At 34.0% G+C, this 57,671-nt stretch carries 47 protein-coding genes, 1 tRNA gene and 4 pseudogenes (2 of these 52 running past the window's edge); 38 read left to right on the top strand and 14 right to left on the bottom strand.

Annotated elements, in window-relative coordinates; genetic code table 11:
• Positions 1 to 668, bottom strand: partial view of a galactokinase gene (galK, locus tag ACZZZT_RS02050; protein WP_463459264.1) — the 5' portion only. Its footprint begins 493 nt before the window's first position; 668 of the gene's 1,161 nt are visible here — the first part of the coding sequence; the start codon lies at positions 666 to 668; its stop codon lies beyond the left edge, outside the window.
• 35 nt (positions 669 to 703) lie between these two features.
• Positions 704 to 1,759 (bottom strand): aldose epimerase family protein, encoded by a 1,056-nt coding sequence (locus ACZZZT_RS02045; RefSeq protein WP_463459263.1) that lies wholly within the window; start codon positions 1,757 to 1,759, stop codon positions 704 to 706.
• 101 nt (positions 1,760 to 1,860) lie between these two features.
• Between ACZZZT_RS02045 and ACZZZT_RS02040 the strand changes: the two genes are divergently transcribed.
• Entirely contained in the window at positions 1,861 to 2,859 is a 999-nt protein-coding gene (locus ACZZZT_RS02040) for a GntR family transcriptional regulator (protein ID WP_463459262.1), read from the top strand.
• 356 nt (positions 2,860 to 3,215) lie between these two features.
• Here the strand turns inward: ACZZZT_RS02040 and ACZZZT_RS02035 are convergent, their stop codons facing one another.
• Complete coding sequence (locus tag ACZZZT_RS02035; protein WP_042564814.1) at positions 3,216 to 3,905, bottom strand: NUDIX hydrolase; 690 nt, start codon at positions 3,903 to 3,905, stop codon at positions 3,216 to 3,218.
• A 569-nt stretch (positions 3,906 to 4,474) separates the two neighbouring features.
• Between ACZZZT_RS02035 and ACZZZT_RS02030 the strand changes: the two genes are divergently transcribed.
• The 17 genes and pseudogenes from ACZZZT_RS02030 (at position 4,475) to ACZZZT_RS01950 (ending at position 28,882) form a co-directional block, all read left to right on the top strand.
• Positions 4,475 to 7,528 (top strand): SusC/RagA family TonB-linked outer membrane protein, encoded by a 3,054-nt coding sequence (locus ACZZZT_RS02030; RefSeq protein ID WP_463459261.1) that lies wholly within the window; start codon positions 4,475 to 4,477, stop codon positions 7,526 to 7,528.
• 30 nt (positions 7,529 to 7,558) lie between these two features.
• Positions 7,559 to 8,656: a RagB/SusD family nutrient uptake outer membrane protein gene (locus tag ACZZZT_RS02025; RefSeq protein ID WP_463459260.1), complete on the top strand. Its 1,098-nt coding sequence runs from the start codon at positions 7,559 to 7,561 to the stop codon at positions 8,654 to 8,656.
• Complete coding sequence (locus tag ACZZZT_RS02020) at positions 8,566 to 9,117, top strand: RagB/SusD family nutrient uptake outer membrane protein (RefSeq protein WP_463459259.1); 552 nt, start codon at positions 8,566 to 8,568, stop codon at positions 9,115 to 9,117. Before ACZZZT_RS02025 ends, ACZZZT_RS02020 begins: the two co-directional genes overlap by 91 nt.
• Before the next feature lie 70 nt (positions 9,118 to 9,187).
• Positions 9,188 to 10,189, top strand: coding sequence for an arabinan endo-1,5-alpha-L-arabinosidase (locus ACZZZT_RS02015; protein ID WP_463459258.1), 1,002 nt, complete (start codon positions 9,188 to 9,190; stop codon positions 10,187 to 10,189).
• A 68-nt stretch (positions 10,190 to 10,257) separates the two neighbouring features.
• Positions 10,258 to 11,803: pseudogene (locus tag ACZZZT_RS02010) on the top strand (alpha-N-arabinofuranosidase).
• 295 nt (positions 11,804 to 12,098) lie between these two features.
• Positions 12,099 to 13,439, top strand: coding sequence for a family 43 glycosylhydrolase (locus tag ACZZZT_RS02005; protein ID WP_463459257.1), 1,341 nt, complete (start codon positions 12,099 to 12,101; stop codon positions 13,437 to 13,439).
• 336 nt (positions 13,440 to 13,775) lie between these two features.
• Positions 13,776 to 14,735 (top strand): glycoside hydrolase family 43 protein, encoded by a 960-nt coding sequence (locus ACZZZT_RS02000; protein WP_463459256.1) that lies wholly within the window; start codon positions 13,776 to 13,778, stop codon positions 14,733 to 14,735.
• Between the two features lie 145 nt (positions 14,736 to 14,880).
• Positions 14,881 to 15,858: a family 43 glycosylhydrolase gene (locus tag ACZZZT_RS01995; RefSeq protein WP_463459255.1), complete on the top strand. Its 978-nt coding sequence runs from the start codon at positions 14,881 to 14,883 to the stop codon at positions 15,856 to 15,858.
• 430 nt (positions 15,859 to 16,288) lie between these two features.
• Complete coding sequence (locus ACZZZT_RS01990; RefSeq protein WP_463459254.1) at positions 16,289 to 18,148, top strand: alpha-L-arabinofuranosidase C-terminal domain-containing protein; 1,860 nt, start codon at positions 16,289 to 16,291, stop codon at positions 18,146 to 18,148.
• Positions 18,149 to 18,315: 167 nt separating this feature from the next.
• Positions 18,316 to 20,007 carry a ribulokinase gene (locus tag ACZZZT_RS01985; RefSeq protein ID WP_463459253.1) on the top strand — a complete coding sequence of 564 codons (1,692 nt, stop codon included), beginning with the start codon at positions 18,316 to 18,318 and terminating at the stop codon, positions 20,005 to 20,007.
• Positions 19,991 to 20,691, top strand: a pseudogene (locus ACZZZT_RS01980) (L-ribulose-5-phosphate 4-epimerase). The gene ACZZZT_RS01985 and the pseudogene ACZZZT_RS01980 overlap by 17 nt, the downstream one beginning before the upstream one ends.
• A 159-nt stretch (positions 20,692 to 20,850) precedes the next feature.
• Complete coding sequence (araA, locus tag ACZZZT_RS01975) at positions 20,851 to 22,359, top strand: L-arabinose isomerase (protein WP_042564806.1); 1,509 nt, start codon at positions 20,851 to 20,853, stop codon at positions 22,357 to 22,359.
• An 89-nt stretch (positions 22,360 to 22,448) separates the two neighbouring features.
• Complete coding sequence (locus ACZZZT_RS01970) at positions 22,449 to 23,633, top strand: aldose epimerase family protein (protein WP_463459252.1); 1,185 nt, start codon at positions 22,449 to 22,451, stop codon at positions 23,631 to 23,633.
• A gap of 173 nt (positions 23,634 to 23,806) precedes the next feature.
• Complete coding sequence (locus tag ACZZZT_RS01965; RefSeq protein WP_463459251.1) at positions 23,807 to 24,685, top strand: alpha/beta fold hydrolase; 879 nt, start codon at positions 23,807 to 23,809, stop codon at positions 24,683 to 24,685.
• 75 nt (positions 24,686 to 24,760) lie between these two features.
• Positions 24,761 to 25,237 (top strand): OsmC family protein, encoded by a 477-nt coding sequence (locus tag ACZZZT_RS01960; RefSeq protein ID WP_463459250.1) that lies wholly within the window; start codon positions 24,761 to 24,763, stop codon positions 25,235 to 25,237.
• A 133-nt stretch (positions 25,238 to 25,370) separates the two neighbouring features.
• Positions 25,371 to 27,200: a YobI family P-loop NTPase gene (locus ACZZZT_RS01955; protein ID WP_463459249.1), complete on the top strand. Its 1,830-nt coding sequence runs from the start codon at positions 25,371 to 25,373 to the stop codon at positions 27,198 to 27,200.
• A 26-nt stretch (positions 27,201 to 27,226) separates the two neighbouring features.
• The gene (locus ACZZZT_RS01950) at positions 27,227 to 28,882 is read left to right on the top strand and encodes a hypothetical protein (protein ID WP_463459248.1); all 1,656 of its coding nucleotides are present in this window, start codon (positions 27,227 to 27,229) and stop codon (positions 28,880 to 28,882) included.
• Between the two features lie 198 nt (positions 28,883 to 29,080).
• Here ACZZZT_RS01950 and ACZZZT_RS01945 read toward each other — a convergent pair.
• Positions 29,081 to 29,160, bottom strand: a tRNA-Leu gene (locus ACZZZT_RS01945).
• Positions 29,161 to 29,390: 230 nt separating this feature from the next.
• On the opposite strand from ACZZZT_RS01945, the gene ACZZZT_RS01940 reads away from it, so the two are divergent.
• The 4 genes from ACZZZT_RS01940 (at position 29,391) to ACZZZT_RS01925 (ending at position 33,033) form a co-directional block, all read left to right on the top strand.
• Positions 29,391 to 30,332, top strand: a complete 942-nt coding sequence (locus ACZZZT_RS01940) for a ribose-phosphate pyrophosphokinase (protein ID WP_042564801.1) — start codon at positions 29,391 to 29,393, stop codon at positions 30,330 to 30,332.
• A gap of 105 nt (positions 30,333 to 30,437) precedes the next feature.
• Entirely contained in the window at positions 30,438 to 31,049 is a 612-nt protein-coding gene (locus ACZZZT_RS01935) for a 50S ribosomal protein L25/general stress protein Ctc (protein ID WP_042564800.1), read from the top strand.
• Between the two features lie 611 nt (positions 31,050 to 31,660).
• Positions 31,661 to 32,287, top strand: coding sequence for an aminoacyl-tRNA hydrolase (gene pth, locus ACZZZT_RS01930; protein WP_463459247.1), 627 nt, complete (start codon positions 31,661 to 31,663; stop codon positions 32,285 to 32,287).
• Between the two features lie 137 nt (positions 32,288 to 32,424).
• Entirely contained in the window at positions 32,425 to 33,033 is a 609-nt protein-coding gene (locus ACZZZT_RS01925) for a superoxide dismutase (protein WP_042564798.1), read from the top strand.
• Between the two features lie 691 nt (positions 33,034 to 33,724).
• Here ACZZZT_RS01925 and ACZZZT_RS01920 read toward each other — a convergent pair.
• From ACZZZT_RS01920 to ACZZZT_RS01895, 6 genes and pseudogenes are all read right to left on the bottom strand, one after another.
• A pseudogene (locus tag ACZZZT_RS01920) lies at positions 33,725 to 35,622 on the bottom strand (amidophosphoribosyltransferase).
• Between the two features lie 79 nt (positions 35,623 to 35,701).
• On the bottom strand, positions 35,702 to 36,625 hold the full coding sequence (locus ACZZZT_RS01915; RefSeq protein ID WP_463459246.1) for a PfkB family carbohydrate kinase: 924 nt from the start codon (positions 36,623 to 36,625) through the stop codon (positions 35,702 to 35,704).
• A 207-nt stretch (positions 36,626 to 36,832) separates the two neighbouring features.
• Complete coding sequence (locus ACZZZT_RS01910; protein ID WP_463459245.1) at positions 36,833 to 37,174, bottom strand: type II toxin-antitoxin system RelE/ParE family toxin; 342 nt, start codon at positions 37,172 to 37,174, stop codon at positions 36,833 to 36,835.
• Entirely contained in the window at positions 37,132 to 37,386 is a 255-nt protein-coding gene (locus ACZZZT_RS01905) for a hypothetical protein (RefSeq protein WP_073394530.1), read from the bottom strand. The genes ACZZZT_RS01910 and ACZZZT_RS01905 overlap by 43 nt, the downstream gene beginning before the upstream one ends.
• Positions 37,387 to 37,475: 89 nt before the next feature.
• Positions 37,476 to 37,871: a hypothetical protein gene (locus ACZZZT_RS01900; RefSeq protein WP_463459244.1), complete on the bottom strand. Its 396-nt coding sequence runs from the start codon at positions 37,869 to 37,871 to the stop codon at positions 37,476 to 37,478.
• Positions 37,855 to 38,442 (bottom strand): RNA polymerase sigma factor, encoded by a 588-nt coding sequence (locus tag ACZZZT_RS01895; protein ID WP_463459243.1) that lies wholly within the window; start codon positions 38,440 to 38,442, stop codon positions 37,855 to 37,857. The genes ACZZZT_RS01900 and ACZZZT_RS01895 overlap by 17 nt, the downstream gene beginning before the upstream one ends.
• 293 nt (positions 38,443 to 38,735) lie before the next feature.
• On the opposite strand from ACZZZT_RS01895, the pseudogene ACZZZT_RS01890 reads away from it, so the two are divergent.
• Positions 38,736 to 39,085, top strand: a pseudogene (locus tag ACZZZT_RS01890) (DUF6249 domain-containing protein).
• A gap of 65 nt (positions 39,086 to 39,150) precedes the next feature.
• On the opposite strand, the gene rnhA reads toward ACZZZT_RS01890, so the two are convergent.
• Together rnhA and purN are read right to left on the bottom strand one after the other, a co-directional pair.
• Positions 39,151 to 39,630 (bottom strand): ribonuclease HI, encoded by a 480-nt coding sequence (gene rnhA, locus ACZZZT_RS01885; RefSeq protein WP_073394551.1) that lies wholly within the window; start codon positions 39,628 to 39,630, stop codon positions 39,151 to 39,153.
• 63 nt (positions 39,631 to 39,693) lie between these two features.
• A complete protein-coding gene (purN, locus tag ACZZZT_RS01880; protein WP_042564772.1) occupies positions 39,694 to 40,257 on the bottom strand; it encodes a phosphoribosylglycinamide formyltransferase in 564 nt (187 codons plus the stop codon).
• Between the two features lie 175 nt (positions 40,258 to 40,432).
• Between purN and ACZZZT_RS01875 the strand changes: the two genes are divergently transcribed.
• From ACZZZT_RS01875 to ACZZZT_RS01805, 15 genes are all read left to right on the top strand, one after another.
• Positions 40,433 to 40,669, top strand: a complete 237-nt coding sequence (locus tag ACZZZT_RS01875) for an acyl carrier protein (RefSeq protein ID WP_007137004.1) — start codon at positions 40,433 to 40,435, stop codon at positions 40,667 to 40,669.
• A 237-nt stretch (positions 40,670 to 40,906) separates the two neighbouring features.
• Positions 40,907 to 42,160: a beta-ketoacyl-ACP synthase II gene (gene fabF, locus ACZZZT_RS01870; RefSeq protein WP_042564773.1), complete on the top strand. Its 1,254-nt coding sequence runs from the start codon at positions 40,907 to 40,909 to the stop codon at positions 42,158 to 42,160.
• 8 nt (positions 42,161 to 42,168) lie between these two features.
• Positions 42,169 to 42,909 (top strand): ribonuclease III, encoded by a 741-nt coding sequence (gene rnc / locus ACZZZT_RS01865; RefSeq protein WP_073394550.1) that lies wholly within the window; start codon positions 42,169 to 42,171, stop codon positions 42,907 to 42,909.
• Positions 42,910 to 43,034: 125 nt separating this feature from the next.
• On the top strand, positions 43,035 to 43,523 hold the full coding sequence (locus ACZZZT_RS01860; protein WP_042564775.1) for an IPExxxVDY family protein: 489 nt from the start codon (positions 43,035 to 43,037) through the stop codon (positions 43,521 to 43,523).
• A gap of 5 nt (positions 43,524 to 43,528) precedes the next feature.
• Positions 43,529 to 44,959 (top strand): pyruvate kinase, encoded by a 1,431-nt coding sequence (gene pyk / locus ACZZZT_RS01855; RefSeq protein WP_042564776.1) that lies wholly within the window; start codon positions 43,529 to 43,531, stop codon positions 44,957 to 44,959.
• Between the two features lie 460 nt (positions 44,960 to 45,419).
• On the top strand, positions 45,420 to 47,096 hold the full coding sequence (locus ACZZZT_RS01850; RefSeq protein ID WP_463459242.1) for an arylsulfatase: 1,677 nt from the start codon (positions 45,420 to 45,422) through the stop codon (positions 47,094 to 47,096).
• A gap of 62 nt (positions 47,097 to 47,158) precedes the next feature.
• Positions 47,159 to 47,578: a hypothetical protein gene (locus ACZZZT_RS01845; protein ID WP_463459241.1), complete on the top strand. Its 420-nt coding sequence runs from the start codon at positions 47,159 to 47,161 to the stop codon at positions 47,576 to 47,578.
• Between the two features lie 20 nt (positions 47,579 to 47,598).
• Positions 47,599 to 48,174, top strand: coding sequence for an HAD family hydrolase (locus ACZZZT_RS01840; protein WP_463459240.1), 576 nt, complete (start codon positions 47,599 to 47,601; stop codon positions 48,172 to 48,174).
• Positions 48,175 to 48,217: 43 nt separating this feature from the next.
• Positions 48,218 to 49,042 (top strand): hypothetical protein, encoded by an 825-nt coding sequence (locus ACZZZT_RS01835; RefSeq protein ID WP_463459239.1) that lies wholly within the window; start codon positions 48,218 to 48,220, stop codon positions 49,040 to 49,042.
• A gap of 31 nt (positions 49,043 to 49,073) precedes the next feature.
• On the top strand, positions 49,074 to 50,465 hold the full coding sequence (locus ACZZZT_RS01830; protein WP_463459238.1) for a DUF1214 domain-containing protein: 1,392 nt from the start codon (positions 49,074 to 49,076) through the stop codon (positions 50,463 to 50,465).
• An 11-nt stretch (positions 50,466 to 50,476) separates the two neighbouring features.
• On the top strand, positions 50,477 to 51,877 hold the full coding sequence (locus ACZZZT_RS01825) for a DUF2252 domain-containing protein (protein ID WP_463459237.1): 1,401 nt from the start codon (positions 50,477 to 50,479) through the stop codon (positions 51,875 to 51,877).
• A 305-nt stretch (positions 51,878 to 52,182) separates the two neighbouring features.
• The gene (locus tag ACZZZT_RS01820) at positions 52,183 to 52,761 is read left to right on the top strand and encodes a DUF4136 domain-containing protein (protein WP_463459236.1); all 579 of its coding nucleotides are present in this window, start codon (positions 52,183 to 52,185) and stop codon (positions 52,759 to 52,761) included.
• 332 nt (positions 52,762 to 53,093) lie between these two features.
• The gene (locus tag ACZZZT_RS01815; RefSeq protein WP_463462366.1) at positions 53,094 to 54,077 is read left to right on the top strand and encodes a helix-turn-helix domain-containing protein; all 984 of its coding nucleotides are present in this window, start codon (positions 53,094 to 53,096) and stop codon (positions 54,075 to 54,077) included.
• Positions 54,078 to 54,130: 53 nt separating this feature from the next.
• Positions 54,131 to 55,108 carry a SphA family protein gene (locus ACZZZT_RS01810; protein ID WP_463459235.1) on the top strand — a complete coding sequence of 326 codons (978 nt, stop codon included), beginning with the start codon at positions 54,131 to 54,133 and terminating at the stop codon, positions 55,106 to 55,108.
• A 52-nt stretch (positions 55,109 to 55,160) separates the two neighbouring features.
• On the top strand, positions 55,161 to 56,351 hold the full coding sequence (locus ACZZZT_RS01805; RefSeq protein ID WP_463459234.1) for a BamA/TamA family outer membrane protein: 1,191 nt from the start codon (positions 55,161 to 55,163) through the stop codon (positions 56,349 to 56,351).
• 74 nt (positions 56,352 to 56,425) lie between these two features.
• Here ACZZZT_RS01805 and ACZZZT_RS01800 read toward each other — a convergent pair whose 3' ends face one another.
• Together ACZZZT_RS01800 and ACZZZT_RS01795 are read right to left on the bottom strand one after the other, a co-directional pair.
• The gene (locus ACZZZT_RS01800) at positions 56,426 to 57,292 is read right to left on the bottom strand and encodes a lysostaphin resistance A-like protein (protein WP_463459233.1); all 867 of its coding nucleotides are present in this window, start codon (positions 57,290 to 57,292) and stop codon (positions 56,426 to 56,428) included.
• A gap of 77 nt (positions 57,293 to 57,369) precedes the next feature.
• Positions 57,370 to 57,671 carry the final stretch of an AraC family transcriptional regulator gene (locus ACZZZT_RS01795; RefSeq protein ID WP_463459232.1) on the bottom strand. 496 nt of this gene lie beyond the right edge of the window, so only the last 302 of its 798 coding nucleotides appear in the window; its start codon lies beyond the right edge, outside the window; the stop codon is at positions 57,370 to 57,372.

Genomic DNA, 57,671 nt, shown 5'->3' with positions numbered 1-57,671 from the left:
TATTCTGATGTAAAAAGCGAATGTTTTACATTACTGTCAAATAAAACCAATGAATAATCTTTGAAATTGGCATCGTGATATTCAAATTCAAGTGTATTGCAATCTAGTTTTATAACCTTATTTTCAAGACCGTGTACGCTCGAAAACTGATCCATAATTCCGCAATTGATTCCCACCCAATGTTCTGCTTTTTGTCCCATCAAAGCAATATCAACCTTATTAATAGTAAGATTGTAAAGTTCTTTTATTCCGAAAAGCATTCCGCATTCTAAAGCCGCAGAAGAAGATAACCCCGAACCAACAGGAATATTACTGCTAAAAACACAATTAAAACCTTCAAATGAAAAACCATTATCCTGCAACTGCTTAATAACACCACGAATATAATTGGTCCAGACCACATCGCTTAATTGAATTTCCTGAGTTAAATCAATTTCGAATTCTTCGTTTAAATCTATTGCAATTACTTTTGATTTTGAAGAATTGCTTTTTTCGAATGCAAAACAAATTATTTTGTCAATAGCGGCAGGTAAAACATAACCATCGTTGTAATCTACGTGTTCTCCGATAATATTAATTCTGCCTGGAGAAAGTACAATTTTTTGAGGAGCAGATCCAAACGTTTTCTCAAAAAAGGCGGTTGTGTTTTGTATTAAAATGTCATTCATTGGGTAATAAATAAAATATTGTTTTTTTATGATTTCTAGCTTATTTTCTGAAACTGATAAACTGTTTTTTGATGATATTGTTCTCCTTTTTTCAAAACCGAATTCGGAAAATGAGCATGATTTGGCGCATCCGGAAAATTCTGCGTTTCAAAACAAATTCCGCTTGACGGATGATAATCTGCGTTTTCTTTTCCTTTCAAAGTATCAAAACAATTTCCGCCTACATACACATGCACACTTGGCTGATCTGTAAACACATTCATTTTTAGATTGTTTTTTGTGCTGAATAATGTTGCAGCAATTTCATTTTTAGATTCAATTACAAATGAATTATCAATAACGGCCGGACATTTTTTTGAAGATCTGAAATCAAAAGCATGACCAGAAAGAGCAGTGAATTTTCCAGAAGGAATATTATCAGGTTTTGTCTCTAAAATTTTATCAGAATTGACAAACATTTCCTGATCCAGAACTGAAGAATCATGACCGTTGAGGTTAAAATAACTATGATGTGTCAGGTTTATAATTGTATCTTCTGTAGTTATTGCCTTATATTCTAACGTCAATTCGTTTTCTTCGGTTAATGTATAAGTTAAGCCGACTTGTAATTCTCCGGGAAAATTTTCGTCTAAATTTTCACTTAACAAACGCAGCGTTATAGATGGATTTTTACCATGTGTTAAATTAGTAAAAGACCATACTTTTTTTCCAAAACCTTCATTTCCACCGTGCAAAGTATTTCCGTTGTTATTTCCGGCCAATTGAAAAGTGGTATCATTTAAAGTAAAATTTCCTTTATTGATTCTTCCGGCATATCGGCCAACGGTAGTTCCGAAATAAGGTGCGCTCGGCAAATTATAAGATTCAAGATAAGCCTCCAGATTATCAAAGCCCAAAACCACATCTGCGAGTTTTCCGTTTTCAAGAGGAATTTGTAATGAAGTAACGGTTGCACCATAATTGATGATTTGTACTTTCATTCCGTTTTCATTTGATAATTCAAAAGAATAAATCTTCTCTCCGTCAGGCATTAAACCAAACAATTTAGCTGAAGATACATCGATTAAATGCGATATGTGTTTTAATTCCATTGAAAAATTATTAAAAATGAAATCCAAAAATAGAAACATTTTAAAATTTTACATACCAGTACCTACCAGTTTTTAGTATATTGCACAAAAATTCTTTTTTTATGAATATAATTTCTATTCAAAATAATCTCGGCCTTCCAAAATATAAACAGATTATTCTTTCAATTGAAAAAGCGATTGAAGAAGAAAAACTGGTAAAAGGCGATCGCCTGCCGTCGGTAAATAAAGTTTGTCTGGCTTTTAATTTATCTCGTGATACAGTTTTATTAGGTTATGATGAACTCAAAAAAAGAGGTATCATTTATGCCATTCCCGGAAAAGGTTATTACGTTAAAAGCGTTGAAATCACTATAAAACAGAAGATTTTTTTGCTTTTTGATGAGTTAAACAGTTTCAAGGAAGATATCTATAATTCGTTTTTAAAAAGCATCGGAAAAAATGTTCAGGTCGATATTTTCTTTCATCATTTTAATGTTCCGGTTTTTCAAAAGCTTATAAACGACAGCAACGGCAATTACACGAAATACATTATCATGCCTACCAACTTAATCGATATAGCTTATTCGATAAAAACCCTACCAGTAGGTGACGTAATTATACTCGATCAAACCAATCCGGATTTAAAAATATATCCTGCTATTTATCAAAATCATCAAAAAGATATTTTTGAAGGTTTGGTAAAAGGAAAATCAAGATTGAATAAATACAAAAAACTGATTTTGATTTTTCCGGGATTTAGAGAACCATTGGGAATGAAAATTGGCTTTGAGGATTTTTGTACCGAATATGATTTTGAATCTGAAATAATAACCGAATTTACAAACAGAGAAATTACGATTGGGGATCTTTACATTATTCCGAATGACAGAGATTTGGTTCGCGTAATCGAAAATGCCAGGGATCAAAACCTGAAATTGGGAAATGATTTTGGAATTATTTCCTATAATGAAACACCGCTTAAAAAAATTGTAGCAAACGGAATTACCACGATTTCAACTCATTTTGAAGCCATGGGAAAAATTTTGGCAGAAATGGTTTTAAAAGGAAAAAGAGAACAAATAGAAAATAAATCTTCGTTGATTATGCGAAACTCATTATGATTTTTAATAACACGAATTTCACTAATTTACACAAATTCCAATCGCTGGCTTTGCTTGTGAAATTAATTACACAAACAAAAATTCGTGATAATTAGTGAAATTCATGTTTTATTTCACAGTACAAACAAGTTTTGTTTAATAAATCAGTAAGCTTTTAATTAAAAAACAATTTATTGTTTTAATAGAATTATTTTATATACATTTGTAAATGTAAATTCTACACTTATTTTTTGTTAATGTGGATTAAAAAGAAAAATAATTTGTTAGTTTTTTAATTAGTAGTTTTATTGAAGGAAAAAACCCTGAAAGATTGTAGCTTTCAGGGTTTGTTTTTTTAAGGTATTTTTTTCACTTTTTTATAAGTTCAGAACAAAATCGTTCAATAGCTTCTCCTCGTATTTTTCTTTGTTGAAAGTGTAGAGATAAGATCCTTTTCGGGAAGACTGCATATCTTTTTCGTCTAGTTTATTCAGGATTTCCAGAGAATTGATTTTGCTGATGAAGTTTCGTTTATCTAATTCCTTACTCAAAATGGCTTCATATAATTCCAGTAATTGTCGCATCGTGAATTTTTCAGGCAGCAATTCAAATCCAATTGGTTTAATCGAAGTTCTGTAACGTAATCTTCTAATGGCATTTTTTACCATTTCATTGTGGTCGAAAATTAAATTTGGTGCTTCAGCAATAGGAAACCATTCTGCATGGTAATTTTTAATAAGCTCAGTATTGTGATTTTCAATATTAATCAATGCATAATAAGAAACTGAAATAGTTCTTTCGACCGGGTCACGATCGATTTCGCTATATGCATACAGCTGCTCCATATATATATCATTCAATCCCGTATAAGTATTCAAAATTCTGATGGCAGCGTTATCTAATACTTCATCGCGTTTTAAAAAACCACCAATTAAGGACCATTTTCCCTTTTCAGGTTCAAAGTCCCTTTGGATAAGAAGAATTTTCAATCCCTGATGATCAAATCCAAAAATGATACAATCTACTGCTAATAAAACCTTATCTGCAGAGCTATAACTGTTTAGCATATTCTATAATTTATTGGTAAATATATAAACTTCCTCATAGGTTTCATAATTTTATTAATGTAGATTTTACACTTACATAATCTATGAGTCAAAAATAGAGTTAAAAAACTGACTTTTAGTAAAAAAGAGCATTCAAATTTCCTTTTTATGGTTCTTTTAGGACAAAAACAGGATAGTTACAGGACGCTTTTTTGAAAAAAACTCAATTAAAATGAAAAAACTAACACACTTAAAATAAGTTTTTATTTACAAAAATAATATTTTTTTCATTTTAAATACTTAAAAAACAGCGCATTCATAAATCTTTTTTTACTGCCGTTTTTTTGATTAAAAAAGCGCTTTTTAGTAAAAAGTGTATATTTTACACAATTAACATTCAAAAAACGTTTCTTTTTTAAAAATAATGTTAATTTTTTAAATGTTTATTTCACACTTAAATTATGAGATATATTTTTTTCACTATTTTTTTTATGATATTAATTTGTTTTTCACTCTTTTTTTATTTAAATTTACAAATGTAAGATTAACACTTATAATAACCACACTAACCAACCTTAAAATTAACCAGTATGTCAAACCACAAATTATTGTTGTATTGCAATTATTTATTGCCAAAAAAAGAATGGCTTTTAGCAGTATTAATGCTGCTATTTTCTGCTAATCAATTGTCTGCTCAAGGCAAAGAAATTAAAGGAATTGTTACTTCGGCACAAGACAATTTGCCTTTGCCGGGCGTGAACATTATGATAAAAGGAACAAAAACAGTTGCTGTAACTGGATTTGATGGAGAATATATTATTAAGGCATCTCAAAATGATGTTTTAGTTTTTTCATTTATAGGATTTCAAAACAAAGAGATAGCGGTAGGCGGTCAGTCAAAAATTGATGCGGCGCTTACTGAAGATACCAACAAATTAAACGAAGTCGTAGTTATTGGGTATGGAACGCAAAAGAAATCAGATCTTACGGGATCTGTAAGTGTTGTCAACCTGGAATCGGCTAAAAAAACGGTAACTTATGATGCTGCAAAAATGCTGCAGGGTCAGGTACCGGGAGTTACGGTACAATCATCAGGAGAACCTGGTGGTTTTGTCAATGTAAAAATTAGAGGTATAACTTCATTTACCAATAATAATCCTCTTTTTGTTATTGACGGAATTATGGTTGATGCTCCATACGATTTTGCACCGGGAGAAATAGAGTCGATGCAGGTTTTAAAAGATGCTTCTTCGGCAGCGATTTATGGTGTTCGTGGAGCAAACGGAGTTGTAATTATTACCACAAAAAAAGGAAAATCCGGCAGAATGGATATCAAATTTAAATCTATTGTCGGGCTTCAGGATGTGGCAAAAAAATGGGATGTAACAGATCGTGTAGGATATCAAACGATTACTAACGAAGCAGAAAGAAACAGAGATCTTAGAGCCGGAGTTGCGGTAAGTATTGCTCCGGGAAATAATCCGGCAAGTCCTTCTTATATTTCAAATGTCGATACCGACTGGCAAAAAGAAGGTTTACAAACCGGAGTTGTACAAAATCAGACTCTTACATTTGGTGGAGGAGCCGAAAGTATAATGTACAGTTTTAATGTTGATTATTTTAAAAACACCAGTTACTTCAAAACGCCGCAAGATTATGAAAGACTGTCTACCAATTTAAATCTAAACGGTAAAAAAGGAAAATTCAAATACGGGGCAAAAATCGCCTATACACAATCTGATAAAGAAATTTTTAACGAATATAATGCTGGTCAAACAGCTATTAGTGATTTATTGGGCGCTATACCAACAATGCCTGTATATGATTCTAACAGACTGGGTGGTTACGGAGGTACAGATAACCTGACGCAAAGAGCAATTTCGATGAATCCAATTGGGTATAATAATTTGATTGAAAATACCGGAAAAAGAAATCGCTTTATTGGTGATATCTGGGGTGAAGTTGAAATTGTAAAAGGTCTTAAATACAAACTCGATGTAAGTTATGACAGAACCGATTGGGAAAACAGAAAATTTATTCCGCCAAGCGATTTAGGATGGTATTATATTACAACAAATGATGAAGCTTCTTTAGATGTTGCCAATGGAAATGAGTTGAGAACTTTCATGAACAATATATTAACGTACGAAGTTTCGCTTGGTAAGCACAAAATCGAAGCTTTGGCAGGATGGATTCAGGAAAGAAGAGATAATTACAACCATTGGTCAAAAGGTGTAGGATACGAGCCTGGTGAAATTAGTATGCTTCAATATGCGGATTCGAGAGACGCGGGAGAAACTAAATTTACAATTACCGGAATATCGTATATCAGCAGATTAAATTATTCTTATGATGACAGGTATTTGCTTCAGGCAAATTTCAGACAGGATAAAACATCGCTTTTTAGCGAAAAAAATAATTCGGCAAATTTCTATTCCTTTTCAGGAGGATGGAAAATTAGCAACGAAAAGTTTTTAAAATTACCAGACTGGATCAGTAACATTAAACTTAGAGGAGGTTATGGAACATTGGGTAATAATACAATTCCGCAATACTTTTTTGCTTCAACAGTAAACAGTTTCGCAGGGTATGATTTTAATAATGAGCTTGCTCCCGGAACAACCGTAGTTGCAGCACTGGACCCGAATGTAAAATGGGAAAAAACAAGCAGCGCCAACGTTGCATTGGAGTTAGGTTTTCTTGATAACGACTTACAATTTACAGCAGAGTATTTTACAAAAAAAGTTACAGATATTTTAGTTAGAGTGCCTTTGCCTTTTTCTACAGGAGCTTTTCCGGCAGATATTTTTACCAATGCAGGAGATATGAAAAATCATGGTTTGGAGTTTACAGCATCATACAGTAATCATCACCATAAATTTAAATATGATATATCGGCCAATTTCGGAACATTGAAAAATGAAGTGACCAAAATTGGAGTTAATGGAAACCCGCTTTATGGAGCGGTTTCAAAAACAGAAGTAGGAAGATCTGTGGGAGAACTTTTTGCCTGGGAAGCTATTGGAATTTTTCAAAATGCAGCCGAAGTAACATCTTCTCCAACCCAAACCGGAGCAGCACCCGGAGATATCAAATTTAGAGATGTAAATAATGATGGAATTATTACCGATGCCGACAGAACTTTTCAGGGAGTATCAATTCCTAAATATGGTTTTGGTTTAAATTTTAGCGCTTCGTATTCAAACTTTGATTTCTCGATGTTTTGGCAGGGAAGTGGCGGAAACAAGGTTTTTAATGCCATGTATCGTAATTTAATGATAGGACAATACACCAATCATCATGTAGATGAATTAAATTACTGGACACCTACCAATACCAATACTAATATTCCCGCTCCTGTAATTGGCGATCCAAACGGAAATGCCAGAGACTCCAACAGATTTATAGAAAGTGGTGACTATGTGAGACTACAAACGATGGAAATTGGATTTAACATTCCTTTGAATGATAAATTTATTCAAAAAGCCAAAGTTTATATCAACGGTCAAAATTTGCTGACCATTTCAAAATATAAAGGTTATGATCCTGATTTTAATAGCGAAGGATTACTGTCAAGAGGATATGATGGAGGATCTTTTCCAAATCCAAGAACAATTTCTTTAGGAGTAGAGGTAAGTTTCTAAACTGATTTAACCAATTTAAAACGTATTAAAATGAAATATAATATATATAACTATATAGCTGTTTTCTTTTCACTTGCTATGCTTACAACCGGCTGTGTTGAAAATGAAGATTTAGTACAGCTTGATCCAACTAATGATGCAGTAGATTCATTCTGGAAAACAGATCAGGATGCGCTGGAAGGAGTAAACGCCGCTTACGGAAGTTTACTAACAGACGGAACTTACATGCGCAGTACACCGCTTTTATTAGATGCAAAAGCAGATGATGCCCGTACAAATAGTCCGTGGGCATCGATGTATAATGTGGGACATTTCAATTCAAATGTAGCTGATGCCGCAATTTACGGCTGGGCTTTTGAAACCTATTATCAGGGAATTTATCGTGCCAATCAGGTTTTAACAAATGTGCCGAATATTGCATTTACAGACGGAGCATTAAAAAACAGAATATTAGGACAAGCCTATTTTTTAAGAGGATTGTACTTGTTTCATGCCGTAAACTTGTTCAAAAACGTTCCTTTACCAACAGAATTAGCTGTTTATTATCCACAAAAAACACAGGCAGAAGGCTGGGCGCAGGTTATTTCTGATTTTAAAACGGCGGCCGAATTATTACCAACTTCATATGATGGTGTTTCAGGTCTTGATGCAGGCCAAAAAGGACGTGCTACAAAAGGTGCCGCTTTAGGATATTTAGGAAAAGCTTATTTGTTTACCAAAGATTTCACAAACGCCAGAACAACATTCAAACAAGTTATAGATCTTGGAATTTATTCACTGGTTTCAAACTACCGTGATAATTTTACTACTGCCAACGAAAACAATTCAGAATCTCTTTTTGAAGTGCAATTTAGCAGAGACGCCGGTGGTGTTGAATTAGGTTGGGGCGGCGCTCCGACTTCTGGTTGGGGAAAAACTTCGGCAAGAGCCATAACGTATGCACCAAGAGCCTTTGGGTGGACAGATGTACAGCCAACATGGGCCCTTTTAACGAATATCAGGAAGAAAAAACAACGGCAAATACAATCGATCCGCGTTTGGATGCTACGATATTTTATAACAAACCGGGAACCAAATTATACGGTAAAGATTTTGCGGTATTTTATGCTTCAAGTCCGGCAGATTTAAACGATTTATTCTGTAGAAAATACCAAAATTCAGACGGAGAATTTGCAGACGAATACGATTGGCGTTCCGGAATCAACGAGCGATTATTGCGTTATGCCGATATTCTTTTAATGTATGCAGAATGTTTAAACGAAACAGGAGATACTCCCGGAGCTTACGGATATATTCAAATGGTACGAAACAGAGTGGGTTTGCCGGATTTGGCTACTGTAAAACCGGGAATGACACAGGATCAAATGAGAGATCAGATTGGTCATGAACGATTTTTAGAATTCCCTCTTGAAGGACACCGTTTTGATGATATTCGTCGTTGGGGATGGCTTCAGGATGCCACAAAATTAGAATGGCTGAAATCTAGAGATGCAGAATTTAATTCTTACCTGCCAGGAAGAGAATATTTCCCAATTCCACAACTGGAAAAGGATAACAATCCGGGAATAATTCAGAACGACAGTTATTAAAAACAGTTTTCAGTACCGTGCAAACTGAGACTGGAAACTAAATTTAACCATTAACTTAAATTATATCACAATGAAAACAATAACAGGTTTGGTTTTATTCGCAATATTATTAGGAAGTTGTCAAAATGAAGACATTGTTTCTCCAACAGAAGAAACAAGTGCTGCAACTCAAAATTCAGAGGTTAAAAATATAACAGCAAAAACAGTCAGCGGAAACGTTCCGTCACACGATCCGAGTACGATTATAAAAAGCGGTGTCAATTATTATGTTTTCACCACAGGAGATAATATACCAATGACATATTCGACAAATTTAACCAACTGGACATGGGGAACCTCAGTGTTTACTTCAACACCAGGCTGGATAACAGGATATGTTCCGGGGTTTACCAAAACATTTTGGGCGCCGGATTTGGCGTGGTTTAATAACAGATGGAATATGTATTATTCCTGTTCTACATTTGGGTCTGCAACTTCTGCAATTGGGTTGGTAACAGCTCCGTCAATTTCACAAAGTGCAGGAACAAAATGGACAGACAGAGGCGTTGTTGTTGCTTCGTCATCGGCTTCAGATGTAAATGCGATCGATCCTTCAATTTTAGTAGATGGAAGCAATGTTTATATGGCTTACGGTTCCTGGCATGCAGGTATTGGCGTAGTACAAATTAATGTTTCAACAGGAAAACCAACAGGAACAAGAACCATTGTAGCAGGTGGAAATAGTGCTTCGTGGGAAGCTCCTTGCTTAATTAAAGAAGGAAATTATTACTATATGTTCGTCAACCGAGGGTCTTGCTGCAATGGCGTAAACAGCACTTATTATATTGTAGTAGGTCGTTCAACAAGTCCGTTTGGACCTTTTACAGATAAAAACGGAGTCAATTTAAGAAACGGCGGCGGGACAACCGTTTTGGCAACACAAGGAAATTATATTGGTCCGGGACATTTATCCAGAATTACAGGAACACAAAAAGGAGCTGTTCATTATTATGACGGAGCCGATAACGGAAATCCAAAACTCGAAATTGTATATTTTACATGGTCATCAGGATGGCCGGCACTTTCGTATTAAATTTTAATTTCAGAGGAAAGATTCACGACCTTTCCTCTTTATCATCTTATAAATAAATAATTATCCACATGAAAAAAGCATTTTTAATCACATTCCTTATTAGTATTTGTAGTCAGTTTAGTTTCGCTCAAGGCGGAATTACCGTAGTAAGCGTAAAAAATAATGCAGATGCACCAACCATCAATAAAAATATTTACGGACATTTTGCTGAACATTTAGGACGCTGTATTTACGGAGGATTTTATGTTGGAGATACTTCAAAAATACCAAATACGAAGGGTGTAAGAAATGATATTATTGCTGCTCTAAAAGATTTGAAAATTCCGAATTTAAGATGGCCTGGAGGTTGTTTTGCAGATACTTATCACTGGAAAGATGGTATTGGACCAAAAGAACAGCGACCAACAATCGTAAACCAATGGTGGGGCGGCGTTACAGAAGACAACAGTTTTGGAACACACGATTTCCTTAATTTGTGTGAAGTGCTTGGTGCAGAACCTTATTTATCAGGAAATGTAGGAAGCGGAACCGTTCAGGAATTATCTGATTGGGTTCAATACGCCAATTTTAGCGGTAAAAGCCCGATGAGTGATTTGCGTAAAAAGAACGGAAGAACTGAGCCATGGAAAGTTAAATTCTGGGGAATTGGAAATGAAGCCTGGGGTTGCGGAGGAAATATGACAGCAGAATATTATGCAGGAGAATACCGCAAATTTGCCACATTCATGTCTGATTGGGAAAATACGGGCGGAATTACCAGAATCGCTTCAGGATCAAACAGTGCCGATTATAATTGGACAGAAGTTTTAATGAAAAATATTCCGATAAATATGCTGGGCGGAGTAGGCGTGCATCATTATGCTGTAATCGATTGGGGTAAAAAAGGAGAGGCCGTTAATTTTACCGAAGAAGGTTATTTTAAAACCATGAAATCAGCTTTAAAAATGGAAGAATTGGTTACAAAACATTCTGCCATTATGGATAAATACGATCCTGAAAAAAGTAGCCATGATGGTCGACGAATGGGGAGGCTGGTATGACGTAGAAAAAGGTACAAATCCTGGATTTTTATACCAACAAAATACAATGAGAGATGCCGTTTTAGCCGGATCAACTTTAAATATTTTCAACAATCATGCAGATAGAGTTCGTATGGCAAACTTAGCACAATGTGTAAACGTTTTGCAAGCCGTAATCCTTACAGACAAAGCCAAAATGATTACAACGCCAACATATCATGTTATGAAAATGTACAGCGTTCATCAGGATGCCAAATTGCTGCCGATAAGTTTTAATTCTCCAAATTATACTTTTAATGGAGAAACAATTCCTGCGATTTCGGCATCAGTTTCAAAAGATAAAAATGGAGCAATTCATATTTCATTAGTAAATGTAGATGCAAAAAATAAAAACAAAGTCGAAATTGACTTAAAAGATCTTGGGGTTAAAAACTTTACAGGAACCGTTTTAACATCGGCAAAACTTCAGGATTACAATTCATTTGATACGCCGAATAAAATTATGCCAACAGTTTTTAAAGGTTTCGAAAACAAAAAGGGAAAATTAGAAATCACAATTCCTCCTTTTTCAGTTGTTGTTTTAGAAGGAAAATAAAAATCTAAAAAGATGAAAAAATCAAATTCCATTATAAAAAAAGCATTCAAATTAGGACTGTTTTTGCTTGCAGCGATTGTTGTAAGTTGTTCTAATGATGATCCTGCTGCAGAAAATCCGGATCCGCCTGTAGTTGTTGATCCGCCTGTGGTTACACCAGTTTTTCCGGGACCTGCTTATGCGGATAATTATACTTCTATTTCATCTTGGGGAAGCAGAGCTCAATGGAATTTAGCCAACGTACATGATCCATCCGTAGAAAAATCAGGCGAATATTATTATATGTATCAAACCGATGCTTCTTACGGAAATGCACATGAAGGCAACGGACATTTTTTCTACAGAAGATCAAAAAGATTTAATCAATTGGGAATTTATGGGATCTTCAATGGCGCAGGCTCCGGCTTGGGTAAAAGATTCCCTAAACAACAAAAGAGCAAGAATGTCGCCTGCCCTTCCTCCTATCGAAAACCCGAATTATGCATATTGGGCGCCGTGCGTTCGAAAAGTGGGAAACAAATTCAGAATGTACTATAGCATTGTCGTAACGAATCCGATTGTAGGATCAGACACTAATAAATCCTGGTCAGAACGTGCTTTTATTGGCTTAGCCGAAACGGACGATTTGGCTTCAAATAATTGGACAGATAAAGGAATGGTCGTTTGTTCTGAACCTGATGGGGTAAAAAGTTACGTTAGAAACGGAGGAAACGATTGGGATGCTTATTTCAAATTCAACGCCATTGATCCGAGTTTTATAGAAACACCCGAAGGCGATCAGTATTTAATTTACGGTTCATGGCATTCCGGAATTGCAGCTTTAAAATTAAATCCAACCACAGGAAAACCGGATAAATTACAAACAATAGATGATTACGGAGTGCGAATAGCAGGACGCGGAAACGTAAATACAAATCGCTGGCAGGCACTCGAAGGACCGGAAATTATCTATAATCCCGACACGCAATATTATTATTTGTTTTTGGCTTATGATGAATTATCGGTTGCATACAACACGCGGGTTGCACGTTCAAAAAGTATTTTGGGACCTTATTTAACCAATACAGGAATGAGTATTACGACCGGAGCAGAATGTTTCCCGATGTTGACGCATCCCTATTCTTTTAAAAATCATACGGGTTGGGTTGGTTTTGCTCATTGCGGAATTTTTCAAAACCCAACAAGTAAACAATGGTATTACGCTTCGCAAGCCCGTTTGCCAGAGGGAGTTCCCGGAATTAATGTTTCGAATGCTATAATGATGGGACATGTTCGCGGTATTCAATGGACAGAAGATGGTTGGCCGACAGTAGAACCCGAACGTTATGCAGGAGTGCCAACAACCGCTTTTGCCGAAGCCAATATCATTGGAACATGGGAACAAATTACAATGAATTATCAATACAAAACCATCCAAAAATCGATAACAATTAATTTAACTGCTGATAAAAAAGTAAGTGGAGATGTTACAGGAACATGGTCATATGAAAGTACCAAAAAAATCCTGACGATAAATGGAGTAAAATGCAATGTGATTGATGCCTGGGATTGGGAATCGGCAACCAGAAAAGTAACCTTGAGTTATTCTGGTTTGACCGCTGGAGGATTACCTGTTTGGGGTAAGAAAGTGAATTAAAAAATTTCAAGTTTTTAAAATTGCTTCGCCTATTCGCTAATGCTCGAGTCCAAAATCCAAAAATAAATAGTAACAAAGATTTCAAAAAAGTGGTTTGTATTGGTAAAAGCTCCAGCGGAGCATAATGTTTATAGCAAGTATAGTATGTTTTTTTTATTAGCTCCAGGGGAGCGATATCTAACTTTTTTTAATTGACGAAAATATGTCACCCCGATGGGACTTACTTTATAATAACTTAAAAAGAATTAAAGATCAAAAAAATCTGCTCCCGATAGCTATCGGGACTGCGTGAAAAAATATTTAACGCATAGCAATTATGTATTAAAATAAATCATAATGAAAAATACAATTACAAGCCTATCACTTTTAGTTTTGCTTGCATTCTGTCCAACAGTTCAAAGTCAAATTGACCCTGCAAAATTCAATAATCCTATTATTAAAGATCAATATACAGGCGATCCCGCGGCATTGGTTTACAAAGACAAAGTCTACTTATATGCGGGTCATGACGAAGCGCCAAATGATTTTCATTTTTATAAAATGAACGAATGGGTAGTGTATTCTTCATCAGATATGAAAAAGTGGGAATCGCATTCCGTGCCGTTGAAGGCGAGTGAGTTTAAATGGGCTTCTGGTGATGCATGGGCTTCGCAGGTTATTGAAAGAAACGGAAAGTTTTATTGGTATGTAACCGTTTCTCACGGAACAATTCCCGGAAAATCAATTGGAATTGCAGTTTCAGATAACCCAACCGGGCCTTTTAAAGATGCATTAGGAAAAGCTTTAATTACAAATGATATGACAACTCATACCAAAATAAGCTGGGACGATATTGACCCAACAGTTTATATTGATGACGATAATCAGGCGTATTTAATTTGGGGAAACACAGTTTGTCATTATGCTAAATTAAAAGAAAACATGCTCGAATTAGATGGACCAATTCAAACAATAGATTTACCGCATTTTACCGAAGCGCCCTGGATTCACAAACACAAAGGCTGGTATTATTTGTCTTATGCATATGAATTTCCTGAGAAAATTGCCTACGCCATGAGCAAGTCAATTACAGGACCTTGGGAATTTAAAGGCATTTTGAATGAAATAGCCGGAAACAGTAACACAAATCATCAATCGATAATTGATTTTAAAGGACAACCGTATTTTATTTATCATAACGGAGCAACGCAGCCAAATGGGGGAAGTTTTCGAAGATCTGTCTGCGTTGATAAATTGTTTTATAATAAAGACGGAACGATAAAAAGAGTGGTGATGACATCTGAAGGAATTCAGTAGGAACAAATTTTCACCATATAAGTTATATAAGTTCATGTAAAACTGGGCTTAGAAAAACTTATAACTTATATGAATTTAAAACGTTCCAAAAAGAGCCAAACTTAAATTTACTTACATCACTTATATGGTGAAAAACACACAATACATGCATAAAAACATAATCTATACTTTTTATATTATTATGATGCTTACCGCGTCAGTTGCTTTGGCACAGGAAATTGTGGTACATGATCCGGTTGTCATCAAACAAAAAGATACTTATTATTTGTTTTGTACCGGAAAAGGAATCAGTGTTTTTAGTTCGAAAGATTTAAAAAACTGGAATAAAGAAGCGCCGGTTTTTGCAGAAAAACCAGTTTGGGCAGACGGCGTTGCAGCCGATTTTAAAAATCATATTTGGGCGCCGGATATTTCATTTCATAACAATACATATTACCTCTATTATTCTGTTTCGGCTTTCGCCAAAAATACATCGGCAATTGGCGTTGCAACCAATACAACCTTAGATTCGAAAGATAAAAATTACAAATGGGTCGATCAGGGAATTGTCGTTCAATCGCAACCCAATCGTGATATGTGGAATGCCATTGATCCCAATTTAATTTTTGATGAGAACAATACGCCTTGGTTATCATTTGGTTCTTTTTGGGAAGGATTAAAAATGGTAAAACTAAATCCGGATTTAAAATCGATTGCACAGCCTCAGGAATGGTACACGATTTCAAAACGTAAAAGAACTTTTGAATTACCAGATTCTGATCCCGGCGATGGCGCGCTCGAAGCTCCTTTTATCTTCAGGAAAAACGGCTATTATTATCAATTTCTTTCTTGGGATTTATGTTGTCGCGGAGAAAAAAGCACCTACAAAGTCGTTGTTGGAAGATCTAAAAATGTGACCGGACCTTATGTAGATAAAGACGGAAAACCATTAAATGAAGGCGGAGGTAGTTTAGTAGTTCAAAGCGACGAAAATTACTTTGGCGTAGGCCATAACAGCGCTTATACGTTTGACGGTGAAGATTATATTTTTTACCACGGCTACGAAAAGAAAACCAACGGAACGCCAAGACTAATAGTTAGAGAAATGATTTGGGATGCTGATTTATGGCCCGTTTTGAAATAGAACATAGAACACAGAACACAGAATATAGAACATGGAATATAGAAGATAGAGGCAAGAAGAAAGAATCAAGATTTTGCCAAGATTAAGGATTAAATAGATTAGAAAAAAATCTGCTAAATCTGCCAGATCTGCGTGAGAAATTTTTTAAACACATACATATCTATTTGTCTTCAAGTAAATGAAATGCCTTTTTTAGCGCCCAAAAACTATGTTTCTATGTGTTTAAATTAAAGATATAGTTAAAAAAAACAAAAATCCGTTTTAACCCGCGTCATCCGCGTGCCATAAAACACAAACGAATAACAATGAAGTACAATTTAATTACAAAAATTACCCTTTGCGGTTTATTGCTTAACGGTTTTTATGCATCGGCGCAAAAAACAATCTTCAGGTTGATGTTGCTAAAACAGTAACCAAAATTCAGCCAACGATGTATGGAGTGTTTTTTGAAGACATCAATTTTGCTGCCGATGGAGGTTTGTATGCTGAAATGATCAAAAACAGATCGTTTGAATTTGAAACGCCTTTAATGGGATGGAAAGAACCAAACAGCGACCGACATAAATTAAATGAGCAATCCGGAATCGCGAATATTATTCAGTATTCTCAAAAAGGAACCAATCATAATTACTGCAGGGTTACGGTAAAAGATGCCAACGGTTATGAATTGATAAATGAAGGTTTTAGGGGAATGGGAATCAAAAAAGATTTGCATTATAATTTGTCTCTGAAAGCTTCAAAAATATCCGGAGACATTTCGAAGATTAAAATTCAATTCATAGATAAAAATAAAAAGGTTTTAGGTGAAACTTCGATTGCACCAACCTCAAAAGACTGGACAAATTACACAGCACAATTAACGGCAACTGCAACAGAAGCAAAAGCACAAATCAGAATCACTTTTGAAGGAACAGGAGTTATTGATTTAGATGTGATTTCGTTGTTTCCGGAAGACACCTGGAAAGGAAGAAAAAACGGAATGCGTGCTGATTTAGTACAATTATTATACGATTTGAAACCGGGATTTTTACGTTTTCCGGGAGGTTGTATTGTCGAAGGAAAAACATTGGCATTACGTTACCAGTGGAAAAAATCGATTGGAAATGTTGAAGAAAGAGAAACTATGATCAACCGCTGGAATACAGAATTTGCACACAAACTAGCACCGGATTATTTCCAGAGTTTTGGTTTAGGATTTTATGAATATTTCCAGCTTTCAGAAGATATTGGAGCTTCTCCATTGCCAATTTTAAGCTGTGGAATGGCTTGTCAGTTCAACACAGGAGAATTGGTTCCGATGGATCAAATTGATCCTTATGTACAGGATGCTTTAGATTTAATTGAATTTGCCAATGGTGATCAAACTACCGCCTGGGGAAAAGTGAGAGCTGATATGGGACACCCAAAACCATTCAATTTAAAATTCATTGGAGTTGGAAATGAGCAATGGGGACCAGATTATATCGAGCGTTTCAAAGTGTTTCAAAAAGCCATCAAATCAAAATATCCAAACATTACCATTGTGTCCGGAACAGGGCCATTTCCTGACGGAGATTTCTTTGATTATGGCATGGCAGCACTTAAAAAACTAAACGCAGAAATCGTTGACGAACACTATTATAAAGATCCTGAATGGTTTCGAAAAAATGTAACCCGTTACGACAATTACGATCGTAAAGGACCAAAGATTTTTGCTGGAGAATATGCGGCGCAAAGTGTAGCAATTGCAAGTCCGGATAATAAAAACAATTGGGAATGTGCTTTCTCTGAAGCTGCTTTCATGACCGGAATGGAGCGCAATGCTGAGGTTGTTCATTTAACTTCTTATGCGCCTTTGCTGGCTCACGTTGAAGGCTGGCAATGGACGCCTGATATGATTTGGTTCAACAATTTACAATCTTACGGAACGCCAAATTATTATGTCCAGAAATTATTTTCAAATAATAAAGGAACCGATTTAATCAATATTTCAAAAGACGGAAAAGCAGTAACAGGACAAAATGATTTGTTTGCATCTGCAGTAAAAGATGTGAATTCTAAAGAAGTAATTCTGAAAATTGTGAATACTTCTGCAACGGCTCAAAATGTTTCAATTGATGTAAAGGGAACAAAATTAGATACAAAAGGAACAGCTATAATTTTAAAAGGAGATGGACTTAATGATGAGAATTCTTTTGATGCTCCGACGAAAATTAGTCCAAAAGAAAGTGAATTTAAGTTGAAAGGGAGTCAGGTTCAATATGATTTTCCGGCGTACTCGGTTACTGTTTTAAAAATTAAGATGAAGTAATCGCAACAGAATAAATGTATAAGCAACGTTTATTTCCTGTTTTAACCTTAAATGCCTGTTTTGATGCATTATTTGTAAAAAAATCAAGCACTTATTTTTGTTAAGTGTTTTTTATACACTTATAAATTATTTATAATTATATTTGCGTTATTAAAAATTAATTTCGAATGAAAAATTACGTTATAGGATTGGACTACGGAACAGATTCTGTTCGAGCGATGTTAATAGATACTGAAAATGGGCAGGAGTTAGCATCAAATGTTTCTCATTACAAAAGATGGAAAAACAAACAATATTGTGACGCATCGATAAATCAGTTTCGTCAGCATCCTTTGGACCATATAGAAGGTTTAGAAATTACCATTCAAACCGTTATAAAAGAAAGTAAAGTTGATCCTTCTTTGATAAAAGGAATTTGTATTGATACAACAGGATCATCGCCGGTTCCGGTTACGAAAGACGGAATTCCGCTTGCTTTGACAAAAGGTTTTGAGGAAAATCCAAACGCAATGATGGTTCTTTGGAAAGATCATACTTCAATCAACGAAGCAAATGAAATCAACGAATTAGCAGTAAGCTGGGGCGGAGAAAACGTAACAAAATATGTTGGCGGAATTTATTCATCAGAATGGTTTTGGGCAAAAATCCTGCACATTGCCAGAGAAGATGAAGCGGTTAGAAATGCAGCACATACGTGGATGGAACACTGCGATTTAATGACGTATTTGTTAATTGAAGATAAAGATTTAAAAACCTTTAAAAGAAGCCGTTGCGCCGCGGGTCACAAAGCCATGTGGCACGAAGATTGGAATGGTTTGCCTCCGGTTGAATTCTTAGAAAAACTTCATCCGTATTTAGCAACCCTTCGTGGAAATTTATATGATGAAACGTATACTTCTGATTTAGTTGCCGGAAATTTAAGCAAAGAATGGGCAGACCGTTTAGGACTTTCAACTGAAACAATTGTGGCTGTTGGAACTTTCGACGCGCATTCTGGAGCTGTTGGAGCAAAAATTGGAGAGAATACTCTAGTTCGCGTTATGGGAACTTCAACCTGTGATATTCTGGTAGGTTCTTATGATGAAGTAGGAACAAAAACCGTTCGCGGTATCTGTGGTCAGGTTGACGGATCTGTAATTCCGGGTTTTATTGGTCTTGAAGCGGGACAATCTGCTTTTGGCGATTTATTAGCCTGGTACAAAGAATTATTAATGTGGCCAACGGAACATTTATTGACTTCTTCAACCATTTTGAATGATGCTCAAAAAGAACAATTAAGAGAAGAATTCAGCGATAAATTAATTGTGGAACTGACAAAAGAAGCGGAGAAAATTCCGGTTTCAGAAAGTCTTCCAATTGCTTTGGACTGGATCAACGGAAGAAGAACTCCAGATGCTAATCAGGAACTAAAAAGCGCGATATCCAATTTATCTTTAGGAACAAAAGCACCTCATATTTTTAAAGCTTTAGTAAACGCAATCTGTTTTGGAGCGAAAAAAATTGTGGATCGTTTTGAAGAAGAAGGAGTGAAAATTGACAGCGTAATCGGAATTGGCGGCGTTGCCAGAAAATCTCCTTTTATCATGCAGACTTTGGCTAACGTTTTAAACAAGCCAATTAAAATTGCAGCTTCAGATCAGACTCCGGCTTTGGGAGCAGCAATTTACGCAGCAGTTGCCGCCGGAATTTATCCAAACGTAATCGAAGCAAGTCAAAAAATAGGAAGTGATTTTGACGGAGAATATTTCCCTCAATTAGACAAAGTAGCAGCTTATAATAAATTACTGATTGCTTACGATCAATTAAGTGCTTTCGCAGATCCATCTATTAAAATTACACAAAATGAGTTCTCTTTATAAAGATTTAAAACAAGAATGCTACGAAGCGAATATGCAGTTAAATGCATTGAATTTGGTAGTATATACTTTTGGAAATGTAAGTGCCGTGGACAGAAAAAATGGTGTTTTTGCCATTAAGCCAAGCGGCGTTCCTTATGAAGATTTAAAACCCGAAGATATTGTTATTGTCGATTTTGATAATAATGTTATTGAAGGAACAATGCGTCCGTCATCTGACACAAAAACGCATGCTTATTTATACAAAAACTGGCCAAACATTGGTGGCGTTGCACACACGCACGCAACCTATTCTGTGGCTTGGGCGCAGTCTCAGCAAGATATTCCAATTTTCGGAACCACGCATGCTGACCATTTAACGGCAGATATTCCCTGTGCACCACCAATGGCAGATGCGCTTATAGAAGGAAACTACGAACACAATACCGGAATTCAGATTTTGGATTGTTTCAAAGAAAAAATCTTTCGTACGAAGAAGTAGAAATGGTTTTGATAGGAAATCACGGTCCGTTTGCCTGGGGGAAAAACGCAGCAAAAGCAGTTTACAACAGTAAGGTTCTTGAAGTCGTAGCCGAAATGGCGTACCTGACTTTACAAATAAACCCAAACGCACCAAGATTAAAAGACTCATTAATAAAGAAACATTACAACCGTAAACACGGAAAAGATTCGTATTACGGACAATAGAAATTTTGTTTCAGGTTTCAGGTTTTTTTGTTTCAAGTTATTGGAACGTGAACCTGAAACCTGAAGAAAGAAAACTTGAAACAAAACTAAAAATAACAATTCAGGATCTTCAGATTCCAACAAACTTGAAACCTGAAACTTGAAACAAAATAAAAAGACATGATTGATATCTCTCAAAAAGAAGTATGGTTTGTAGTAGGAAGCCAGGAATTATACGGTGAAGAAACTTTAAGAAAAGTGGCTGAACATTCGCAGATAATTGCAAAAGGATTAGATGCGACATCTAGTATTCCGGTAAAAGTAGTTTATAAAGATGTTGTGAAATCGCCTGCACAAATTTTAGATGTTTGTTTAGCGGCAAATTCGGCTAAAAACTGTATCGGAATTATTGCCTGGATGCACACTTTTTCGCCAGCAAAAATGTGGATTGGCGGTTTGAGCATTTTGAAAAAACCGTTATGTCATTTACATACACAATACAATGCTGAAATTCCGTGGGGAACTATCGACATGGATTTCATGAACCTGAATCAATCGGCTCACGGAGATCGTGAATTTGGCTTTATCATGTCAAGAATGCGTAAAAAGCGCAAAGTGGTTGTTGGACATTGGGAAGATGAAAGAGTTCAGAAAAAATTAGGCATCTGGACAAGAGTTGCTTTGGGTTGGGATGAACTTCAAAACTTAAAAGTAGCCCGTATTGGAGACAATATGCGTGAAGTTGCCGTAACCGAAGGTGATAAAGTAGAAGCTCAAATTCGTTTCGGAATGTCGGTTAACGGTTTTGATTCTTCAGATGTCACTAAATATATTGAGAAAGTTACAGACAAAGAATTAAATGATTTATTGGCAGTTTACGAACAATCATATACTTTGACTGATGCATTAAAAGAAGGCGGAGCACAAAGAAGTTCATTAGCGGAAGCGGCAAAAATAGAATTAGGTTTAAGAGCTTTCCTTGAAGAAGGAGGTTTTGGAGCTTTTACAGATACGTTTGAAAATTTGGGTGTTTGGAAACAATTACCAGGAATTGCAACACAAAGATTAATGGCGGATGGTTATGGTTTTGGTGGTGAAGGAGACTGGAAAACAGCTGCAATGGTTCGTGCCTTAAAAGTAATGAACGTTGGTCTTGAAGGAGGAACGTCTTTCATGGAAGATTACACGTACCATTTTACCCCTCAAAAATCTTATGTTTTAGGTTCACATATGTTAGAAATTTGTCCATCTATTGCAGATGGAAAACCTTCTTGCGAAGTACATCCATTAGGAATTGGCGGAAAAGAAGATCCTGCTCGTTTGGTATTTAATTCACCTGCCGGAGATGCAATTAATGTTTCTTTGGTTGATATGGGAACTCGTTTCCGTTTAATTGTAAACGAAGTTGAAGCGATAAAACCAATGGCTGAATTGCCTAAATTACCTGTTGCAAGAGTTTTATGGGATTGTAAACCAAACCTTGATATCGCAGCAACAGCATGGATTTTGGCTGGTGGAGCGCATCACACAGTTTACAGCCAGTCATTAACAACAGAATATATGGAAGATTTCGCTGATATCGCCGGAATCGAATTATTGGTTATTGATGAAAAAACGACAATTAGAGATTTCAAAGATAAAATTAACGCCAACGAAGCTTACTATCATTTGTTTCAACATGGGCTATAGTCTGAGGGACTAAGGTTCTAAGTTGCTAAGATTCTAAGGTTTTTTGCTACTTTTAACATCTAACATTTAACCAATTAAAAATATCATTTATGAATGTATTAAAACGTTATATTTTTGGAATTGGCCTACTGAGTTTGGCTTTTATTTCAGTTCAATGCAAAAACGATAAAAAAATGGATGACACTACAGTTTCTTCAGATAAAAAAGCGACGGTTACAATTGAGAAATCTTCTTACGGAACAACTGCAAAAGGAGAAAAAGTCGACAGTTATAAATTGAAAAACCAAAATGGGATGGAAGTTGATATCATCACTTTTGGTGGAAGAATTACAGATTTAAAAGTGCCAAATAAAGAAGGTGTTTCGGAAAATGTGGTAATCGGATTTGATAATTTGGCTCAATACGAAAAAGCGAATCCTTTTTTTGGAGCTTTAATCGGAAGATACGGAAACCGAATTGCTAAAGGAAAATTTACTTTAGACGAAAAGGAATATCAGTTGGCAATCAACAATGCTCCAAATGCTTTGCACGGTGGACCGCAGGGATATTTTAATGTGGTTTGGAAAGCTGATGAGGTAAAATCCGGAGATGCGGCAACTTTGAAATTATCTTATTTAAGTAAAGATATGGAAGAAGGTTATCCTGGAAATTTAAAAGTTTTTGTAACGTATACATTGACAAATGATAATCAATTAGAAGTATTATATGAAGCAACGACAGATAAGAAAACGGTTGTGAATTTAACGCAACATTCTTATTTCAACTTATCCGGAGATTTCACAAAAACAATCTTAGATCATGAACTGACTTTGAATGCAGATAAATTAGTTCCGGTTGATGCGACTTTAATTCCGACAGGAAAATTAGATGATGTTGCGAATACGCCTTTCGATTTTAGAAAACCAAAATTAATTGGAAAAGATATCAATGCTAAAAATGAGCAGTTAGAAAGAGGAAAAGGCTACGATCACTGCTGGGTACTGAACAATCCTGAAAAAGGAAAAACAATTATAGCAAAAGTATATCACGCAGCAAGCGGAAGGGTTTTGGAAATGACAACAGATGAACCTGGAATTCAGTTTTACTCTGGAAATTTCCTAGACGGGACTTTGCCAAATCCTAAAGGGGGAACATTTGCGCACAGAACCGGTTTATGTCTGGAAACAGAACATTATCCTGATTCTCCAAACCAGAAAAACTTCCCGACAACGGTTTTAAACCCGGGAGAAAATTATAAAACTAAAACTACCTTCAAATTCTCTGTTCAGAAATAGTTTTGGAATTATGTTAATTAGTTAGTAATTCTCTAAGAAACCTCGAAAGTTATGTTTTCGAGGTTTTTTTATTTGTAAATAATGAAGATAAATAACTATAAAATAGACCTTGTTAATTCGTGCTATTTTTTCTTACATTTGGGAGATAACTATCTAAAAAAAACCTCTTACTTATGAAAAAACCAATTAAATTATTACTTCTTTTATTAATCTATTCTATAGGTGCAATAGGAAGCGCTCAGGTTCAGATGAATTATAAATTTGACACGCCTTATGGTAAAAATACCGCTGTTGGAAAATTTACTGAAATTAATGGAGCTAAAATCTATTATGAAGAATATGGAAAAGGTGAACCTTTGTTATTGATTCATGGAAATGGAGGAAGTATTGAATCAATGGGAAATCAAATCGATTATTTTAAAAGTAAATACAGAGTTATTGTTGCTGATAATAGAGGCCAAGGTAAATCGGAGTTGAAAACAGATTCTTTAACATACGTTCAGATTACAAAAGATATAGAGGAATTAGTTAATCGCTTAAAACTAGATTCGATAAGTATTATTGGATGGAGTGATGGTGGAATTGTTGGTTTGCAAATGGGTATTTCTGGTAAGTCAAAAATAAAGAAAATTGTGGCGATGGGGGCAAATTTAAGACCTGATGCTACAGCTGTTAATTCATGGGCTACAAATGATGTGCAGAACATGAGAAAAATGATTGCGTCAAAAATTAAAGCGAAAGACACTAGTGAGAATTGGAATCTACAAAAACAGCTTGCCGGACTTTTGGTAGATCAGCCTAATATTGCAACTAAAGATTTATCAAAAATTAAAGCAAAAGTACTCATAATAGCAGGAGATAAAGACATTATTAAAAATGAACATTCGGTAGAAATTTTTGAAAATATACCTAAGGCACAGTTATGTATTATGCCTGGCGAAACTCATTTTGCACCGGCTTCAAGTCCGGAAGTATTTAATGCATTAGCAAATAAGTTTTTATCAGAACCGTTTAAAAGACCAGATTCAGATTGGACTAAATGGGGTAAATAAAAGCAGATCAACAGAATTGTGTTATTTTAGCCATGAATTTCAAGTTCATGTAATTCGTGGCTAAAAAAACAAAAAATGACTTTCAAACATATATTCAAAGCAACATTAAATTGGGCTTCAAATCAAATCCAGGAAGATTCAACAAAAAGATTTTATAGCAAAAACCATCAAATTAAAATTGAAGGAAAACCAATTTTAAATGTTTCGGCAGCAAAAGCGTTCAAAGGCGATCCGGAATTATACAATCCAGAAGATTTGCTTTTGAGCAGTTTGGTTTCCTGCCACATGATGTCCTATTTATATGTATGTTCTCAAAACGGAATAGAAGTTCTGGAATATTCGGATAATGCCGAAGCAATACTCGAAGTTTCTCCTGATGGAAGTGGTCGTTTTGTTGCCGTAAGATTAAATCCGAAAGTGAAAATTTCGAATCCAGATAAAGTCGAATTGGCTATTGAACTTCACACAAAAGCAAATCAATTGTGTTTTATCGCTAATTCATGCAATTTTCCTGTTTTGCATAATGCGAGTTGTGAGGTTTTAAACATGTAAGATTTAAGTTCGTTTAGTGTAGGAATTTAAATTCGCTAGTATGTTTACTTTAATTAATTTTTTATCAGGGCTTTTACTGTTAAAACAATGACAATATTTAAATATATTGCAAACAAAAATATATTCCAAAACCATGAGCAAATCAAAGAATGAAGATTCAAAGGAAAGTAATTCAAAAGAAAGATCAAATCCAAAAGAGACATCAAATTCAATAGTCTATACTATTTTTAAGGATAAGCCAATAATCATTTTTAGAAAATTTGCTTTTTGGTATAAAAGAAATTATTTACAAAAGAAATTTTCAAATGAAGATAACTTAAAAGATTTTTCTCCTGTTATACTTGATGATAATGAAGACAAGTATAGCGATATTATGAAATTTAGTGTTGATAATCCTAAAGTTAAGAATGTTGCACTTACAGGATCGTATGGATCGGGGAAAAGTTCTATTATCCTAACGTTTGAAAACAAATTTTCAGAATTGGAATGTTTAAATATTTCTTTAGCAACTTTCGATGGTAAGCAACTGGAAGATATTAAAGCAATTGAACTATGTATTCTTAAACAATTGTTTTATAGCGTTGAGCATGACACAATTCCAGAATCACGTTTTAAACGAATTGTCAACCAAAAATGGGTTAAGGCAAAGACATTACTTTTTGCTCTTTGGCTCATTTCGCTTTTATATGTTTCTGGAAATAAGCTGCTGTCTGAAATTTTTTATTCTCCAAACTATCAGGAATATATTAAACTGATTTACCTTGTTGTTTTTAGTTTAGGAGGTTTTTGTGTTTTGTATATATTAATGAATTTTGTTTTAAATTTTAAAATCAGCAAAATTAAATTTAGCGAAGTTGATGTAGATAATAATCAGGACAAGAAGACTATTAGCTTTGAAAATGAGATAGATGAAATTCTTTATTTTTTTGAAAGGAAAAAAATAGAGGTTGTTTTTTTTGAAGACCTTGATAGGTACAAAGAAACTTTGATCTTTATTAAATTACGAGAGATTAATCAATTAATTAATAATTACGAGCCAATTAAAAAAAGGGGTAAAGTAACTTTTATATATGCTGTTAATGATGATATTTTTAAAGAAGATGAAAGAACTAAATTTTTTGATTTTATAATTCCTGTAATACCTATTATAAATTATACTAATTCCAGTAAAACCTTAATCGACAATATTTCAGGTGTAGATAAAACATTTTTGGAAGAAGTCTCAAGGTACTTAACTGACAAAAGACTTTTGAACTCTATAATCAATGAGTATAATGTATATAAAAAAGTTTTAGGTGAAGAGTTAGCAGGTGAAAAATTATTAGCTATAATCGTTTATAAAAATGTAGAGCCTGCAGATTTTGAAAATCTAAATAATCGTAAGGGATTCGTGTATAATCTTTTTAGAAATGTAAATACATTATTCGCGGAGAAAATTAAATTGATAGAAGAAAATATAAAAACTAGCGAGAAGAAAAATGAGGATGTTCAACAAGAAACACTTGAGAGTATCTACGAATTAAAAGCTTTATTTTTATATAAATTTTTAGAGTTAGCCGATGAAAAGGGATATTCATACCAGGGTTTTCCTTATTTCGGAACTGAAAGATTAACTATATCAGGATTGATGCTTGAGGAGAATTTTGAGTTATTCAAGAAAAGTACCAATGTCATTTTAATGAATGAATATTCTTCAAAAACGTCTACTAAAATTTCATTTCGGGATGTTGAACTTTCATTTGATAATAAAAGTTCTTATGATAAAAGGCTTGAAAATATTTTAAATAAAGAGAAAAGTAATTCTACTCAATTAAATCAAAATATTGAAAGATGGAAAGCTGAAATAACCGGTTATTCTTCAAGACGATTAAAAGACTTAATTACATTAAATTATTATGATAATTGTTTAAATTTCGATTGTACTAGTGGAGTTTTTAATATTGAAAAAAGAATACTCATGTAATCAATAATTATGATCTCGTTAAATATTTGGTTACAGAAGGATATATTGATGAAGATTATGAAATTTATATTTCAAGAAAAGATGGAAATATCTCTAAGGTTGATACTGATTTTTTATTAAGTTTTACGAATAATAGGCCATTAGCTTTCGATTATAAATTAGATGACATTAAAGCTCTTTTGAGTCAAAATAAAATTAAAGAAGCGAACTTTTCAAAAGATTCGATCATGAATTTTAGCTTGTTAGATTATGTAATTGAAAAAGTGAAAGACCAAAAGTCTTTGCTTATAATTAATCATGTGTGCAATAGAAGTGATCAATTTGTAAAATTCATGGATCAATATGTTTATTATGCGAGCAGTAATAATGTGAATTACTTCTTTAAAAAAGTTTGTAGTTTAAAAAATGATTTGATAAATATAATTTTTGTAAAGGAAAATTTTACAGAAGAGAAAAGGATGAATTATGTTAAATTATTTTTTATCAATCTTACCGGTGAGGAAATAGTTAAAATGGATTATAACAATGTGCTGGCTAGTTATATTTCTGAGTTTAGTGATTTAAATGTATTTCAAGATCCTTTAATTAGTATTGTTAAATTTCAAGATTTTGTCATTAGTAAAAATGTAAAATTTTCTAGTTTAAAGATGGTAGAAAATGAATTTACTTCGTTTGTTTATCAAAATAATCATTATCTGATTAATGACAATATGATTCAATTTTTTATTTTTACATATTGCTCAAATAAGAAAATTTTCGATTTATTAGATAAGTCTAATTATACTGCTATTTTACAATCTGGATGTGACCCTCTAATTAGCTATATTAATGATAATATTGTAATTTATTATAAGAATGTTTACTCTAAATTAAGAGAGAATATTAATGAAAGTGAAACAGCTTTGTTAAAATTATTAAACGAGGATTCATTAATAGATTTTCGAGAAGAAATCTTAAACAAAAACATAAAGGTTATCACAGATATAAAAGAAATTAAGGATAAAGAATTTTGGAATTTTTTACTTAAAAAACAAAAAATCACTATCAATTGGAATAATATTCTGTCATATTTTGTTGAATGCGAAAATATAATTGATGAAGATTTATTTGATTTTTTGAATAACTCTATAAATTATTTACAATTTATTAATGATGATTTTGACCTTAAGGGTGATGAAAGAGCTTACCCTTTCTTTGTTAAATTTGCTAATAGTAGAATAAAACTTGAAGCTTTTCAGTTTTTGCTAACTTGTTTTCTTTCAATTGAAATTAAATTAAAGGATTTTGGTAGTGTTCCGAATGATAAAATGGAGTTGTTAATTGATTTCAAGTTTGTTGAAATGGATACAGATAGTTTCGATTTTATTAATAATCAATACAATGAATTGCTATTGAAATTTATCAAAGAAAATAAGGAAAAGTTTATTGAGATTTTAAATGAACTGTCTCTTGATAAAGAGACAATTTATAAAATAATACAATCAAGTAATTTCGATGATAGTTTGGCAACTTTTATAGTTTTGATGGGAAGACCATATTCTGAAATTTATGCTCAACATACCGTGGAAATCGAAAACAATCCTTTTAATACTGAATTTGCACAATTACTAAAAAGCAAAAAAGTAATTAGAAATTTTAATACAGAGGATAATTTGATCTTTTTAAAAACTAAGGTGAAATAAATTTAATAATCAAAAGAATTAAATGTTTATATTTTAAAAGGATAATAGAATGTTTAGTTTAGTAGTCAATGCTAATCGGTTTTTTTAATACATTTAAGTGGAAAAGCACATTATTTTTTTAAAATAGTTGGCTTTGGTGAGATAATATAAAAAAACCGTAATATATTGAAATTACAATATAATTACGGTTTCTTAAAGTACCCGGAGCCGGAGTCGAACCGGCACGGTTTCCCACAGGTGTTTGAGACCAGCGCGTCTACCAATTCCGCCATCCGGGCTTAGCAGACGAAAAAACAATCAAATAAATCAATTATTTTAACGCAATAGAATAAGTAATTATGATGTCATAACTTTGCTTATTCCTTTAACACGGTGCAAATGTAAAAAATAAAATTAAATGTTCTACTAAAAATACTTAAATATTTCCTTTCAGTGTCCAATAAATTTTCTAAATTTGCACCTCGTTAAAACGACGCACACACAACTAACTACAAAACAACAAATTATAATGTCGCACCTAGAACCAGAAGCTAAAATTTTTGCTTGTTCAAAAAGTGTTTATCTTGCAGAGAAAATTGCCGAACAATACGGAATTCCACTAGGCAAAGTAACGATGTCAACGTATAGTGATGGAGAATTTCAGCCATCTTACGAAGAGTCAATCAGAGGATTACGCGTTTTTATCGTGTGCTCAACTTTTCCATCTGCTGATAATTTGATGGAATTATTACTTATGATTGATGCTGCAAAACGCGCATCAGCAAGACATATTACAGCTGTTATGCCTTATTTTGGTTGGGCAAGACAGGATAGAAAAGACAAACCAAGAGTTCCGATTGGAGCAAAGTTAGTAGCTAATTTGCTAACCGCTGCAGGAGCAACAAGAATAATGACAATGGATTTGCATGCAGATCAAATTCAGGGATTCTTTGAAAAGCCGGTAGATCATTTATTTGCATCAACCATCTTTTTGCCATATGTGCAGAGTTTAAATTTAGAAAATCTAACAATTGCATCTCCAGATATGGGAGGTTCAAAAAGAGCATATGCTTACTCTAAGTTTTTAGAATCAGATGTAGTAATCTGTTATAAACAAAGAAAAGCAGCCAACGTTATCGACACTATGGAGCTAATAGGTGAAGTAAAAGGTCGTAACGTAATATTAGTAGACGACATGATCGATACTGGTGGAACATTAGCAAAAGCGGCAGATTTAATGATCGAAAAAGGAGCATTAAGCGTTAGAGCAATTTGTACACATGCTATTTTATCAGGCGGCGCTTACGAAAAAATTGAAAATTCGAAATTAAGCGAATTAATAGTTACCGATTCTATCCCGTTAAAGAAAGAATCAAACAAAATTAGAGTAGTGAGTTGTGCACCTCTTTTTGCTGAAGTAATGCACATGGTGCACCACAACAATTCCATTAGTGGAAAATTTATAATGTAAGAAGCAATACGCTTTAGGCTTAAAGCCGTAAGCTATTTCACTATTACAAAAAGCTTAAAGCTTATAGCAAATTAGAATATTTATTAATAACTATATTTTTTTACAATGAAATCGATTACAATTAAAGGATCAGAAAGAGAAAGCGTGGGCAAAGTGTCAACTAAAGCCTTACGTAATGCTGGAGCGGTTCCTTGCGTGTTATACGGAGGAAATCAAGCAGTACACTTCTCAGCAGACGCTGCAGCGTTCAAAAACTTGGTTTACACTCCAAATGCACACACAGTTGTGATTGAGCTTGGAAAAGGAAAATCATTCAATGCAATTTTACAAGATATTCAGGTTCACCCTGTATCTGACAAAATCTTACATATTGACTTCTTTCAATTATTTGATGACAAAGAAATCACTATGGAAGTTCCTGTAAAAGTTGTTGGTACATCAAAAGGTGTTCTTGCAGGTGGTGTTTTACGTTTAAACACTCGTAAATTAAAAGTAAAAGCTTTACCTAAAGATCTTCCTGATTTTGTTGAAGCTGACATTACTCCGCTTGAAATGGGTAACAAATTATACGTTACTAAAGTTGGTAGCCCAGAATACAAAGTGATGCACCCTGAAAATACAGTTGTAGCTCAGGTAAGAATTTCTCGTGCTGCTATGAAAGCTGCTCAAGAAGCTGCAAAAGCTGCAAAAGCTCCTGCAAAAGGAAAGAAAAAATAATTTTTTTCAAATCAATACAAAAGCATCAATCGAAAGATTGGTGCTTTTTTTGTTTTTAGAAGTTCTGAGTTGCTAAGATGCTGAGGTTTTAAGTTTTCTATCCGGTGTCAGGCAGAGCGGAGTCGAAGCCCTTTTTTTGATCTTTTGTGTTATTTTTCTTTGAAGCAGAAATTTCAGTTTTTCAAGACCCAACGTTCCTGCCATCCGCTATATCTTTTTCCTGGCTAAAGAAGCCAGAAAAAGGATGCCGCTGCTGTCAAGGCTAGCCAGAGATTTAGTTTTTATAAGATTCTAAGTTGCTAAGATACTAAGGTTCTAAGTTATAAAAGTCTACAGCATTGTCAAACTGAGCGGAGTCGAAGTCTTGTAAGAAACTCGACAATCTAAATTGAAATACTTTGCGAAACTTCTCCACTCAGTCAGACAAAAAGGAAGAATAAATTAATACTATAAAAAACCAGCGCAAATCAGTTTAAATCCGCGTCATCCGCGTGCCATCCCCACGCACTTTGCGTAAAACCTTGCGAACTTCGCGGTTAAACGGCAATAACAATTCAAATTATCTAATTGACACATTTTCTAATTACCAAATTAACCCTATTTTTGCAGACATGATAAAATGGATAACAAAACTGTTTTCATCAACACAAAAAGAAGAGAACACAGATAATATGAAAAAATATTTAATCGTAGGACTTGGTAATATTGGTGCCGAGTACGTAAATACCAGACATAATATAGGATTTAAAGTCCTTGATTTTTTAGCTAAAAAAGAAGGTCTTTCTTTTGAAACCGTAAAATTGGGAGCTTTGGCTGAATATAAATTTAAAGGAAGATCTTTTTTTCTGCTTAAACCAAACACTTACATGAATTTAAGCGGAAAAGCCGTAAAATATTGGATGGATAAAGAAAACATTCCGCTAGAGAATATTTTGGTTATTACAGACGATTTAAATTTATCTTTTGGAACCATCCGAATCAAGCCAAAAGGTAGTGACGGTGGACATAACGGATTGAAGAATATCAATTTAATATTAAACACACAACAATATACCCGTTTTAGATTTGGTATTAGTGATCAGTTTAAAAAAGGACAGCAAATCGATTATGTTTTAGGAGATTGGGATGAAGAAGAAAAAGCAAAATTACCAGAACGTTTGGAGGTTGCTTCAGAAATTATAAAATCTTTTGGAACTGCAGGTTTAGAAAATACGATGACAACTTTTAATGGAAAATAAAGATTTTCAACTATTTAGGTATTAAAAAGCTAAATAATCGATTAATTAAATTGAATTATAACGAAATAGTATTTTCTATTCCAAAGTTAAATGTTTAAATTTGGGATAAATTATTATAAACCATAAAATCAAATATCATGGCTTTTGAATTACCACAATTACCTTATGCATATGATGCATTAGAACCACATATTGATGCACGTACAATGGAAATTCACCATTCAAAACATCATAATGCATACACGACAAATCTTAACGCTGCAATCGCTGGTACAGATTTGGAAGGAAAAACAATCGAAAACATCTTAATCAACCTAGATAAATCAAACGCAGCAGTTCGTAACAATGGTGGAGGTTTTTACAACCACAATTTATTCTGGACTGTAATGACTCCAAACGGTGGCGGATTACCAACAGGTGATTTGTTGGCTGCTATTGAATCTTCTTTTGGAACTTTTGAAGAGTTTAAAGCAAAATTTGCTAAAGCTGGTGCAACACAATTTGGTTCAGGATGGGCTTGGTTATGTGTACAAAAAGGCGGAAAATTAGATGTTTGCGGAACTCCAAATCAGGACAATCCATTAATGCCGGAAGTTGGTTGCGGTGGAACTCCAATTTTAGGAATGGATGTTTGGGAGCATGCTTATTATTTAAATTATCAAAACAGAAGACCAGATTACATCGAAGCTTTTTTTAATGTAATTAACTGGACAGAAGTTGCAAGAAGATATGCTTTAGAGAAATAGTCTCAAGCAAGATAATAGAATAAAGAGTAAAGAAAAAAGACGGATGGCTTGATAGCTGTCCGTCTTTTTTTGTCAGATAGTTAAAATGTTCAACAATCTTTATTCTATTTTCTTTGTTCTATTCTCTATAATTGTAAAATAAAAAAGGTGGAATTTCTTCCACCCTTTTTGCCCCAAATCTACCATATACTTAACCTACTAATGTAATGGTATTATAAAAATAGAATAGTTAAATTGTAATACCAACTATTTTAGATGAAGTGCAAATATAATCGATGAAATGCGTATTTTCTTACTTTGGTCATTCGTTGAGTTTACTCCAATAAAAAAGGTGAAATTTCTTTCACCCTTTTTGCCCCAAATCTACCATATACTTAACCTACTAATGTTATGGTATAGTAAATATATAATAGCTATATCGATTTCACAAATATTCTAGACGAAGTGCAAATAAACCCGATGAAATACGTAATTTCTTACTTTGCCTTGTCTTTTTATATGTTTTTTGAGTTTATTCCAATAAAAAAGGTGGAATTTCTTCCACCCTTTTTGCCCCAAATCTACCATAAACTTAACCTACTAATGTTATGGTATCCCAAAAGTATCTTAGATGTGCGATTTTGCCAAACATATAGGATGAACGGCAAAAAAACCGATAAAGTGCACAATTTAACCTTTTGTTAGTATTTTTTTAATACGCTCGTGCGTCTTTACCTTCATAAAAATTCATGAATGCTCTGTTTACAACACGGTTTCCACCAGGCGTTGGATAGTCTCCTGTGAAATACCAGTCTCCAAGATTTTTAGGACAGGCAATATGCAGATCTTCCACCTTTTGGAATATAATTTTTACTTCAGCATTAATTTCCGGAGAACTTAACATTTCTGCAATTTTATCTGAAATTTCTTCAGGAGTAAATTGGTCATAAATAGCTGTTACGTAATTTACAACATCTGTATCAAGATAATTTTCCTGAGCTTTACATTTTGTATAAACTTCATCAACTATATGGTATAGATTTCTTTCTTTCAGTAAAGCAAGAGCTGCTCTAAAAGCAACAAGACCTTCTAGTTTCGCCATGTCAATTCCGTAGCAATCAGGGTAACGAATTTGTGGTGCCGATGAAACGATTACAATACGTTTTGGTTTTAAACGATCCATCATTTTAATGATACTCATTTTTAATGTTGTACCACGTACGATACTATCATCAATAATAACCAAATTATCTGTTGGTTTGATAACGCCGTATGTTACATCATAAACGTGTGCTACCAAATCATCACGGCTGCTGTCTTCTGTAATGAAAGTTCTTAGTTTAGCATCTTTAATAGCAACTTTTTCAGTACGAATTTTTACAGCCAATAATTCTTGCAATGTTTCAGCTGTAAGCGTATTTCTGTTTTCCAGAATATAATTATTTTTTCTCTGATTTAAGAAATCCTGAGCTGCTTCAACCAAACCATAAAATGAAGTTTCGGCAGTATTTGGAATATAAGAGAAAACAGTATTATCTGTATCACTGTCAATTGACTTAAGAACTGCAGGTAAAATTAGCTTTCCTAAGTTTTTACGTTCCTGGTAAATTTCAGCATCACTTCCTCTGGAGAAATAGATTCTTTCGAAAGAACATGCTTTTTTACGGTTGGTTCCAGAATTTGTTCCATCGAAACTTTTCCGCTTTTCTTGATAATCAAAGCATTTCCCGGCTCAATTTCCTGAACGCTTTCAAACGGAACATTAAATACGGTTTGAATTACAGGTCGCTCAGAAGCAACAACAACCACTTCATCATCCTGATAAAAATAAGCAGGACGAATTCCGGCTGGATCTCTAAAAACAAAAGCATCACCATGACCTAATAATCCGGCCATTGCGTAACCTCCGTCAAGATTTTTTGCAGAGCGTGCTAATATTTTTGCAATATCCAATCGGTCTGCAATTACCGGAGAAGCTTCTCTTTTAGAATAACCTTCTGCTTTACAGTCCTGGTATAATTGCATTACTTCTTTATCTAAGAAATGTCCAATCTTTTCCATTACTGTCACAGTATCGGCCATTTCTTTTGGATGTTGACCAAGTTCCACTAAGTTTTCGAAAAGTTCTTTAACATTCGTCATATTAAAGTTCCCTGCCAAAATCAAATTACGGTGCATCCAGTTACTTTGACGCAAAAATGGATGAACACTTTCGATGCTGTTTTTTCCGAAGGTTCCGTAACGAACATGACCTAAAAACAATTCTCCTATATAAGGAATGTTTGCTTTTTGAGCGGCAACATCATCTGCATATTCCGGATGAGCACCTAGCTCTTCATTGATACGATCATTGATTTGTGCAAAAACATCCTGAATAGGCTGTGCATGATTCGAACGAACTCTGCTGATGTATCGTTGTCCCGGATCAACATCTAGTTTGATGCTTGCAAAACCTGCTCCATCTTGTCCGCGGTTGTGCTGCTTTTCCATCATCAGATACATTTTTTGTATTCCGTAAAAAGCAGTTCCGTATTTTTCTTTGTAATATTCAAGCGGTTTCAGAAGTCTAACTAAGGCTATACCACATTCGTGTTTTAACGCGTCGCTCATTGTGTTTTGTATTTGTGTTGTTGTAAGTTGTGTGTATTAACGTAATAAAAAAGCCCCGTGTTATCGAGGCTTTCGGGCATTATATTTCTATGTCAAACTGCGTTAACGATTTAAATTGCTGTAATCGAATCGCTACTTCAGCTTTGCTTAATGTTTCCATCCTTTCGGTTCCAAATTTCTCCACACAAAATGAAGCTAAATTCGAAGCGTAAATTATTGCATTTTTCATGTTGCCAAACGAAATGTTTTCGCTTTGTGCAATAAATCCAGAAAAACCACCCGCAAAAGTATCTCCGGCTCCTGTTGGATCAAAAACATCTTCTAATGGTAATGCCGGTGCAAAAAACACTTCTCTATTATGGAATAAAAGTGCGCCGTGCTCTCCTTTTTTGATCACCACATATTTTGGTCCCAATTCCTGGATTTTAGCCGCAGCTTTTACTAATGAATATTCTCCTGAAAGTTGTCTTGCTTCTTCATCATTGATTGTAATAACATCTACACGTTTAATTACTTCTAATAATTCCGGTAAAGCACAATCCATCCAAAAATTCATAGTATCTAAAACTACCAATTTTGGTTTTTTCTCCATTTGATCCAAAACACTACTTTGTACTAAAGGATGTAAGTTTCCTAACATCACAACATCAGCATCTTTATAATTTTGAGGAACTTTTGGTTGAAAGTCAGCCAAAACGTTTAGTTCAGTAACAAGAGTATCTCTTGAATTTAGATCGTTGTGATACAAACCGCTCCAGAAAAAGGTTTTTCCGCCTTTTACAATTTCGATACCAGAGATATCAATATTTCTTGAAGTTAAAAGATCTAAATGTTCTTGTGGAAAATCGTCGCCAACTACAGAAACAATGGCCGATTGCAAGTTAAAAAATGATGCCGATAAACCAATGTACGTTGCAGCACCACCTAAAATTTTATCTGTTTTTCCGAAAGGAGTTTCAATCGCGTCGAAAGCAACCGTTCCAACAATCAATAATTTATTCATTTTATGAATTTCGAATTAGGGTGCAAAGATACTTCATAAGTTACAATATTGCAACGGTTTAGGTTCGCAAAATTTTCATAAAAAAACAATATCGTTTGCGGGGCTAAAACTATTGTAAATGAATTGGTTAAATTATATTTTTTGGAGTGCTTAAAATAAGGTTTTAGGATTTAAATTGCAATATTTAATTGAAAAAATCTTCAATATTTATTTCAGTTTTGTAAAAGATGAAATTTTTCTTTTCCCACTTAAAACGCCAAGAATGGTAACATGATTATTTTTGATTTTAAATATAATAAGCCATGTTTTGTAGGCAGCTTCTCTGTAGATTTTATTTTTTGTCGGTAAGTTTTCACATTGAGCATAAATTAGTGGATCATGAACTATTTTGTTCATAACCTTATTTATTCCATTACCAATTTTAATTGAATTTAGGGGTTGATGTTTTACGAAGGCAATATAATCAACAATCTCTTCTAAATTTTGGAAATACCTCTCCGATATATCTAACGTATATTGTTTTGGATTTTGAGTTTTTTCTCTTCCCATCTTTCATTAAACTTTTCTAAAGACATTGTTGAAGTATTTTCAGCAGTTTTTATCCATTCTGCAAAATCTTCTTTAGATAAATTGTTTTCAATTTGATCGGTTTCATTCTCAAAATCAATAGATACTTTCAGGACTTTTCCAATGTAATTTTTTGGAATTTCAAAAGAAAGATTCACAATTTTATCTTTAGGAGTAATGGTTTTCTGTATCATTTTCTTTTAAATTAATGAACAATACAAAATTACGATAAATAAAATTCACAATTATTGATTTTAAAAGTTTTTAGTCAGATTTAACAACTTTACAACTCGTACTTCTTATCAAAATAATTCTTCAAAACACCAACCTGAATTAAAATCATAAAAGGCACAATCAGGACAGCATATAAAATATTTTTTGAGAGATGGATTCCTGAAAACACAGCAGAGAATCTTTCTGTATAAGATTTATCAATTACCAAATTAGATTGAGTTCCTGAAAAAAATGATGCGTAAACAATTAAGGAAATTAAACCAAAACCAATCAAAATCCAGATTGTTTTAGAAATTAAAGGTTTGTAGCTTTTAGCTTTACTTTTTTCTGCTACCAGAACCTGAGCCATTATTTTTGAAGTAAAGTCCATAGATGGCGATTCCAAAGTATTTTCGCCCATCATTTTATCAATAAGATTTTCTATGTTTTTATCGCTCTCTTTCATAATAATCTAATAGTTCTGGTTCTAATTGCTTTTTCAAAATTACAGCTAATTTTTGTCGGCTTCTAAATAATTTTACTTTGACATTATTAGCATTGATATTCATGATTTTTCCGATTTCTTCTAAACTCTGATCTTCAAAATAAAATAAAGTTAGCAGGAAATTCTCTTCCCTTGGCAATAAATTTAAACAATTCTGAATCGTCTGCTTTCGTTCTTTATCTTCTAAAGCACTCAAAGCATTATCCATTGTTTTAATTAAATGTGCCGAAAATTCATCTATCGAAATATTATTGTCTTCTTTTTTATTTTTCTTCAAGCGATCTAAACACGTATTATAAGCTACTCTGTAAATCCATGTCGAAAACTTAGAATCACCTTTAAACTTCGCTAAAGAATTATAAGCTTTGATAAAAGTATCCTGAGCAACTTCTTCGGCTTCTTCTCTGTTTTTAATCATTTTGAGTGCCAAAGTAAAAATCATATTTTTATAACGGTCCACCAGCACGGCAAACGCATTTGTTTCGCCCTGCAGAATTTTATCGATATAATACTGATCTTCTAAAGTACTCATATTATATAGGACGACACGTTCTGGGTTTAGGTTACAAATATTTGAAAATAAATTTCAAATTCTATGCTGATTGTAAATTCATGTATTTACTTAGTCTTCATCTTTGTCAAAGTTTAAAACTTTGACGAAGATTTCAGTTTTACCAGGCAAAACAACAAACCCAAAATTAATTGATAATCAGTGACTTTTAAATTTGGAATTTAATTTTTGTAATTTTTCTTCAAATATTTGTAACCTTAATTTAAAAGCTGTCGTCATATGGAGTATCAATCAATTATAAAAACATAAAAATTATGGGACCACAAGTATTAATACCAGTTAGTCTTTTTGCGATGATCTTTGGGATTGTCTATCTTTTTTCTCAACCAGAAACAGAGAGCGTATGGCGCTTATAGAAAAAGGCGTTGACGCCAGTATCTTTTTGAAGGGAGCAGGAAAAGGAGGCTCTGCCTGGAAAGTTTTTGTTGTGAATTTAGCTTTTTTATTAATAGGAAGCGGCGTTGGAATTTTCCTTGCCTTATTAATTACAACTTACACTTCATTAGATGATGATGCTGTTTATCCTTCAATCATTTTTATCATGGCCGGAGTTGGCTTATTGGGCGGATTTAAAACTGCCAAAGATTTAGATAAAGAACAATAAGATTTTTTTAAGTTAGTAGCTTGAATAACGTATCAGGAAGCAGTTTTCATGATACGTTATTTTTTTTAATCCATTTTTGAACCGATGTTTTCGTAATATTCGTCAACAGAAAGTTTAGGCTGCATTGATGCCATAACGGCCAATTGATCGCAGCGTTCGTTTTGAGGGTGATTGTTGTGACCCTTAATCCATTTAAAATCGACTTGATGTTTGCGGTACACAATTAAAAAGCGTTTCCATAAATCAGGGTTTTTTCGTCCGGAAAATTTCTTTTTCTCCCAGCCCAATACCCATTTTTTTAAAACAGAATCGACTACGTATTTAGAATCTGAAATAACCAAAACCTTCATATTTGGATTTTTCAATTTTTCTAAACCAACAATTACAGCCAAAAGCTCCATTCTGTTATTAGTGGTCAAACGAAAACCTTCGTAAAATTCTTTTTTATGTGGTGTTCCAACCAATTCCATCACAACGCCATAACCACCGTTTCCGGGATTTCCTTTTGCAGCGCCATCAGTATATATATGTACTTCGTGATCCATTTATTTAGATTGTAGATTTTTGAATTCAGATTTTAGATTTTTCAACTTATCCAAAACTGAAATTTATTTTTCCAATATAGTCTGAATAATCTCTGGAAAATACTTTTGTTCCAGTTCGTGAATCTTTTCAGCCACCGTTTCTGGTGTGTCATCTTCTGTTAGAACTACATTTTTCTGAAAAATAATGCCGCCTTCATCATAATTTTCATTTACATAATGAATAGAGATTCCGGTTTCTTTTTCCTTATTATTAATTATAGCTCTGTGTATGTGCATTCCATACATTCCCTTACCTCCATAATTAGGTAAAAGCGCGGGATGTATGTTTATAATTTTGTTTGGATATTGTTCAATTATGTTTTCGGGGAACTTGAGTAAAAAGCCAGCCAAAACTATCAGATCCGGATCGATTTTTTGTATTTTTTGTAGTACGTTTCGTTCCAAAAGTTCATTTTTTGAGAAGATTTCGACAGGAATTTGATGATTTTTTGCTCTTTCGATGACTTTTGCCGCAGCATTATTGGTAAATACAGAAACAACTTTTGCAATTTTAGTTTTTGAAAAATACTTTATAATATTTTCTGCATTAGTTCCTGATCCTGAGGCAAAAACAACAATTTTTTTCATAATATGATTTATTTTGAGAATGCAAAAAACGGAATAAAAATCGAAAATAAATAGTATTAAAAGGGCTTTCTTGAAATTAATTTTATAAATTAGTATCACATTTATAAACTAAATAGTTGTTTTAAAATAAAGTTTTTTATTTTTGCCAACAAATTAAATTCTAAAATTAAAGATTATGTCAGACATTGCATCAAGAGTAAAAGCGATTATCGTAGACAAATTAGGTGTTGACGAAAACGAAGTTGTAACAGAAGCAAGCTTCACTAATGATTTAGGAGCTGACTCATTAGACACTGTTGAGCTTATTATGGAATTCGAAAAAGAATTTGATATTCAAATTCCAGACGATCAAGCAGAAAACATTGCTACTGTTGGTCAAGCTATTTCTTATATCGAGGAAGCTAAAAAATAATAATACTGCACCCGGTTTCTAAAAATACCAATTTTTGAAATTCCAAATTCCAATTGGAATTTGACTTTTGATTTTTGAAATTTCTAAGGATCGGGTGTTATTATTTTTTTAAAATTTAAATTTCGATTGATTTTCAATCAAAAAGATATATTTATATTGTAATTCCCATGGCTCTTAAGTAACAATACAATTAAGAAAGCGTGGGTTTTATTTGTTTAAAGTACAAAATACATATTTATGACGTTAAAGCGAGTTGTTGTAACAGGATTAGGTGCTCTTACTCCGATCGGGAATAATATCCAGGATTACTGGGAGGCACTTGTGAATGGAGTTAGCGGAGCCGCTCCTATCACGTATTATGATACAGAGAAGCATAAAACGAAATTTGCCTGCGAAGTAAAAAACTTCAACATTGAAGATTACATGGATCGCAAGGAATCTCGTAGATTAGATAAATTCGCTCAATATGCAGTTGCTGCAAGTGATGAAGCTATTAAAGATGCCGGACTTACTAATGATAATGTCGACAAAACAAGAGTTGGTGTTATCTGGGGAGCAGGAATTGGAGGTTTAGAAACTTTTCAGGAAGAAGTTATTTATTATGCTAAAGGAGACGGAACACCAAAATTCAATCCGTTTTTTATTCCTAAAATGATTGCCGATATTGCACCAGCACACATTTCGATGCGTAATGGTTATATGGGTCCAAATTATACTACTGTTTCTGCATGTGCATCTTCTGCAAATGCTTTAATTGATGCTTTCAACTACATTCGTTTAGGAATGTGTGATGTAATTGTATCTGGTGGTTCAGAAGCCGCTATTACTATTGCAGGTATGGGAGGTTTTAACTCTATGCATGCTTTATCAACAAGAAACGAAAGTCCGGAAACAGCTTCGAGACCTTTTGATGCAACCAGAGATGGTTTTGTGTTAGGAGAAGGAGCAGGAGCTTTGGTTCTTGAAGAATATGAACATGCTAAAGCCAGAGGCGCAAAAATTTATTGTGAAGTTGGCGGAGGCGGAATGTCATCTGATGCTTACCATTTAACAGCTCCACATCCGGAAGGAATTGGAGTTATTGCAGTAATGAAAAATACATTAAGAGATGCTGGAATGAATCCTGAAGATGTTGATCACATCAATACTCACGGAACTTCTACTCCATTAGGAGATGTTGCCGAATTAAAAGCAATCAGCGCTGTTTTTGGTGATCATGCAAAAAATATCAATATCAACTCGACAAAATCAATGACAGGACACTTACTTGGTGCTGCCGGAGCTATTGAAGCTATTGCTTCTATTTTAGCAATGCAACACAGCCTTGTTCCTCCAACGATTAACCATACGGTTGTTGATGAAAACATTGATCCTGCTTTAAACCTTACTCTTAACAAACCTCAAAAAAGAGAGGTAAATGTTGCGATGAGTAATACGTTTGGTTTTGGTGGACACAATGCTTGTGTATTGTTTAAAAAATTAGTTGACTAGTTTTGTCTATGAATATTATCAAAAAAATATTTTCAAAATCCCGTTCTCAAGAAGACGGGATTTTTTTTGACACTATTCAGAAAATACTTGGTTTTCAGCCTGTTTCAATAGATTTTTATAAGAAAGCATTTACGCATCGATCTTCAAACAAATTGGATGAGCAAGGAAATGCGATAAATTATGAAAGACTAGAATTTTTAGGTGATGCCATGTTAAGTGCCGTGATTGCTGCACATTTGTTTAACAAAGCACCAAATGGAGATGAGGGCTATTTAACCAAAATGCGTTCTAAAATTGTAAGTCGTGAGCATTTGAATGAATTAGGTAAGGACTTAAACCTGGTTCGGTTTGTAGAGAGCAAAGTACCAGTACAGCATTTTGGAGAAAATATTCATGGTAATATTTTTGAATCACTTGTTGGTGCTATCTATTTAGACCGCGGTTATGCGTTTTGCGAAAAGTTTATCCAAAAAAGAGTCATTACACCTTATGTTGACATCGCAAGACTTGAAGGAAAAGTAATTAGTTATAAAAGTTTGGTTATCGAATGGTGTCAGAAAGAAAAGAGAATCTTTCATTATGACATTTTTGAAGATAATGGTATAGACGGACAACGCTTATTTGGTGTAAAATTAAGTATAGACGATAAAGTAATTGCTAGAGCAAGAGCTACTTCAAAAAAGAAGGCTGAAGAAAAGGCATCGCAAAGAGCTTATTTTGCTTTTCAGGAAAAAATAGATAAGAAATAACCACAAAAATGCTTTAACTTTCTTAAAGCTATAACGTTTTCGTTTATAAATTAACAAAAACAACCGCGTCTTAACTATTGATGCTCCAATAGAAATAGTATATTTACACCTAGATTTTTCATGATATGGCAATTCATAGATTGGATTTAGACGAATTTGACGAAATTGATTATTATTTAATGGCAATTCATACTTCGATAGAAGATTATAGATTAGCCTATTTTATCAATAAAAAACTTCCGATCAACTTAAGTAAGAGCAAAAACGAGATCCATGCTCAGACTAAGGAAGGTGAGGCAAATTTTTCTAGGTTTTATTATTATGATTCTGAGAAAGCCGTTACATGGAATCTGATTCAGAATAAAAATGAAATCATTTCAGTGAGTACAAATGATTTCCAGAATTTGTTTTCCAATGAAACAAGTGAGGTTTCAACAACAATTCATTTACTTCCTGAATTTAAAAAGGTGGATTTTTTCCTGAAAATAGAGAATAGTGAAGAGGCTATTGATTTTTCAGAAATTCAACAACAATTAAATACCATCGAGAGCATCGCAGCTATTTATGTTGTTGATACCAATAAAATAAAATCAAAGAACAATTTAATTTTTTAAAAAAAATGCTAACAAACAAAAAAACTAAAATTGTAGCTACACTTGGGCCTGCATGTAGTACGAGAGAGATTATCAAGGATATGATCGAAGCAGGGGTTAATGTGTTTAGAATCAATTTTTCGCATGCAGATTACGAAGGAGTAAAAGACAAAATTAATATCATTAGAGGCTTAAACGACGAGTTTGGTTACACAACTGCAATCCTTGGAGATTTGCAGGGACCAAAACTTAGAGTTGGTGTAATGGAAGAAGGAACTGTTGTACACGATGGTGATTTAATTACTTTTACAACTGCAGAAGATATTTTAGGAACAGCACAAAAAGTGTTCATGAAATACCAAAACTTTCCAAATGATGTGAATCCTGGAGAGCGTATTTTGCTTGATGACGGAAAACTTATTTTTGAAATTATTTCTACGGATAAAAAAACTGAAGTTGTTGCTAAAGTAATTCAGGGTGGAGAATTAAAATCTAAAAAAGGAGTTAATTTACCAAACACTAAAATCTCTTTACCGGCTTTAACTGAAAAAGATATTGCAGATGCTATTTTTGCTATTGAACAAAAAGTAGACTGGATCGCACTTTCGTTTGTAAAAACACCTCGTGATTTACAAGATTTACAAGAATTAATTGCTAAGCATTCTGAGTACAAAATTCCAATTGTTGCAAAAATTGAAATGCCGGAAGCGCTTGAAAATATAGATAAAATTATTGCTTATTGTGATGGCCTTATGGTTGCCCGTGGAGATTTAGGAGTTGAACTTCCTGCACACGAAGTTCCATTGGTACAAAAAGATTTGATTCGCAGAGCAAAAACGGCTAGAATTCCTGTTATCGTTGCTACTCAAATGATGGAGACAATGATTACAAGTTTAACGCCAACAAGAGCAGAAGTAAATGACGTTGCTAACTCAGTAATGGATGGAGCAGATGCTGTAATGTTGTCTGGAGAAACTGCTACAGGTAATTATCCTGTACAGGTAATTCAAAAAATGACTCAAATTTGTGAGGCAGTTGAAGATTCACCGCTTATTCAGGTTCCACAAAACACACCGCAAATTAAAACAAAACGTTTTGTTACTAAAACAGTTTGTCATCAGGCAGCTTTATTGGCAAATGAAATCAAAGCAAAAGCAATTTGTACTTTAACAAATAGCGGTTACACAGCTTTCCAAATTTCAGCGTGGAGACCATCAGCACATATTTTAGTATTTACTTCAAACAGAAGAATCTTAACACAATTGAATTTATTATGGGGAGTAAAATCATACTTCTACGATAAAGACGAAAGTACAGATGATACTGTAACTGATGTTAACGAAATTGCAGTTCAAAAAGGATACGCTTCAAAAGGGGATTATTTAATTAACCTTGCAGCAATGCCAATTAAAGATAAAGGAATGGTTAACACCATGAGAGTTTCTGAAATAGAATAATTTTCGTTTTGAAAATAAAATAAAAGCCATCAATTTTGATGGCTTTTTTGCGTTAAATACTTTTTTATTTTTTAAAATCAAAACACTATATCACAATCTGAATTTATAGATATGTCTTCCGATTGATAAAGTGTTTTTTCTACTCTTTTTTGCTTTGTCGCCTTTTTATTTTTACAGAATGTGAAAATGCAACTAAATAAAGCATTTATGTCGTTTCATTTTATAAAATGAAACAACCTGAACCTCTTTCGATACAATTTTTCGGTTTTTTATTAATTAATTTTGAGATACTTAAAAAAAGTTAAGAAATTTCTTGTTCAATTTTTCGAAATAATATGTAAATAATCAATCTGTATTTCACTAGACAAGAACACATTTTTTTTAGCATTACTTAAGAAATTATTCTCTGATTTACACATTACCATATATACAAAAAGATTATTAATAAATTTTTATTACCATGAAACAAATAAATTTTAAATGGAGATTTAAGAATGCAATGTTATTTGCATTAATATGTTTTTCAGTAGTTGAAATTCAGGCACAGAATTCAAAAAAGCCCAATATCTTAATACTTTGGGGAGATGACATTGGAACCACTAATATAAGTGCTTACAGTGATGGTATAATGGGATATACTACACCTAATATTGATCGTCTGGCAAACGAAGGATTACGTTTTTTACATTATTATGGAGAACAAAGCTGTACTGCCGGACGTGCTGCTTTATTAACAGGACAGCATGGCCTTCGTACCGGGCTTACAAAAGTAGGTTTCCCGGGAGCACCTATGGGAATGAGCCAATTAGATCCATCTATTGGAGGGATTATGAAAAACTTAGGGTATGTTACAGGACAGTTTGGTAAAAATCACGTAGGAGATCGTAACGAAAGTTTACCTACAGTAAATGGTTTTGACGAATTTTTCGGAAATCTGTATCACTTAAATGCCGAAGAAGAACCGGAATTGCCTGATTACCCTAAAGACCCCGAATATTTGAAAAAATTTGGTCCTAGAGGAGTACTAAAATGTACTGCAACAAATTCGGATGATGCAACGACAGATCCACGATTTGGCAGAGTTGGAAAACAAAGAATAGAAGATACGGGCCCTCTTACTAAAAAAAGAATGGAGACTATAGATGATGAAACATCTGCAGCTGCTATTGATTTTATTAAAAGACAAAATGCAGCAGGTAAACCATTTTTCTGTTGGTTCAATGCTACACGTATGCACCTTCGTACACACGTTAGGGCAGAACATAGAGGAAAATATACTCATGGAGATAGTGAATATATTGATGGTATGATCGAACACGATTTAACAATTGGAGATATCTTAAAAGCATTAGATGATTTGGGTATTGCTGATAACACTATTGTAGTTTATTCTACAGATAATGGTCCTCATATGAATACATGGCCTGATGGAGCAATGACCCCTTTTCGCTCAGAAAAAAATACTAACTGGGAAGGCGCTTTCCGTGTTCCATGTTTAGTACGTTGGCCAGGAGTAATTAAACCAGGACAAGTTACAACTGAATTAATGTCTCACAATGACTGGATTCCAACTTTAGCATCAATTGTCGGTGAGCCAGATTTAACCAATAAACTTTTAAAAGGTTACAATGCAAACGGAAAAACTTACAAAGTGCATTTAGATGGTTTTGATCAAAGTAACTTTTTACGTGGCAAAACGCAAAAAAGTGCCAGAGATAAATTTTTCTATACAGATGATGATGGCTTATTGGTTGGTTTAAGAGAAGGTGATTATAAATATGTTTTTGCCGAACAACGTTTGGGAGGTACAATGGGAGTCTGGGCAGAGCCTTTTACTAAACTTCGTTTACAAAAAATATTCAATTTGTACCAGGATCCTTTTGAAAGAGCCGATATCACTTCGAATAGTTTTTGGGAATGGCAGTTGAATCACGTTCAGCTAATGTATGGCGCAATACAAGATGTAGTTGTATTTGCAGAAACATTTAAAGAATATCCTCCAAGATCAATTCCGCCAAGCTTCTCAGCTTATACAATTATGGAAGAGGCAATGAAAGATATTAAAGCACAGAAATATATTGAGAAGAATGTACTTCCTAAATTAAAAGAGGATGAAGCAGCATCAAAAAAGAAATAATAATACTTTAAGGAAACAGGATTTTAAATAGTCCTGTTTCTTTTCACTTAAATAGTATCATCATGTATAGATATATATATATAGTGCCCCTGTTTTTATTATTGCTTGTCTCTTGTAAAAAAACTGATGGTGTTACTACTGTTAATCCTAAAGATAGCACAGTAACTGTGGCAACAAGTTCTGATCCGCTACCAAGCTGGAATGACGGAACACTCAAAAAAGAAATTATAGCTTATGTTACAAAAGTGACTAAGGAAGGAAGCCCTGATTTTATTCCGGTTGAAAGCAGAATTGCAACGTTTGATAATGATGGAACACTTTGGGCTGAAAAACCATATGTTCAGGAATTATTTGCTTTTTACAGAGTCAAAAAAATGATTGAAAAAAATCCTGCTTTGGCTCAAAAACAACCTTTTAAGGCAGTTGTCGAAAAAGACAAAACTTTTTTGAAAAAGGAGGTGATAAAGCGCTTATCGAATTAGTTGCAGCAACTCATACAGGGATGACCGAAGACGAGTTTGAAGCATCTACAAAAGAGTTTTTTGCCGGAGCAAAATACCCGGGAAAAAATGTTACCCTAAAACAAATCAGATATCAGCCACAATTGGAGCTGTTGAATTATTTGCGTGCAAATGGTTTCAAAACTTTCATTGTAACCGGTGGAACGATCGAATTAGTAAGAGCAATATCAGCTGATTTTTATGGCATTCCGAAAGAACAAGTTGTTGGAACTTCTTTCAAATATAAATTTGATGATGCCACAAACAACATTGTCAGAGAGCCTGCTCTTGATCTTTTAGATGATAAGGTTGGCAAACCGGTTGGAATACAGCTTCATATTGGTCAGCGACCTGTTTTTGCGTGCGGTAACGAAGGCGGTGCCGGTGATCTTGCCATGTTAAGATATTCTCAGGGAAGCAAATATCCTTCCTTTCAAATGATCGTAAATCACAACGATTCTATTAGAGAATATAGTTATCAGGAAAAAGATAACCTTTCCTTAAATACTGCTGCTAAATATAAATATCATGTCATCAGTATGAAGGATGATTGGAAAAAAGTATTTCCGGATAAATAATCTGATTTTAATATTGATAAGAATCTTCTAAAGAAAGAAAATCATGAAAAGCCCATTGTCTAATATTTCAAACAAATACCTGTACACTACATTTTGTTTTCTTTTAAGTTGTAGTGTTTTTGCGCAAGAAGAGAAATCAGGAGCCAGCGCTCAGGAACTGGCAGATAAATTGGCCAATCCGGTTGCGAGTTTGATAAGTGTTCCTTTGCAGAATAATTTAACTTATGGAATCGGTGCTTACAATGGATCAAAATACCAAATAAATATACAGCCTGTAATTCCTTTTAAATTGAGCGATAATTTAAATTTAATTACACGCTATATTCTTCCCGTGGTAGATCAGCAGGATGTTACCGGCGAAAACACACATGAGTTTGGTTTAAGCGATGCAACAGTCACAGCATTTTTCGCTCCTAAAACTAAGGGAATTATCTTGGGAGTTGGCCCTGCTTTTTTGGTACCAACGGCTACAGATAAATTTCTGGGAACAGAAAAATTTGGAATCGGGCCAAGTGTTTTGGTCATGCATCAGGGAAAAGGACTTTCGATAGGTTTTATTGCAAATCAGATATGGTCGGTGGCAGGAAATGAAGACAGGGCCGATTTTAATCAGTTTTACACACAGATATTCTTAACTCATAGTTACAAAAGCGGTGCAAGTTTGGGTATTACCTCTGAGATTACACAAAACTGGGAAGGAAATACAACACTTATAACGATTAGCCCAAATGTAGGAGCCATTACAAAATTAGGAGGCCAAACAATGCAATTTGCTGTTATGCCCTTAATACCAATTGTAGGCCATTCTAACATAAGACCTGACTGGGGATTAAGAGCTGTTGTGGCTTTTGTGTTTCCGGGTTCGTAAAAATCATTTTTTTAATTTTAAAATTAATCACATGAAAAAAGGGCTTATAATTTTATCCGTGCTATTTTTATTTTTTAGCTGCAAAAAAGAAGTTTCAACATCTGCTACAAGCACTACAGCTTCAGAGAATAAAACAGAACCTTCAGATCAGGATATAATTGATGCTTATACCTATTTGTACGGAAGATATTTGGTAATTCAACAAGAGAATCATGATATAAATGTAGAAAAAGTAGGTTATAACAAAATCAAATATAACCCGCTGGGTACGGCTCAATTTGTGAATCCAAATTTAGATGTTGCTTATCTTGAAGCTTGGATTGCTGTTGATAAAGAGCATACTGTTATTTTGAATGTTCCTAAAATTGAAAACCGTTATTATACTGCAGAATTACTCGATGGCTGGGGAGAAGTAATTGTGAATATCAACAATCGTAATTTCCCTAAAACACCTTACGGAAAATTTGCTTTGGTTCTAAAAGGAACAAATCCAACGATTCCTGCCGATGCTGTAAAAATCGAATTGCCATCAGAAAAAGCAAAAATGCTGGCTCGTGTAGAATTGAAAGGAACACCGGATATTGCTCAAAAACTGCAAAGACAATTTACATTTACCGTTCCCGACGGAATTAAAATTGCACCTCCTGTAACCATTCCTGATTTTACACCCCAGAAACCAATTGGCGGCGAAATATTTGACAAAGTCGAAGAAGTTATCGCATCGTATCCGGATGTAATGCCTAAAGCAAAAGAATATCAGGACAAAGCAATTGCGATAGAACAATATCGAAAAACAAATGATAAAGCCAAAACACATGTTGACGAAGTAATTAAGACAAAAGCAATTCCTGCATTTTTGGCAGGAGCCAAAGGTTTTGGAACTCAAAGAGGAGGATGGTCAGTATCATATGCCGCAGGAAATTTTGGAGATGATATCCTGGCTCGTGATATTATTAATTATGGAGGTTTGTGGGCAAACCGAAAAGAAGAAGCTGTTTATTTTATTGGTTTAATAGATAGTAAAAACCAACCTTTAAGCGGTGATAAAGTTTATGAAATAAAATTCCCAAAAGACGCATTGCCAGAAACTGCTGTTGATGCATTTTGGTCAACAACAGTTTATAGTGTACCAGATTATAGAGTGGTTGACAATAAGTTAAAACGCTATAATTTGAATAATGTTTCGGGTTTAAAGAAAAATCCTGATGGGTCGCTAAGTATCTGGCTGGCATCATCATTACCAAAAGGAGCAATCGAAAGCAATTGGCTCCCAACACCAGCCGGAAAAGGATTTTCGATTAATTTCAGAACCTATGTTCCTAAAAAAATTGTTCAGGATGGTCAATGGTTTCCGGCTCCAATTAAAGAAAAAAATAATTTTAAAATTGAAAGACACAAAAACGATGAATTTGCTTTAAAATAAAACTATAAGCCATGCCTGAAAAATTCGAAAATAAAACCGAGAATTTATTTGATCCCGTTGCTTCAAAAGCAGAACGGTACGCAAAAGGCACAGCAATTAGAAAAGTTATAGCCCGAAACGCGCATGAGAAATGGAAGATATCTGAAAACAGAAAAAATCCGGTTGACATTCTTATTGAAACAAATATAGGAAGAGTCGAAAGTTTGCTACCGATACGATATAGCCGAATGATGGAATCGCCATTTTCATTTTTTCGGGGAGCAGCAGCAATTATGGCGTCAGATTTAGCTCAAACTCCCACCACAGGAATTCATTTACAGCTTTGCGGAGATTGTCATTTAATGAATTTTGGAGGATTTGCAACTCCTGAACGAAAATTGGTCTTTGATATAAATGATTTTGATGAAACATTTCCCGGACCGTGGGAATGGGATATAAAAAGACTCGCCACCAGTTTTGCAATTGCAGGAAGATGGAGAAAATTCTCGGAAAAAAACTGCAAAGAATTTGCCTGGCATGTGGCCGATAGTTACAAAAGACATATGCTCGAATACAGTAAATTATCGGCACTTCAAATTTGGTATGCCGACATTGATCTGGCAGAACTTATCGAAAGAGGAGAAGATGAAGAAATAAAAGAATTTCAGCATAAGCGAATAAAAAAAGCAGCAGAGTATACAGCTCATGAAAAAGAATTTGCAAAAATGACTTATCAGGATGGATATCGTGCCAGAATAAAAGATGATCCGCCTTTGATTTTTCATCCAACAGGAGAAGAAGGAAAAAGAATTATCCGTGAAGTAGAAACCGCGCACAAAAAATATATGGAGTCATTACCAGATGATAAGCAGGTTTTATTAAGCAGATATACACTGCATGACGTTGCAATGAAGGTGGTAGGCGTGGGAAGTGTGGGAACAGTTTGTGGCATAAGTTTATTAATGTCGGCAACGGGCGAACCTATTTTTTTGCAGTTTAAAGAAGCCAGACAAAGCGTATTAGAACCAAATCTTAAAATTGAAAATAAGTATAAGCATCAGGGCGAACGAATTGTTATGGGGCAAAAACTAATGCAATCTGCATCGGATATGCTTTTGGGATGGACACAGGATGATCAGAACAAGTTTTTTTATATCCGCCAGCTTCGGGATGCCAAAGTAAAACCGGTTCTCGAAATTATGAAAGCCAGAAATATGGCGGATTATGCAAAAGCATGTGGCTGGGCATTAGCAAGAGCGCATGCACGAACAGGTGATCCTTCTGTATTGTCCGGTTATATAGGAAACAGTAATGAATTTGCCACTGCAATAGCAAAATTTTCTATTTCGTATGCAGATCAAAATGATGCCGATTATACCCAAATGCTGGAAGCAATTAAAGAAGGAAGATTACCAATTTCGACAGATATATAATCTAATAACAACAGAAATTTCTTAACAACAAGAAAACATTGAGCAATAAAAAAAGAAGTATTTTTATTACATATTGAATTAATTTGTTTAAGTTTATACTTAGAAAAATTAATTACTTATTTGTTGTCAAACGAATTGGAAAAAAATGATTTATCTTTGATGTTCTGCAATTATTTGTTTTCTAGTTATTTACGCCATACTCACACCGTATAAACGCCCTTTTCTCATTCTTTCACAGTTTTGAAGCATTTTTTTAAAATAATTAGAAGTTAAACTCAATTAATCATTAATTTAAATCCTATAAGATGAAAAAGAAAATCACATCTATAAGAATAATCCCAATGTTACTTTTGGGTCTAATTTACAGTTGCTCACCAACCGTAAACGTTACATCAGATTATGACCACGCTGCTAATTTTAGTGAATATAAAACCTTTGCCGTTTATGATTTAAAAGCACAGGAAGGACAGGTCAACCAATTAAATGTAGACCGTGTTACAAAAGCCATTCGTGCCGAAATGATTGCCAAAGGCTTTACAGAAAGCAGTACTCCTGACTTAAAAGTAAATGCAGTTTCTATTTTAAAAAACAAACAATCTGTTACGGCAAACTCTGATTTTTATGGCTATGGCGGAATGTACCGTCCATACGGATACTGGGGCGGCGGAGCCATGATGGGCGGCGGTACCACAACATTTAATACTTACGATTATGTAGACGGTTCTCTGGTAATTGATATTGTCTCTACAAAAACACAAAAATTAGTTTGGCAGGGAATAGGAAATGCACAAATTGATAATAAACCAGACAATCCTGAAGAATTTATAGCGAGTTCTGTCAAAAAAATATTGGCAGGTTTCCCTCCTGGTTTAGCTAAAAAATAAACCTTTTCAGAGATTTGTTAAATAGAGATTATACTTGCTTTAAGGCAGGTATAGTCTTTAACAAATAATCCATGTTGAAGCAATATTAATAATTGAAACTTAAACATATGGTTGATATAGTACTTTCACTTTTCTTTTTTATAGCGACACTGGTTGGTTTTGCTACCTCCTTTATGGTTCTATTTTCAAGAAAAAATTACTCAAAAAGTTTTTTCCTTGGATTGTTCTTGTTTAGCCTTGCTGTTGTCAGTGTTTATAATTTTTACTTATCAGCTACTATTTTTAAGCATTTCCCTGATCTTTTTATGATCACAAAATCCTTTATTTTTTTGGTGGCACCTTCTGCATTTCTTTATGTAAGAACGATTTTGTTTTCAGATAAAAAAATATTTAAGAAATACGATTGGCTACATTTTTTACCCTTTCTGGTTTATTTTGGTTTAACCATTTTTGTATGGATTGGCAATTATATTAATCTTCATGTGGTTGATTATATTTCTGTAAAAGTACAGAACCCGTTTTCTATGTTAAGTCTCACGGTTTGGCTATTGTATGCTTTTTGCCAGACAATGATGATTTTAAATTATGATTTGAAAAAATTTAAAGAAAATCATTTCCAGCGTGTAAAAATATTAAGCTGGATAAGAGTTTATAATTTGATGATTTTGTTTTTGTTTTCTACCCTTTTTGTACATTATTTTTTGATGAATCAGGTTAATAATCTTGACTTTTCCTGTTATATATTAATTTCTGCAGTACTTGTTTTTACAGTAGGATGGCTTTATTTCAAACCTCAGGTTTTTTACGATTTTAATAATGAAATAAGTGAAGAAACAAGTAATCAGTTTAGTTTTGTTACAGATACTTCATCGGTCACAAAAACAAAAGAAATCAAAAATAGTTTGCCATTAGTAAAGGAATTAACTCCCGATAAAAAACAGGAATATCTCGAAAAACTGGATTATATTTTTTCTACAAAAAAGCTTTTCCTGAAAAAAGATTTTGTTATTCGTGATCTGTCTGATGAAACCGGAATCTCAGTTCATCATCTTTCTAATTTAATAAATTCAGAATTTAACCTTCATTTTCAGGACTATGTCAATTTAAAAAGAATCGAATTTTTTAAAGACAAAATAAATGATCCCGAATGGAAAGATTTATCTCTTGAAGGAATGGCCTGGGGATCCGGATTTAAATCAAGAACTACATGTTTTAGAGCTTTTATAAAACATACAGGTAAGTCTCCTTCAGAATATTTTAAGATAATCAGAATTAATTCTGAAAAAAGTGCTTCTTTTTATTTAAAAGAATCTTAGATAAAGTCTGAAAAATAAAGCAATACAGGTTTCATTAATTTAAAATAAACAAGATGAAAACGAATTTTAATACCCGCAGACAACTAATAAAATTAATTCTTACACTTTTTCTTTTGTTGATATATTTTACCGGAAATGCTCAGCTTAAAGGCGGACACATTCTTGGCGCAATGGGTTTACAATCCGGAACTCAGGCACCGGCTAACACTTTAAGTGTTTATGTTCCTGGTTATCTTTATGATGCTTGTTCTCTGCGCAATGCAAACGGAGATAAATCAGTTGCAAATCCTGATATCACGATGTTTATAACAGGAGCCGGAGCATCATATATAAGTGACTTTAAAATCCTGGGAGCTAACTATGGTGCAAGTATTTTATTAGCTTTTGCATCAAACACCATTCAGGGAAATTCTCTGGATGCCAAAAACTCACTTGCCTTTACAGATATGTTTGTACAACCTGTACAATTGGGCTGGCATACCAAAAGAGCCGATTTTGTATTTAGTTACCAAATATATCTTCCTACCGGAAAATTTACTGCGGGAGCTTCTGACAATGCGGGTCTGGGAATGTTTATGAATGAATTTTCAGCAGGAACAACTATATTCTTCAATGATAAAAAGACCTTTCATTTTTCGGCATTGGCGGCGTATGAAATAAACGGTAAAAAGAAAGATACAGATATAAAAACCGGAGATATTTTAAGTATTGAAGGAGGTTTAGGAAAAACTTTTTATTTGATGAATGCAGAAAAAACAGCTCCAAAAGGAATACTAAATGCCGGGGCAATTTATTATTTACAAGGAAAAATATCACCTGACAAAATACCGGTTGGTAATTCTGTCCTTGAACCTGCAAAGGACAGAATTGCAGGAATAGGAGCCGAAGTAAACTATTTTCATATAGGTTCTAAAACTTCAGCAGGATTACGTTGGGTTTCCGAATTTGAAGCCGTAAACCGTTTTCAGGGAAACACCTTTTTCCTTACACTCGCACACGTGTTTAGCCTGGCAAAAGTAATAGAAGAATAACGATTAGAGTTGCTGTTTTTTGTTGAAATAGGATAATCTTAAATGACTTGAAATGAGAAATACACCTTCAGATTTTATCATTAAAAAAGGAAAAATTATTCAGAGAATGGTTTTCATGTTGATGATATGCTTTTTTTCATTTCAAACTATAAAGGGACAGAAAACTCATATTAGCGTAAAAGATTCTCTCGACGGCGCATTCGATTTAAGCGATTACATTATTTATGCACACGGTTTTATTGTAGTTCCAACAGTAATTACCGAACCGGCTCTGGGCGGAATTGGAGGTGCAATTGTCCCTGTTTTTCTAAAAAAACACGCACCTGTTGTTGATGAAAACGGCAAAAAACGATTTATAAATCCCGATATTACAGGAGGAATCGGAATGTATACCGAAAACAAAAGCTGGATGGTGGGCGCCTTTCGTTCCGGTACTTTAATAAAACCGAGAATTTTATACCGGGTAATGGCAGGTTATGGCGACATGAACCTCTCTTTTTATGAAAATTTACCCAATGGAAACGACAAAGAATTTAAGCTCAATTTTAAGTCTACCATATTCTACACACAATGGCTAAAACAATTTAGAAATGCAAAATGGAGCGCAGGTCCACAATATTTATTTCTAAATTCTAATATAACATTGCCGGATTTAAATCTGGATCTTCCACCCTCTTTTGTCAAGCCAAAAGACATTAATAGTTTGGTAAGTCAGTTTGGGGGAGCCATTCAGTTTGATGGCCGGGACAATATTTTTACTCCCGATAAAGGAATTCGCATACAATCAGATTTCTTTTGGTCTGATGATGTCATTGGAAGTGATTATGATGCCTGGCGCGTTAATCTTTCGGCAATTGGATATTATCCTGTAACCAAAAAATTAATTGGCGGACTCCGAATTGAAGGGGAACAAGCCTTTGGGAAACCACCTTTTTATCTCTTACCGGGAATTAATTTAAGAGGAATTCCCGCCGCAAGATATCAGGGAAAAACAAGTGTCGTAACCGAACTCGAATTGAGATGGGATGTATACCGAAGATGGAGCCTTATGGGTTACGGTGGTCTGGCAAGTGCTTTTGACAATTGGGATCAGGCTTTTGCAAAACCCGTCGTATACAGTTACGGAACAGGTTTCAGGTATTTACTGGCCCGAAAATTTAAACTCAGAATGGGTGTTGACGTCGCAAAAGGCCCGGAAGACTGGGCATATTATATAGTATTCGGTAGCAACTGGATGCGTTAAAATTTTGTCGTATCAAATACAAAACCCTGACAGCAATCATTTCATCAGAGTTTTGTTTTAGATACGGTTGTTAATTATTTCTTCCAATAAGGTTTTATAATTTTATTGTTTTTATGGCTTAATACCAAAAACAGAATGGTTCCAATAGCGCAAAAAACAATCGCCTGTATCGATCCTTCAGGACCAAATTCTCCACCGGTAATAAATTCCGGACCTTGTATTTTAGCCACTATCAAACTATTTGTTTTTTCGTTTCCGGATGTTATAGCGCCAAAAATTCCAGATTGGGTAAAATTCCATGCAAAGTGCAATGCAATTGGCATCCATAAATTACGGCTGTAAATAAAAGCAGCACCCATTAAAAAACCCGCAGTAGTAATACATATTGCCGAAATCAAAGTGACATTAGGATTTGCTAAATGCAAAACTCCAAATAATACTGAAGAAAAAGTCAGTGAAATATAGTTTCCTAATTTTTCCTCCATAATTCTAAATATAATGCCGCGTACCAAAACTTCTTCGATAATGGCTACCGTAAACATAAGAGCAAACGGAATCAGGATAAACGAAATTGGATTGATTTTTACAACGCTATAACTTCCGTTGAGGTAAATTACTAAAATTGTAAAAGACTGCAGTATAAAACCAATCGCAAAGCCAATAAAAAGATTTTTAGCCAATCCTTTTGTCGCAAATTCTGTTACAACCCTTTTATCGTATTTTTTAAAGAAAAGAATATAACTAAAGATGCAGGAGATGGAAACAAAAAGTCCTTTTAAAAAGTTTCTGTAGTCTTTGTCAAGCGAGGTTAAGTCCAGTAATTTTACTGCAATTTGCTGACCAATAATTACAACTGCCATAAAAGTAAGCAAAGCAAGAATAATTTTTACTACCGGAAAATTAAATATTTTTTGTTTTCGAGAAAGAGTTTGAGTTTCCATTTGATTTGGTTTATTGTTTATGATGAGACAAAAGTATGCGACATCAAAACCAAAAAATAGAATGAAATTTGCCTCTCTTATAATTTTTGAAATTGTTTGGGTAAAAAACCCGTTTGGTTTTTAAATGTTCTGATAAAATGACTTTGATCTGAAAATCCGCATTGAAAAGCAATTTCAGTTAAATTACCCGGATTGGATTGTATCAGCGAAAGCGAGCGATTTATTTTGATTCGGCGCATATATTCACCCAAAGTGCAGCCAAAATATTTCGGAAAATGTTTTGATATCGTAATTGGATTTAAGTTTAAAACCTGAGCCAGATCCTGCAAATTTGGAGTTTCATTCCAACAATCATTTAGTAATTCATGTAAACTCTTTA

The sequence above is a fragment of the Flavobacterium sp. AC274 genome, assembly GCF_979258275.1.
The sequence above is the reverse complement of the archived record's forward strand: the minus strand, read 5'-3'. Positions and strand labels throughout refer to the sequence as shown.

What these genes read in the sequence shown, in the direction of transcription:
- ACZZZT_RS02025 (WP_463459260.1), top strand. Translation starts at nt 7,559, where the DNA reads ATGAAATATAATATATATAACTATATAGCTGTTTTCTTTTCACTTGCT.
- ACZZZT_RS01935 (WP_042564800.1), top strand. Translation starts at nt 30,438, where the DNA reads ATGAAATCGATTACAATTAAAGGATCAGAAAGAGAAAGCGTGGGCAAA.
- pth (WP_463459247.1), top strand. Translation starts at nt 31,661, where the DNA reads ATGATAAAATGGATAACAAAACTGTTTTCATCAACACAAAAAGAAGAG.
- ACZZZT_RS01805 (WP_463459234.1), top strand. Translation starts at nt 55,161, where the DNA reads ATGAGAAATACACCTTCAGATTTTATCATTAAAAAAGGAAAAATTATT.
- ACZZZT_RS02015 (WP_463459258.1), top strand. Translation starts at nt 9,188, where the DNA reads ATGAAAACAATAACAGGTTTGGTTTTATTCGCAATATTATTAGGAAGT.
- ACZZZT_RS01860 (WP_042564775.1), top strand. Translation starts at nt 43,035, where the DNA reads ATGGCAATTCATAGATTGGATTTAGACGAATTTGACGAAATTGATTAT.
- ACZZZT_RS02005 (WP_463459257.1), top strand. Translation starts at nt 12,099, where the DNA reads ATGCTTCTTACGGAAATGCACATGAAGGCAACGGACATTTTTTCTACA.
- ACZZZT_RS02000 (WP_463459256.1), top strand. Translation starts at nt 13,776, where the DNA reads ATGAAAAATACAATTACAAGCCTATCACTTTTAGTTTTGCTTGCATTC.
- ACZZZT_RS01830 (WP_463459238.1), top strand. Translation starts at nt 49,074, where the DNA reads ATGAAAAAAGGGCTTATAATTTTATCCGTGCTATTTTTATTTTTTAGC.
- ACZZZT_RS01825 (WP_463459237.1), top strand. Translation starts at nt 50,477, where the DNA reads ATGCCTGAAAAATTCGAAAATAAAACCGAGAATTTATTTGATCCCGTT.
- ACZZZT_RS01895 (WP_463459243.1), bottom strand. Translation starts at nt 38,442, where the DNA reads ATGAGTACTTTAGAAGATCAGTATTATATCGATAAAATTCTGCAGGGC.
- ACZZZT_RS01955 (WP_463459249.1), top strand. Translation starts at nt 25,371, where the DNA reads ATGAGCAAATCAAAGAATGAAGATTCAAAGGAAAGTAATTCAAAAGAA.
- ACZZZT_RS01985 (WP_463459253.1), top strand. Translation starts at nt 18,316, where the DNA reads ATGAAAAATTACGTTATAGGATTGGACTACGGAACAGATTCTGTTCGA.
- ACZZZT_RS01820 (WP_463459236.1), top strand. Translation starts at nt 52,183, where the DNA reads ATGAAAAAGAAAATCACATCTATAAGAATAATCCCAATGTTACTTTTG.
- ACZZZT_RS01960 (WP_463459250.1), top strand. Translation starts at nt 24,761, where the DNA reads ATGACTTTCAAACATATATTCAAAGCAACATTAAATTGGGCTTCAAAT.
- ACZZZT_RS01970 (WP_463459252.1), top strand. Translation starts at nt 22,449, where the DNA reads ATGAATGTATTAAAACGTTATATTTTTGGAATTGGCCTACTGAGTTTG.
- ACZZZT_RS01940 (WP_042564801.1), top strand. Translation starts at nt 29,391, where the DNA reads ATGTCGCACCTAGAACCAGAAGCTAAAATTTTTGCTTGTTCAAAAAGT.
- ACZZZT_RS01900 (WP_463459244.1), bottom strand. Translation starts at nt 37,871, where the DNA reads ATGAAAGAGAGCGATAAAAACATAGAAAATCTTATTGATAAAATGATG.
- araA (WP_042564806.1), top strand. Translation starts at nt 20,851, where the DNA reads ATGATTGATATCTCTCAAAAAGAAGTATGGTTTGTAGTAGGAAGCCAG.
- ACZZZT_RS01990 (WP_463459254.1), top strand. Translation starts at nt 16,289, where the DNA reads ATGTATGGAGTGTTTTTTGAAGACATCAATTTTGCTGCCGATGGAGGT.
- ACZZZT_RS01850 (WP_463459242.1), top strand. Translation starts at nt 45,420, where the DNA reads ATGAAACAAATAAATTTTAAATGGAGATTTAAGAATGCAATGTTATTT.
- ACZZZT_RS02035 (WP_042564814.1), bottom strand. Translation starts at nt 3,905, where the DNA reads ATGCTAAACAGTTATAGCTCTGCAGATAAGGTTTTATTAGCAGTAGAT.
- ACZZZT_RS01810 (WP_463459235.1), top strand. Translation starts at nt 54,131, where the DNA reads ATGAAAACGAATTTTAATACCCGCAGACAACTAATAAAATTAATTCTT.
- ACZZZT_RS01800 (WP_463459233.1), bottom strand. Translation starts at nt 57,292, where the DNA reads ATGGAAACTCAAACTCTTTCTCGAAAACAAAAAATATTTAATTTTCCG.
- ACZZZT_RS01965 (WP_463459251.1), top strand. Translation starts at nt 23,807, where the DNA reads ATGAAAAAACCAATTAAATTATTACTTCTTTTATTAATCTATTCTATA.
- purN (WP_042564772.1), bottom strand. Translation starts at nt 40,257, where the DNA reads ATGAAAAAAATTGTTGTTTTTGCCTCAGGATCAGGAACTAATGCAGAA.
- ACZZZT_RS01840 (WP_463459240.1), top strand. Translation starts at nt 47,599, where the DNA reads ATGACCGAAGACGAGTTTGAAGCATCTACAAAAGAGTTTTTTGCCGGA.
- ACZZZT_RS01910 (WP_463459245.1), bottom strand. Translation starts at nt 37,174, where the DNA reads ATGGGAAGAGAAAAAACTCAAAATCCAAAACAATATACGTTAGATATA.
- ACZZZT_RS01835 (WP_463459239.1), top strand. Translation starts at nt 48,218, where the DNA reads ATGAAAAGCCCATTGTCTAATATTTCAAACAAATACCTGTACACTACA.
- rnc (WP_073394550.1), top strand. Translation starts at nt 42,169, where the DNA reads ATGAATATTATCAAAAAAATATTTTCAAAATCCCGTTCTCAAGAAGAC.
- ACZZZT_RS01905 (WP_073394530.1), bottom strand. Translation starts at nt 37,386, where the DNA reads ATGATACAGAAAACCATTACTCCTAAAGATAAAATTGTGAATCTTTCT.
- ACZZZT_RS02030 (WP_463459261.1), top strand. Translation starts at nt 4,475, where the DNA reads ATGTCAAACCACAAATTATTGTTGTATTGCAATTATTTATTGCCAAAA.
- ACZZZT_RS02040 (WP_463459262.1), top strand. Translation starts at nt 1,861, where the DNA reads ATGAATATAATTTCTATTCAAAATAATCTCGGCCTTCCAAAATATAAA.
- ACZZZT_RS01845 (WP_463459241.1), top strand. Translation starts at nt 47,159, where the DNA reads ATGTATAGATATATATATATAGTGCCCCTGTTTTTATTATTGCTTGTC.
- rnhA (WP_073394551.1), bottom strand. Translation starts at nt 39,630, where the DNA reads ATGGATCACGAAGTACATATATATACTGATGGCGCTGCAAAAGGAAAT.
- fabF (WP_042564773.1), top strand. Translation starts at nt 40,907, where the DNA reads ATGACGTTAAAGCGAGTTGTTGTAACAGGATTAGGTGCTCTTACTCCG.
- ACZZZT_RS02045 (WP_463459263.1), bottom strand. Translation starts at nt 1,759, where the DNA reads ATGGAATTAAAACACATATCGCATTTAATCGATGTATCTTCAGCTAAA.
- ACZZZT_RS01995 (WP_463459255.1), top strand. Translation starts at nt 14,881, where the DNA reads ATGCATAAAAACATAATCTATACTTTTTATATTATTATGATGCTTACC.
- pyk (WP_042564776.1), top strand. Translation starts at nt 43,529, where the DNA reads ATGCTAACAAACAAAAAAACTAAAATTGTAGCTACACTTGGGCCTGCA.
- ACZZZT_RS01875 (WP_007137004.1), top strand. Translation starts at nt 40,433, where the DNA reads ATGTCAGACATTGCATCAAGAGTAAAAGCGATTATCGTAGACAAATTA.
- ACZZZT_RS01915 (WP_463459246.1), bottom strand. Translation starts at nt 36,625, where the DNA reads ATGAATAAATTATTGATTGTTGGAACGGTTGCTTTCGACGCGATTGAA.
- ACZZZT_RS01925 (WP_042564798.1), top strand. Translation starts at nt 32,425, where the DNA reads ATGGCTTTTGAATTACCACAATTACCTTATGCATATGATGCATTAGAA.